The organism is Microbispora siamensis (assembly GCF_016863095.1).
Lineage (GTDB): Bacteria > Actinomycetota > Actinomycetes > Streptosporangiales > Streptosporangiaceae > Microbispora > Microbispora siamensis.
This window is the reverse complement of record NZ_BOOF01000049.1, coordinates 1-56074: the sequence shown is the minus strand read 5'-3', so window position 1 is coordinate 56074 and position 56074 is coordinate 1. Positions and strand designations below refer to the sequence as shown.

The window sequence follows — 56074 nt, the reverse complement described above, 5'->3', positions numbered from 1 at the left end:
CGGGCCCGGCCAGGTGCCCACGTCGTACGCCGAGTTCGGCCCGCTGGCGCAGCACCTGCGCTACGTCGAGCGGACGAGCCGCAAGCTCGCCAGGTCGACGTTCTACGGCATGTCCCGCTGGCAGGCACGACTGGAGCACAAGCAGGGCTTCCTGTCGCGCATCGTGGACATCGGCGCCGAGCTGTTCGCCATCACCGCGGTCTGCGTGCGCGCCCAGGAGGACTCGGCCGAGTTCGGGCGCAAGCCGTACGAGCTGGCGGACACCTTCTGCCACCAGGCCCGGCAGCGGGCCGAGGCGCTGTTCGACCGGCTGTGGGACAACACCGACGCCAGGGACGTACGGCTGGCCCGGCGGGTGCTCGACGGGCGCTACACGTTCCTGGAGGAGGGCATCGTCGATCCGTCGCTGGAGGGCCCGTGGATCGCCCCCCAGCGCACCGGGCCGTCGATGTTCGAGGACGTCCACCGGCGCATCGGCTGAACGCCACGGCCCCGCCCTCGTTCCCGGGCGGGGCCCTGCCGTGAGGCCGTCAGGCTCACACGTCGTAGCACCACATCCAGCCGTGGCCCGAGATGTAGCAGCGGTACCAGCCGTCACCGGGCTGCATCGCGTGCGCCGGCCCGGACAGGACGCCGAAGGTGGTGACGGCGACAGCCGTGGTGGCGAGGACGGCGGCGGCGCGCTTGATGGACTTCACGGGAATCTCCTGTGCAACGAACGTCTCTCTTGCGGGTTCGAGTAGACATCCCGCCGCTTGTGAATATCTGGGGGCCGACTTGCACCTCAGTTGCACGATTCGGGCGCTTCAGCATGCTTCGGCACGCTTCGGCAGGAGAAAAACCCTTTGTCCGGGGACGCGGCGCCTTGTTAGGGTGACCGGCATGTGGATTCTGTACGGCGACCGCTGATCAGCCCTCTGAGCCGCTGATCCGCTCAGCTTTCCGGCCCTGTCCATCCGACGCGGCAGCTGAGTGACGGCACCTCGGTGCCGCGTTCCCGACGTACAAGGAGATCCCGTATGCGTACTCGCGCGTCCAGCAAGGGCGGCAAGCAGCAGAACCCGCGCACGCCGCAGCCCCAGCGTTCCTTCCCACCGCCGCGTCAGATCCCGGCCCCGCCCATGCGGCCGGTACGGCAGCCGCGGCGGCTGCCGAGAGCCAAGTAAGCCGCTTCGCAACGAAAAGGGCATCCCGGGTGAGCCGGGGTGCCCTTTCGGCGTCCACGCCTGCCATCCTGTCAGTTCCAGGCGGTGACGAGACCGCAGCTCAGACCGAGAGGAGCACCGCCGGATCGATGGCGAGTTCGACCGGGGCACGCACCTCCATCAGGTCCCCGGCGAAGACACGCTCGACCCGCCGGTAGACACCATGACCCGGCACCAGCGTCCAGACCGTGATGTTCGGCTTGGGCTCCAGGTCCACCACCCAATACTGGGGGATCCTCGCTTTGGCGTATTCGCTGGGCTTCTCGTACCTATCGGTACGCTCACTGGCGCTCTCCCGGGAGACGACCTCGACCACGAGAAGCAGGTCCACCCCCTGATATGCCCGCTCGTCTCGCTCGACCGCGCGCCGGGCGGCCTTGCCGTCCACGACCGCGACATCGGGCACGCGTATCCCGGTTGACGTGAACACGTCGACGGGGCCGTTCACGTAGAGATCGGCATCGGCATGCGCGACCGCCGCTTCCAGCCGGGACCGCAGATTCCGGACCGCGTGGTCGTGACGAATGCCGGGCCAGGGGGACTTGACGATCCATCCGTCGACGAGCTCGTACCGAGCGTCCCTGGGCATGCGATCGAGGTCGGCGATCGCGTACGGACCGTGGTGATAGGAGTGCTCCCGGTCGTCATAAGAGACGCTCATCCCGCCTCCTTCGCCCCGGATTCCCACGCGACACGACTCAGCGTAACCCGGCGGGCCCACGAGGACCGGGCCTCGGCACCGTACGACGCCGGCCACGCAGAAAGGGCACCCCGGGAGTGGTCCGGGGTGCCCTTTCGGGTGGAACGGTCAGAGACGCTCGATGATCGTGACGTTGGCCTGGCCGCCACCCTCACACATCGTCTGCAGGCCGTACCGCCCGCCGGTGCGCTCGAGCTCGTGCAGGAGCTTGGTCATGAGGATCGCGCCGGTGCCGCCCAGCGGGTGCCCCAGCGCGATCGCGCCGCCGTTGGGGTTGGTCCGCGCCGGGTCGGCCCCGATCTCCTTGAGCCAGGCCAGCGGCACCGGGGCGAACGCCTCGTTGATCTCGATGACGTCGATGTCCCCGATCGAGAGCCCCGCCTTGGCCAGCGCCTTCCGGGTGGCCGGGATCGGCGCCGTGAGCATGTAGACCGGGTCGTCGCCGGTCAGCGCGAGCGTGACGATGCGGGCGCGCGGGACCAGGCCGTGGTCGCGCACCGCCTGCTCCGAGGCGATGAGCAGCGCGCCGGAGCCGTCGGAGATCTGCGAGGAGGTGGCCGCGGTGATCCGGCCGCCCTCGCGCAGGGTCTTCAGCTCGGCCATCTTCTCCAGTGTGGTGTCCGGCCGGGGACCCTCGTCGTCGGTCACGCCGTTGACCGGGGCGATCTGGTCCTTGAAGTGGCCGTTCGCGATCGCCTTCGCGGCCCGCTGGTGGCTCTCGTAGGCGTAACGCTCCAGCTCGTCACGCTCCAGGCCCCACTTCTCGCACATCAGCTCCGCGCCGCGGAACTGGGAGATCTCCTGCTTGCCGTACCGCTCGACCCACTTGTCGCCGAACGGGAACGGCATGCCCTTCTCCAGCGCCGCCGAGATGCTCGACCCCATCGGGACGATCGACATCGACTCGACGCCGGCCGCCACGACCAGGTCCTGCGTGCCCGACAGCACGCCCTGCGCGGCGAAGTGGATGGCCTGCTGCGACGAGCCGCACTGCCGGTCGATCGTGACTCCGGCCACGGTCTCCGGGAGGCCCGCGCTGAGCCACGCGTTGCGCGCGATGTCCATGGACTGCGGGCCGAACTGCATGACGCAGCCCATGATCACGTCGTCCACGGCGGCGGGGTCGACGCCGGTGCGCTCGACGAGCGCGGAGAGAGTGTGGGCGGCCAGGTCGACCGGGTGGACCGTGGAGAGCCCGCCCTTCTTCTTGCCGACCGGCGTGCGGACCGCCCCGACGATGTACGCCTCTGCCACAGTGCCTCCATAGGAAACCGAGCAATGTTCGGTTAGTGAGAGGTTACATCAGAACTTTCGTCGGGGGAGGCGACGGTATGGGCATGGGTGACGGGCAGGGCTCAGGCATAACCTCCGGGAAGCGCGTCGGCAGGCTCGACCAGCTGGAAACCCCGGCTGTCTGCAGCGATTCCCCGCAGCCCGTTCGCGAGCGTCACCGCGATGGCCGCTCGCCCCACCAGTTCCACCCGCTTGTCGTCCTCACGCACCATGTCCCCATCCACGATGCCGGCGGCGATGAGGGGGTCCTCGGGGGCGCCCTCCGTGTGCGAGCCGGTGTCCGGCGCGCTCGCGGTCGCGTCCGTGCTCGTCACGTCTTCCGCCGGGCCGTCGGCCGCATCTCCGGGGGCCGTGCCGGGAAGCCCCGCGTCCTCCCGCGCCTCCTCCGAACGCGCGATCGGGGAGACCCGGGCGATCGCGATCTCCGTGAGGTACGGCCAGCGGGTCTGGGCGGCGGGCGGCATGCGATGCCCCTCTTCGACCGTGACCAGCAGGTCGGCGCCCGCGTAGACGTCGGCCACCCGGCCACGGCGTACGGGGACGTGGACGACGCCGTCGACGAGTTCCCCTTCGGGCCACTGTTCGGTGTCCACGGCCTCGACCGGGCCCAGTAGCCCGCGCAGGATCGGCAGGATCTCCTCGGGCTCCGGCACGGCCGGCAGGTAGACCAGCGGGTCTCCGCCGTCCTCCGCCGGATCGAGCGGCTCGCCCTGGCAGAGTGACCAGCCGCCCAGGCGGTACGCGATGCCCTCGGCCAGGCTCTTGTCGAAGAAGTCCACCGGCAGCGGGCCCTCGGCGGCGATCCGGCACGCCCAGAGCCTGTCCTCGTCGGGCACCCCCAGCTTGGCGAGGACGTCTCCGGTCAGTTCGACGGGCGACTGGATGCGCGACCCGCCCGCGAGGATGTCGTCGCCGTCGGTCCTCGCCTCGGGATCGGCGAGTTGCGCGACCGCCAGCAGTGTCTTCGGATCCGGCCGGGCGGGCAGCAGCGCCGTGGGGCCCGTGCGCAGCCGACCGGGCAACAGGAGTTTCGAGAACCAGCCCACAGGCCCTCCTCATGATCGGTCGAAGAGACCATAACCCCCACGGCCGCCAGCCACGAGCCCTTCCGGCGAGACGCCCCGGACTCAGGACCTGGTTTTCGCCAGACGCGTTCCGGTCATCGTGGCGTAGACGATGACATTGTCGAAGTAGTGACCGGTCGAATAGTTGTATTTGCCGCCGCAGGTGATCAGCCTGAGCTCGGCGTTGTCGGCGTGCCCGTACACCCGGTTGGTGGGGAACGTCTGCTTGTTCGCCTGCTCGATACCGCCCACGGTGAAGATGGCCACGGTCCCGTCGAGGCGGTACACCTCGATCTTGTCTCCGTACGCCAGTTCGTGCAGGCGGGTGAAGACGGCGCTGCGGTTGGTCGTGTCCTTGTGGCCGAGCATGACCGCCGGGCCCGCCTCACCCGCCGTCGGGCCCCCGCGATACCAGCCGACCAGGTTCGGATTGCTGATCGGGGGCGTCTGGATCGCGCCGGAGCGGTCGAGACCGACCGACCTGATCGGGGCGTTCACGCCGATCTTGGGAATGACCAGGCGCTTGGGCGTGGACGGCTGCATCGCCGGAGCCGCCGGAATGTTCGGAACCGGCGGAGGCGCGTCGGCGACCGCCTGCGTCAGCGGCTGCCCGGCGCCGCCCGGTCCCACGGAGGGGGCGAGCCCGTTCTGCGGCGCCGCGAGCTTGAGCGTCTGACGGGTCGGCGTGGCGTACTCGTCGGGGTTGTTCACCATGATCACTACGCCCACGACCACGATGACCAGGCCCAGGATGGCCGCCGTGATCAGCACCCGCCGGATGGCCGCCGCGCTGTCACCGGGAGGTTTCTCCTCCGGCGGCTGCGGCGGGGGCACCGGCTGCACGGGCTGCATCTGGGGCAGCATGACCGGCTGGAAGACCGGCTGGCCGTAAACCGGCTGCGGGTAGCCCTGCCCGCCCGGCCCGAGAGGCATGCCGTACGGCTGGCCCGGCGGGTACTGTCCAGGTGGCGGGGTGGTCATGGCTTCGTCCTACTGCCTCACCGGGCGGCGCCGGGCCCGGAGCACGAGTCCGCCGGCCCCCGCCGCCAGCATGAGCGCCGTACCGGTGAGGACGAAGAGGCGGGCGTCTGGGCCCGCGTCGCCTCCACCACCGGTGGCCGCGCCGCCCCCGGGCGTGTTCTCGACCTGTGCGGCCTTGGTCTTCTTCGTCTTCTTCGGCGTGGGCGACGCGAAGACCGTCTCGTACACCGTCCGGGTGTTATGCGGCGTGGGCGAGGCGCTCGCGGAAGCGCTGGCGCTGGGGCTCGCACTCGCGCTCGCGCTCGGGGACGCCGAGGCGTTCGTCACCGGAATCGTCGCCACCGCGGGCGCCGTGTTGGCACCCGTCGCCGCGACCACGCAGTTGTAGAGCAGGGTGGGCGTCGTGGTCGTGCCCGTGCCGGCGGGCGCGACCATGCTGATCTTGAAGTCCTTCGCCGTCAGCACGACGGAGGTGGCCCCGGCCGACGGCGTGACGGTCAGCGTCGCCACGGGGAGCGGCGGCATCGACGCCTGGGCCGCGACCGCCGAGGTCAACGCCGCGCCGGTCGGCGACGGCGTGGACACGCCCGCGGTCATACCGGCCGGCAGCGCCGACGCCGACACGCTGGGCTGCAACTCGATCGCCGCGCCACTCGCGATCTGCACCGGCGCGGGGAACTCCGAGGTCGTCAGCGGCTGGATGCTCAGGGACGCGGTGTACTGGGTGCCGGTCACCGTCGAGGTGCTCGCGGTGAGCGTCACCGTGAAATCGTGCGTGACGGCGGTGCCTCCCGCGCCCGGAGTGCAGGTGTATGTCACGGTTTTCGTGTCGGCATGCGCACCGAGCGCGCCCAGGCCCAGGAGAAGGCCCGCGCTGACCACTCCGGCCGCGGCGGCCCTTCCTGCGACACGGCCCCGCGCCTTTGACTTCAGCACTGACTTCTCTCCACTTCGATGCTCGCAGTCAACAGGCGTACCAGCATTCCAGCATACGGTCACAGTCAGGTAGAGATCTTACGGACAAAAACCCCAAGACCGCCTCCGGTTGCTCAAACTTTCTCGCGTTCTCGGCATGTCCGCGTCAGCCGGACGCTAGCGCCTGCCGTACGAACCGGCGTTCGGGCCGAAGCGGCGCAGCAGCAGCCCTCCGGCCGCTGCCGCGGCCATCAGCGCCAGGCCGGTGAACACGACGAGCCGGGCGTCCGGGCCCGCGTCGCCCCCGGCCCCGGTCTGCGCACCGCCGACCGGCGTCGTCTTGATCTGCTTGGTCGCCGTACGGGGGACCGCCGCGGTGGCGGTCGCCGTGACCGTCCTGGTCCTGGTCGGGGTCGGGCTCGTCGACGCCGTAGCGCTGGGAGTGGGCGAGCTGCTCGCGTCGTCGTCGTCGCTGCCGGTCGGGCTCGGCGAGGGAGAGGGCGACGCGGACGCTGAGGGGGACGGCGAGGCGGACGAGGAGGCGGCGACGGTGAGCGCGAGCGACGCCCGGGTCGCGGAGTCCGGCAGCGTGCACGTGTAGAGCGCCTGCCCCGTGCCGGTCGTGTCCCCGGCCGGCCGCAGCTTCAGCGTGAAGTTCCCGGCCGCGACTCCGACCGTGCCCTCCGCCGTCGGGGTCAGCGTGACGAGCAGTTCGGGGATCGGCGTCAGCGTGGCCGACGGCGAGAGGGAGACCGGAACCGCCGTGGACGCGGACGGGCTCAGCGTGACGGCCGAAGGAGTCTCCTCCTGCGTGCCGGTCGTCGTGTCGTCCGTGGCCGAGCCCGACTCGTCGCTGGACGGCGTCGCGCTGGGAGAGGGCGTCGCACTCGGGGACGGCGTCGCGGAGGTGTCCGTCGCCACCTGAGACTCCGTGTCGCCGGCGTCACCCGCGTCTTCCGGAGACGGGGAGGCCGACGGGGACGGGGTGGCGGACGCGGAAGGCGACGCCGACGGTGAGGGCGTGGGGGTCGGCGATGCGCTGGGAGTGGCGGACTCGCTCACGACGGGAGCGCCGGTCACCTCCATCAGGCCCTCGGCGATCACGACGTCGTTCGCCGCGATGCCCGTCGCCGGTGCGACCATCGCACTCTGGCCGTCCGACGTCGCGGCGGGGGCGATCCGCCAGGTCACGGTCGCCGCGCTGCTCACCACCGGGTTGTCGGGCGCGACCAGGGTCACGTTCACGGGGTAGGTCGCGGCGGCGCCGCCCGCGGGAGTGCAGGAGTACGACACGGTCCTGGTTTCGGTCGCCGCGAGCACCGGCCACGTCATCAGGGCCAGTGCGGCCGTCGCTCCCGCCGCCGATCGGGCCGCGATGCGACGCCGGGCACTCCTCCGCCGGGCACTGGGGTCGGGCACGACGTCTCTCCTGCCACCACAGTCACGTACACGTAGCGAACAGTCTCCCAGGAGTTGACCATCCACATAACCGGCGGGTGCCTTATGTCAGGAAATTCTCAGGGAACCTTCATCGCCCTCCCACGGTAGGGAGGGTGGAGGTGTTGACATGAGACGACTGCTCGTGGCGCTCGCGGCGATGGCGGCGATTCTCGCACCGGCCCTGCCCGCTCACGCGCGGGCCGGATTCTGGGCCGTGACCGAACTCGACCCGCTCCCTGCCGAGGTGCGACCCGATGTCTCCTACACGGTGGGCTTCTGGGTGCTCCAGCACGGCACCCATCCGTACGAGGGCCCCGGCGGGCTCGAACCGGTCGGCCTGCGCCTGACCGGGGAGGACGGCACGGCCCTGACGTTCGACGGGACGCCGTTGCCGGAGCCCGCCCACTACGCGACGTCGATCAAGGTGCCGGCCGGACGGTGGCGGGTGCAGGGCTTGCAGGGCATGTTCGCGCCGTACGAGATCGGCACGCTCACGGTGCCGGGCGGGCTGAAGGCGGCTCCGCCGCAGTTCCCGGTGCCCGCCGGCACCGAGGTGATGGATTACTGGGGTCCGGTGAAGCCGCCGGGGTTCCCCTGGAAGGCTGCGGCCGTCATCCCCAACCGCCTTCCTGCCGCGACGCCCGCCGCGTCCGCGCAGCCGGCCCGGACCACCAAGCCGGACCGCGCCACCCAGCCGGCCGAGGTCTCTGCGGCCGGCGGTGACTCCTCGCCGTGGCGTCAGCCGTACGCGCTGGTGGCCGTCGCGGTCGCGGCGGTGGCGGGCACGCTCCTGGTCCAGCGCGCGGCCCGGACGGCCGTACGGCGCAGGCCGCACGATCCGCCCGAGCGCGAGGCGCGGGAGGGCGAAGAGGTGATCAGCAGGGGCTGATCACCTCGCGATCACTTGCCCTTGGTCTCCGTCAGCGTCGCGTAGACGATGATGTTGTCGGTGTAGTGGTGCTGCTTGGCGTTGTAGACCCCACCACAGGTGATCAGCCGCAGCGAGGACGTGATCGTGTTGCTGTAGACCCGCTTCGTCGGGAACGTCGACTTGCTGACCTGCTCGATCCCGTCCACCGTGAAGATCGCCATCTTGCCGTCCGCGCGGAGAACGGCGATCTTGTTGCCGCGCTTCAGCTCGCGCAGGCGGCTGAAGACGGCGGCGCCCTTGCGGGTGTTCACGTGCCCGAGGATGATCGCCGGCCCCTGGTCGCCGGGGGCCGGTCCGAAGCGATACCAGCCGGTGAGGTTCGGCTTGCTCAGCGGGGGCGTCTGGATGGCGCCGGTCTTGTCCACGCCCACCGAGCCCACCGTGGCCTTCACCCCGATCGCCGGAATGCTGATCTTGAGCGGCCTGCCGGTGACCTTCTTGGTCGTCGTCTTCTTGGCGGTCGATGACGAGGACGAGGACGACGACGAAAGCGGCGTCTGGGATGACGATGCCGCGCTCGTGAGGGTCAGCGGGGCGATCGGCTTGATCGCGGGAAGCGGCGGCGGCGCGGTCGGGTCCGCCGCCGTGAGCGGCACACCCGGCCCGCCCGGCCCCACAGTGGGCGGCAGGAAGGCCACGTTGCCCGCGTCCTGGACGTTCACCGCGCCCGGAACCGGCCCGCTCTCCTCCGGGTCCGAGGGGCTCAGCACGGCGAGCATCCCGGCCATCACGGCCGCGATGCCGCCGAAGGACCCCGCCACGAGCAGGGTCGCGAGGACCGGCTGGGGCAGCGGCTTACGCGTCTTCTTGGCGTCGGTGCCTGCGCCGCCCTGCTCGGGAGCGCCACCGTCAGGAGTGTCGTGCATCGTCATCCTTCTCAGCTCCGCTCGCCCGAGTGCGCCGCCCTGCGCCGGAGCATTGCCACACCGCTGAGCATTCCGATCATCAACAGCGCGCCACCCGAGCCGATCAGCAGCATGCCCGAGGACGACACACGCTCCGGAGCCTCACCGGTCTGCGCGCCGCCCTGTGGCGTGATCGCCACCTGCGCCACGGTCGGCGTCGCGGTCAGCGTCACCGTCTTCGTCGCCGTCGGCGAAGGACTGCCCTGCGTGACCACCGCCACCACGTAGTTCTGCGTCGGCGCCAGGTTCGGGCTCCTGCTCGCCGAAGGCGACGGCGACGGCGACGGCGACTGACCGCCGCTCGGCGACTGGGAAGGCGTGGGGGTGGGAGTGGGGGACGCACTCGGCGAGACGCTTCCCGAAGGGCTGGCCGAGCTGTCGGGCGACGCGGACGTGTCCGGCGAGCTGTCCGGCGACGGGCTGGCCGGGTTGTCGCCACCGCCGATCGTCACCTCAATACCGACCGGTGCGCTGATGAGCGTGCACTCGGCGCGGTACTCCTGCGGCGGGTTGACCAGCTCCCGAGTGACCACGCGGAACGCGTCGAGCTGGCCCCACTTGGCGTCCTCGACGTTCTTGATCGTGATCGTGTGCTCGCCGTACTTAAGACCGCGGAACTTCCACAGGGTCTGCCCGCCCTTGTTGGCGTCGTTCACCGGGGTGCCGTCGTCGTTCGTCGAGGGATCGATCCGCGGCGGAGTACCGGGCTGACCGTCGACTTCGATGTCGATCGGCCCCGCGCGCCGGTCCCGCTGCGCAACGTAGTCCACTCCCGTGCCGGTGAACACGAAGGACGCCGAGGCGCCGCCCACCGTGGTCCGGTGCAGGTCCAAGTGGTAGTCGTTGTCCCCGCTCGGCTGCCCTTCGAGGTTCTCCCAGCCGCCGCTGTAGGTGATCGCCGGGTCGTCGTCGTTGACCATGACCTCGGAGGCGGGGGGACGGAAGTCGACGAACAGCCTGCCGGGCTTGACCGTGAGGGTTCCCTCTCGATCGGTGTACGCGAAGTCGGCGATGCCATCGGGAAGATTGAGCGGCGTGCCCTTGATCATCGCGCCCGGCTGGTCCACGGACCCCTTGGGCTGAAGCTGCCCGATCCAGCTGCCGGTGAGGTTGACCCGCCCGGTCACCTCGATCCTGCCACCGTTGGGCAGCCGCGCGGGCGCTCCGAAGCGCGTCGCGTCCTTGTAGTTCAGCTTCCACGCCACGTTGAGCGGATCGCCGACGTTCAGCGTGGTGGGAACGGTGAGCTTCGTCCGAAGATAGACGGTGCCCGAACCCGAGGTGGCGATGCCCTGTTGGCAGGCGTAATCGACGACGAGGTCGGCGGTATTGGCCTGTGCCGTCATCGACGGCACGACGACGATTGCCGTACCGGCCAGGCCGAGGGCCAAGGCGGCCATGGTCCTAGGAAGACCAGCTTTCCACCGAATCACCGCATACTCCGATCACAGGTCCGCCCTGGCGGGCCTATAGCAAACCGAAGGTAGATCTTAGGGGTAACCGAAGCGGTCAAAGGGGCCGTTATCGCGATGGTTTCGGAGTTGTGACCCTCCGTACGACTTGAAGCCGATCGACCGGGGGACAACCAGAATCGTATTCTGGTGCGGCCAACAGACCCTGAGCCGGAAGGCGTACCCGATGCGGCGAGACCTCTTCGACGAGGAGCACGACCTCTTCCGCGAGACCGTCCGTGAGTTCATGGCCCGTGAGGTCGTCCCCCACCACGCGCAGTGGGAGAAGGACGGCATCGTCCCCCGCGACGTGTGGAAGAAGGCGGGCGAGCTGGGCATGTTCGGCTTCTCCGTGCCGGAGGAGTACGGCGGCTCGGGGATCAGCGACTTCCGTTACAACATGGTGATCGTCGAGGAGATTATCCGCGTCGGCGCCACCGGCCTGGGATTCGGCCTGCACAACGACATCATGGCGCCGTACATGGTCGATCTGACCAACGACGAGCAGAAGCAGCGCTGGCTGCCCGGCTTCGCGTCCGGTGAGCTGATCACGGCCATCGGGATGACCGAGCCGGGGGCCGGCAGCGACCTGCAGGGCATCCGCACCACCGCCGTCCGCGAGGGCGACCACTACGTGGTGAACGGCCAGAAGACCTTCATCACCAACGGCATCAACTCCGACCTCGTCGTGGTCGTGACCAAGACCGACCCCTCGGCGGGCGCGCGCGGCACCTCGCTGCTGGTGGTGGAGCGCGGCATGGAGGGCTTCACCCGCGGCCGGAACCTGGAGAAGGTCGGCATGCACGCGCAGGACACCGCCGAGCTGTTCTTCGAGAACGTCCGGGTGCCGGTGGCCAACCTGCTGGGCGGCGAGGAGGGCCAGGGCTTCTTCCAGCTCATGAACAACCTGCCGCAGGAGCGGCTGTCGATCGCGGTGGCGGCCGTGGCCGCGGCGGAGACGGTGCTGGAGGAGACGATCGAGTACTGCCGCAACCGTACGGCCTTCGGCCGCAGCATCGGCAAGTTCCAGAACACCCGGTTCCTGCTGGCCGAACTGGCCACGGAGGTGGAGATCGCCCGCCACTACGTGGACAAGTGCGTGCGAGCGCTCAACGCCAAGGAGCTCACGGCGGTGGACGCGGCCAAGGCCAAGTGGTGGACGACCGAGCTGCAGAACAAGGTCATCGACCGGTGCGTCCAGCTTCACGGCGGTTACGGGTACATGCTGGAGTATCCGGTGGCCAAGGCCTGGCTGGACAGCCGCGTACAGACGATCTACGGCGGCACGACCGAGATCATGAAGGAGATCATCGGCCGGTCCTTCGGCTTCTAGAGCAACAGATCAGCTGTGCTGCTGTCCCCAGATCAGCAGCATGGCCACCACGAACACGACCATCACGCCTCCGTAGGCCATCGGGCTCAGCCGGAAGAACCGGCGCACCTTGTTCAGCAGCCACGCGAACAGGAACGCCAGGAAGACCAGAAGGATGAGTCCGGTGTCCACAGGGATCAGTATGCGTGGGTTTCCCCGCCCCCGCGCGCCCGTCGGCACAAGCGGCACGGAGAGACTCAGCGCGGGTCTTCGCCGCCTTCGCGGGCGCTGCCTTCGAGAATCACCCGCGCGACCAGTTCCGGGTCGTCGCTCATCGGCACGTGGCCGCAGCCCCGCAGCAGCAGCGCCCGCTGCCCAGCCCACCGCGCCGCCCGTACGGCCTGCCGGCGCGGCAGCAGCCGGTCGCGGTCGCCCCAGGCGATGGTGACCGGCACCTGGGGCGGCGCGGGCGGCGCGACCCACGCCAGCGAGTCCAGCGTCTCCTCGAACCCCACGCACTCGCGCATCGCCACGGCCGCCGCGAGCACGGCCTCGCGGGACAGTCGCTCCGGACGGGCCACGAACAGCCCCAAGGCCAGCGCCTTCCCCTCGTCCGTTCCGGCCGCGAGCGTGGGCAGCCCGTCCGCCCGCACCGCCAGCCGCAGCAGGCGCAGCGCGGCCCGCGCGTACGCGTACTCGGGCCGGGACCAGAATCCGGCGGGAGACAGCGCGACGGCCGTACGGACGTCGGCGGAGGACGCCAGGTCGAGCGCGATGTAGCCGCCCAGCGAGTTGCCCGCGACGTGCGGCCGGCTCAGGCCGAGCCCGGTCCAGAACTCCCGCACCGCCCGCCCCAGCGTCTCCACGTTGTACGGCGTGCCGTACGGCAGCGGCGGGGACTCGCCGAAGCCGGGCAGGTCCACCGCGATGACGTCGTGCCGCTCGGCGAGCAGGTCGAGGACCGGCAGCCAGCCGTGCCGGTGGTGACCGATGCCGTGGAGGAGGACCAGCGGCGGGCCGCTGCCGCGGCGGTCGTGGGCGAGCTCCATGCGTCCGAGTCAAGCACCCGGGACGGCCGGAAAGAAGCGCGCAGCGCGTGGTGTCCGCTCCCCGACCGTCGAGGCGGATCCGGTGCGTGCTCGTCCGCGCGGGCTGCAATCATGTTCCGTCGCAACGACCGAAGACGAAATGAACCGATAAATGACCATCACCAAGCCGGAGGAGCACACCGGCCTCGCCGACCCGCCGGAGCCGGACGTGAAAGCCGGCGTCGTCGACCTGCTGGAACGCAGCGGATCAGTCGTGGTGCCCATCGGCATAGCCCTGTACGCGCTGCTCTATCTCGGCATCCAGCAGGTGTACGGCATCTTCAACATCAGTCCGGAGCAGGCGGGCATCGACCAGGCCACCATGTTCGGCCGCCTGGTGGGAACGCTGATCCTGCTCATCATCGGGGGCGCGCTGGTCGCGGGCATCGTCGTGGCGGCCGTCTGGCTGCTCGACAAGGCCACCCTCGGCCATCTGTTCCGCCTGGCCCAGGCCGTACGTGTGCGCCCGTGGGCCGCCGCGACCGCCGGCGCGCTGTGGTGCGGGGCGAGCTACTGGGGCTTCCTCGGCTACCTCGGGCTGGGCGAGGGCGCGTCGCTGGCCGGCATCGTGATCACCGCGGTGGTGATCGGCGCCCTGGCCTTCCTCGTGCCGTTCCGGCTGCTGCGGCGGCGGCCGGCCGGCCGCGCCGGCATGAAGATCGTGGTGGCCGCGTTCACCGGCATCGGGCTGGGCTTCGCGCTGATGGGGCAGATGGAGAGCGACGCGCTCGCCGTCGCCGAGAAGGGCAGGCCCGCCAGCATGCTCCTGTCGATGGTGGGCTTCCAGGACCAGTGGGTGGTGCTCAACGACCGCGAAAGCGGCAAGGTGCTGCGCGGCGGCGTGCAGGTGCTGCTGCTCGGCGAACGCGAGGGCGCGTACGCGTTGTACGACTGCGCGCACCAGGAGACCTTCCGCATCTCCATGGAAGCGACCGTGCTGCGGCAGGTGACGCTCGAACCCGACCGGCCGAGCGGCTACAGCTGTTTGAAGCAGAAGAACTGACCGTGACACGCCCCCGCGCCGGGGGGCGCGTCACGACCTAACGACCGCCGATGGGGATCTCGAACCAGACCGCCTTGCCCTCGCGGGTCGGGCGGGAGCCCCAGCGTCGCGCGAGCTGGTCGACGAGGTAGAGGCCACGGCCGCCCTCGTCGTTCTCCCCCGCGCTGCGGATGCGGGGCAGGCGGAGGTCCTGGTCGAAGACCTCGACCCAGACGGACTCCGCGCCCCTGCGCAGCCGCAGGGTGAACTCCTTGTCGCCCGCGATCTCCTCTTCGAAGCCCGGCACGTCCCACGACTCGTCGAACGGCAGCGGCGGACCGTCGAGCACGAGCTCGCGGCGCGGCACGCTGGCGCTGGCGGCGTGCAGGACCACGTTGGTCACGACCTCGGAGACGAGCAGGCAGGCCAGCTCCGCGCGTTCCTCGGGCACCTGCCATCCGGCGAACGCCTCGGACGCCATCCGCCGCGCCTCGCTCACCATGATCGGCTGGGCCGGGAACGTACGCTCCTGGGACTGCAGCTCCGTGCCCGCCGAGCGGACGACGAGGATGGCCATGTCGTCGTCGATCTCGCCGGGGACGGCCACAGTGGCCAGGTCGGCGATGCGCTCGACGGACTCCCCCGACGCCTTGGCCAGCTTCTCACGCAGGACGTCGAGCGCCTCGTCGTCATCGGGGACGCCTGTGGCGGAGTCGCGCGGCGGCCTGCGGTCGACCAGGCCGTCGGTGTAGAGGAGCAGGGTCGCGCCGGGCGGCAGCTCCCTCGTCTCCTCCTTGTAGACCAGGTCGGCGTGCATGCCCTTGGCCCGCACCCCGAGCGGCTGGCCGACCTCGGTGATGTCCAGGTCCCTGACCTCGCCGTCCACGATCAGCAGCGGCGGGGCGTGCCCGGCGTTGGCGAACGACAGCTGCCTCGACCACGCGTCGTACACCATGTACTGGCAGGTGACGATCGGCGGGTTGGTGATGTCGGCGCCGAAGTCGTCGTGTTCCGGCGCGGCGACGATCCTGGTCCACTCGTCGAGGCGGGCGAGGATGTCGGCGGGCGGTTTGTCGTCCTGGGCGAAGGCCCGCAACGCGGCCCTGAGCTGGCCCATGACCGCCGCCGCCTTGGCCCCCCGGCCCTCGACGTCGCCGATCACGATGCCGACGCGGCCGGCCGACAGCGGGATCACGTCGTACCAGTCGCCGCCCACCTGGGTCTGGATGCCCTGGCCGTGCGACGCGAGCGGGGCGGCCGGGTAGTAGCGGACCGCGATCTCCAGGCCGTCGAGCGAGGGCAGCGGCTGACGCGGGAGCAGGTGCTTCTGGAACGACTCGGCGGTGTGCCGCTCCTCCTCGAACAGCAGCGCGTTGTCGACGGCGAGCGCGACGCGGGTGGCGATGGCGCCCACGAAGTCGCGGTCGAAGGTGTCGTAGTGAGGCGAACGGCGGTTCGAGAGGTTGGACAGGCCCAGGTACATCAGGCCCAGCGTCTCGCCGCGCACGCACAGCGGGGCGGCGATGGCCGAGGTCACTCCGATCTCGCCGCACAGCCGGGCCGCGCCCTCGCTCGTCGCCGGGTAGCTGACCTGGGAGAAGTCCTCGACGAGGATCGTCTCCTGGCGGCGCAGGGCGGTCTCGGCGTAGTGCCCGAGGGGGTATCTGATCTCCGCGCCGACCGGCCGCCAGGTGTCCGGCGGCGGCGTCCAGCCGTTCACGTGCGTGGAGACCTTGCGCACCAGGCGGTCGCCCTCGACCAGTTCGATGAAGCAGTGGTCGGCGAACTGCGGGACGAGCATCTCCGCGACCCGGTTGAGCGTCTCCTCGACGTACAGGGAGCCGGCGAGCCGCTCGCCGATCCGCTCGAGCAGGCCGAAGCGGTCCTTCTCACGCTCGTTGCTGCGCATCGCCTCGCGCGCGGTGATCACGATGCCGCTCACGGAGCCGGAGGGGTGCCGCAGCGGCACGGCCTGCGCGCGCACGTAGATCGTCGTGCCGTCGCCTCGGGCCACGTCGAACGTGCCCTCCCACACACCGCCGCGCAGCACGTGCTTGGCAAGTTCGGCCGTGAGCGGATGGTCCTTCTCCGAAATCCCCAGGGTGTGCAGCGACTCCTTGCCCGGAGACGCGCCCACGCGGCCGAACAACTGCTCGGCGAAGGGGTTCCAGTACAGGACATTGCTGAAGCGGTCGGTCACGACCACGGCCATCTCCGCGTGGTCGAGAACCGAACCGGCGGAAAGGTGGTCGTCGGCGTCCTGTGACAGATCTCCCCATCGCCTCATGCCACGACCGTCCCTTGACGAGGTGGGTTCGCTATGCCGGGCACGGGCGCTCCTGCGAAGGCTGGGTCGCGAGAAATGAAAGGACTCCCTAGGGGATTCAACCAGGCACAACTCATTCCGTCATCGTCTGGTGACAAAAACGTGTGAGGCGACGTCCCTCGGAAGGTCCGTGGTCGTGGTTCCCACCTCACCATCACCAGTCACCGTTACACCGTTGTCACTCGCCGCGAGCGTCACCTCGCGTCCCGGTTGTATCCCAACTTGCTTGAGTTTAAGCATCACGGCGGGATCGCTTTGCACTTGTTCGCTGATTCGGCGCACTACAACGGGCACGGGGGCATGTCCCGCGAGGGTCACCATGGGAGACACCATCTCATCTCCGGCCGAACCGGACTGAGGCACCCCCAGCTCGTCCAGACCCGGGATCGGGTTGCCGTGCGGGCACACCCGGGGGTTCTTGAGAAGGTTCACGAGCCGGGTCTCCACAGACTCTGACATCACGTGCTCCCAGCGGCACGCCTCGATGTGGACCTCTTCCCACGGCATGCCGATCACCTGCGTCAACAGGCATTCCGCGAGGCGGTGCTTGCGCATGACTCGGATGGCCAGCGTGCGGCCCAGCGCGGTCATGCTGAGGTGCCTGTCCCCCTCGACCTTGACCAGGCCGTCGCGCTCCATGCGCGCCACCGTCTGGCTGACGGTCGGACCGCTCTGCTGCAGTCGCTCGGCGATCCGGGCGCGGAGCGGGACGATGCCCTCCTCTTCGAGTTCGAAGATCGTCCGGAGGTACATCTCCGTCGTGTCGATCAGGCCGTGTGCGGTCAAGGCTCCTCCAGTCCTTGTAATTCGATGCTACGACCTCCCCCGTGTTCGCAGCCGACCTTATTGGGGAAGCGACCCAGGATGGGAAACATCGGAGCCCAGCGATTCCTTCCGGCGGAGATCAGCCTGCCCGCGCTCAGGGAGGCCGCACGGCACTGCGAGGGCTGCGACCTCTACCACGCCGCCACGCAGACGGTCTTCGGCGAGGGCGTTCCCGACGCACGGTTCATGCTGGTCGGCGAGCAGCCGGGCGACCAGGAGGACCGCGAGGGCGCGCCGTTCGTCGGGCCCGCCGGGCGCATGCTCGACAAGGCGCTCGAAGAGGCGGGCATCGAGCGCGAGGCGGTGTACGTGACCAACGCGGTCAAGCACTTCAAGTACGAGCCCCGCGGCAAGCGCAGGATCCACCAGAAGCCCACCGTAGGGGAGATCAACGCCTGCCGGCCCTGGCTCGAGGCCGAGATGCACCTGGTGGACCCGGAGGTGACCGTGGTGCTGGGGGCCACGGCCGCCCGGGCCCTGCTGGGCCCGGACTTCCGCGTCACCAGGCATCGGGGGGAGCCGGTCCCCCGGCGCGAGGGGGCGTACTACGTCGCGACGATCCACCCCTCGGCGATCCTGCGCGCGCCCGACCGGGACGAGGCGTACGCCGGCTTCCTCGCCGACCTCAAGGTCGCGGCCGGGCTGCCCTGAGCGGCCGGGCCGCCCTGATCGGCGTCGGGGGCGGGACCTCAGGGGGCGAGGCGCTCCAGCGCCCAGGAGCCGCCGCTGCGCCGGTAGCGGAGCCGGTCGTGCATGCGGTCGGTCTGGCCCTGCCAGAACTCGACCTCCGCGGGCACCACCCGGAAGCCGCCCCAGAAGTCCGGCAGCGGCGGGTCCTCCGGCCAGCGCGCGGCCAGCTCCCGGAACCTGGCGTCGAGCTGCTCCCTCGACTCCACGACGGCCGACTGACGGGAGGCCCACGCGCCGATGCGGGAGCCGTACGGACGAGAGTGGAAGTAGGCGGCGCTGTCCTCGCGCGGGAGCCGTACGACCGAGCCCTCCACACGGACCTGCCGCCTGATGGGATGCCAGGGGAACAGCAGGCAGGCCCGCGGGTTCTCACCGAGGTCGCGGCCCTTGCGAGACTCGTAGTTGGTGAAGAAGACGAACCCGCGCTCGTCGAAGCCCTTGAGGAGGACGGTGCGGGCGGAGGGACGGCCTCCGGCGGAGCTGGTGGCGACGACCATGGCGTTCGGTTCGGGCAGGCCCGCGGCGACGGCGTCCGCGAACCACAGCGCGAACTGTGTCACCGGGTCGGCGGCCATGCCGGATTCGAGGAGGGGCTCACCTTCGTAACTGTGCCGGAGCCCGGGGAGGTGCGAAGCGCTGTCCACGGAAAGGTATTCTCGCGTGCTCGGCGTACGTCTCGCTCGGTGGCCCCTACCTGGGAGAACCCCATTGGGTAGGGCCGGGGGCGCGACAGTCGGGCGCTGCGGGTTAAATTGACCCGCCGGTATCTCGACATCAAGGCTCTGGACTTCACAAGAGAGGGAGGCGGCCGAGAATGTCCGACTTCAAACCCGGGCTCGAAGGCGTGGTGGCGTTCGAGACCGAGATCGCGGAACCGGACAAAGAAGGGGGCGCCCTGCGATACCGGGGCGTCGACATCGAAGAGCTCGTGGGCAACGTCTCCTATGGACACGTCTGGGGCCTGCTCGTCGACAACACGTTCCAGCCGGGCCTGCCCCCGGCGGAGCCGTACCCACTTCCCGTCCATTCCGGCGACATCCGAGTAGACGTACAGAGCGCGCTGGCCATGCTGGCGCCGTCGTACGGCTTCCGCCCGCTGCTCGACATCGACGACGACCAGGCCCGCGACGATCTCGCACGCGCCTCGGTGACCGCTCTGTCGTTCGTCGCGCAGTCGGCCCGCGGCCTGGGCCTGCCCATGGTCCCGCAGAAGCGCGTCGACGAGGCCGAGAGCATCGTCGAGCGCTTCATGGTCCGCTGGCGCGGTGAGCCCGATCCCAAGCACGTGAAGGCCATCGACGCCTACTGGACGTCGGCCGCGGAGCACGGCATGAACGCCTCGACGTTCACCGCCCGCGTGATCGCCTCCACCGGCGCCGACGTGGCGGCCGCCCTGTCGGGCGCGGTCGGTGCGATGTCCGGCCCGCTGCACGGCGGCGCGCCGGCGCGGGTGCTGCACATGATCGAGGGCGTCGAGAAGATGGGTGACGCCCGCAAGTACGTCCAGAGCGAGCTGGACAAGGGCCAGCGGCTCATGGGCTTCGGCCACCGGGTCTACCGGGCCGAGGACCCGCGCGCCCGCGTGCTGCGCCGTACGGCCAAGGAGCTGGGCGCGCCGCGCTACGAGGTCGCCGCCGCGCTGGAGACCGCCGCGCTCGAGGAGCTGCACGCCCGCAAGCCGGACCGGGTCCTCGCGACCAACGTGGAGTACTGGGCCGCGGTGGTCCTCGACTTCGCCGAGGTGCCGTCGAACATGTTCACCTCGATGTTCACCTGCGCCCGGACCGCCGGCTGGGCCGCCCACATCCTGGAGCAGAAGCGCACGGGCAGGCTGGTCCGCCCCAGCGCCAACTACGTGGGCCCGAAGCAGCGCTCCATCAACGAGGTGCCCGGCGCCGCCGAGGTCATCGGCAAGGTCTGAGCCTCGGCGCGGTCGCGGCCCTGCGGCGTGCCACAAGCTCCGAGAGGCCGCCGGGCCCGCCCGCGCACCGTCAGCACCCTTCACGGCCCGCCCCTTTCCGGGGGCGGGCCGTTTCCGCGTCACTTGGCGCCCTGTTCCGACGGCCGGGTCACCGGGCGGGGTCGGCGGCGTCCTTGCGCGGGCTCCCGGACCGGCTCGCGGACGGGCTCGCGGACGGGCTCGCCGACGGGTCCGCGGACGAGGCCGCCGCCGGGGCGTTTCGGGCCGCGCGCTCCCCGGCGTCCCCGTCGAGGTCCCGGCAGATCTCCTTGGTGTCCTCGGGCTCGGTGGTCGCCAGGCGCCCGCAGCGCTCCGCGACCTCGGACCTGCCGGAGTCGTTCACCTTCAGGATCGCGATGGCCTTGTCCTCGGGCTCGTGGGCGGCGGCGCCGAAGGAGATCACCCCGCTCGACCCGTTCCACCTGTCGCGGGGGGAGACGAGGGAGATCTGGTAGAGCAGGTCTCCCCTGCTGGGCAGCCCGCCCCGATAGGCCGCGTTGACGCGCTCGTAGAAGAGCTTGGCGGCGTCGTAGCTGAGGATGAGGTTGTCGTCGGACTCCTTCGGGTGCCGGCCGCTCAGCAGGCTCTGCACGAAGCCCGTCGGCGCCGCGGCGCTGCCGCGCCACAGCTCGCGGCTCGCCAGCGCCGCGTAGTAGACCTGGACGCGCCGATAGTCGCCGATCACGGCGCCGCTGTTGGCCACCGCCTTGATGACGTCGTCGCCCGCGAGGACCTTGATCGGCTCCTTGCCGCAGTCCTTGCCCTCGACGTAGCGCAGGAAGTCGAGGAAGTCGGCCGCGCGGCCCGCGTAGAGGAGCAGGTCGGGCCCGTGCCCGCAGGCCCGGCTCACCGCCAGGTCCATGCCCGTTCCCCGGTCCTTGTACGCGACGCGGTCGCTGACCGCGATCCCCACCGCGCCCGCCTCGTCCGCGTAGTCGTCGGCGAGGTTGTTCGTGTAGTTGTCGTCGTCCGTCTGGTCCTGGACGACCACCGCGGACGGCTTGTGCACACCGCCGAGGAGCCGCTCGCGGGCGAACCTGACGGCCAGCCGCGCCTGCCGCTGGTTCGAGGGCCCGAGGCGGAACACGTACGGGGAGGGGTAGCCGGACCCGGACCGGGCGGGATCGTCCGGCAGGTACCCGAGCCGGTCGGCGGTCGCGGTGGTCACCAGCATCGGGATCTTCGCCGTGTGCAGCGTCTGGATGGCCTCCTCCACGCCGCGGACGCTGCGCTGGAAGCCGATCACTCCGAGCACGCGGGGGTCCTCGGTCGCCATCTCGCTGACCAGCTCCGCCGTACGCCGCCCCTGGCGGAAGTTCGTGCCGGCGTTCGCCACCAGGACCTGGAGGCGGGGCGCGCCGGAGACGCCGCGCTGGTACTCCTCCACCGCCGTCAGCTCCGCCCGTGCCCCGACGAACGCGCTGTCGTTCTGGTCCTGCGCGACGGAGTACTCGCCGAACAGCACCACGCTCACGTACGTCCCGACCTCCCTGGCCAGGGCGTTGTTGCGGTCGATCCGGGCGACGAGCCGCGTTATCTCGCCCGACGGGAAGAGCCCTTCCGGGGTGGTCCCGTCGGCGTTCACGACACCGACGCACTCCTTGCCGTCGCGCTCGACCCAGGACAGGCCGCCGCAGTGCGCGTTGCGGTCCTGCTGGATGCGCCCGAGCAGGACGACGGGCCCGATGAGCAGCAGCGCCATCACGCACCAGTAGCCGATCGCCCGCATCCGGCTGCCCAGCAGACGCGGCCGGTAGTCGTCGTCCAGCGGGATCCCCGGCGCGCTGACCATCAGCCGCAGCGGCGGCACCCGCCGCCGCGCCGCCGTCCGCCACGACGTCACCAGCGCGGACAGGTCCGACATCCGGCCCGCGGTGACCGGACGGCTGCCCGGCGCGAACGACTCGGGCACGGCGGCCAGCACCAGGAGCGGCGGCAGCAGCCCGGTCTCCTCGACCGTCTCCTCCAGCGTGCGCAGGAGCCGCTCGTTGACGTCGCCGGGCCACCGCGCGTCGAGGACCAGCATCGCGTAGAGGCCGCGCCCCCAGCTCGGCCACGGGATCAGCCACTTCTGGTACGCCTGGCGCAGGTCCCGGCACAGTGCATGGACGAGCAGCCGCTCGACCTCCGCCTCGCTCGCGTTGGCGATGCGCAGCGCGTACTTCGCGAGGCGCTCGAAGGGCTTCCTGGTCAGATAGGGCTGCTTCCTGAACCAGCCGTTGAATAAGGATCCCCTGATCGAGAGCATCGCCTGGATCAACGTGCCGACGACGGCGACGAGCACGCCGAGCGCCCAGGGGATCAGGCCGACCAGGTCGGAGGCGCCGCCGAGCCCCCAGGCGGCGAGCGTGCCGACCGGCACCCAGGTGGTGGCCGCGCGGCCAAGGAAGTCCGCCGCGGTCCTGCGCCCCCTGTCCCCGCCGTACCTGCCCCTGCGCCAGTCCTTGAGGCGCTCCTTGAACTCCTCCTGACCCGTACGCGACTGGGGGTCGGGCGGCCAGGTCCGGCCCGGCACGTCGACCGGCTCCCCGGGAGGCGGCTCCTCGCGCTGCCGCCGCGCCCACAGCACGAACTGCACGAGCGGGAACCGCGGCGGGGGCAGGAACGAACCGCCGACCGGCATGCCGAGCTGGCCGCGCTCCCCCGCCAGCGCCGCGATCAGCTCACGCAGCGTGTCGTACTCTCCCGCCCTGACCGTGGCCTGCGGAAGGGAGTCCTCGAAGGGTTCGGCGAGCCGCCGGGCCGCGTCGAAGGCGGCGCCGTCGCGGCCGACGACGAGGACGAGGGGCAGGGGGCGGTCGGAGCGCCAGAAGAACGGCCTGCGAACCAGCGCCTCGATGACGGCGTGCGGGTCGGCCACGCGGATGTCTCCCCGGGGGTGGAGTCCATTCTTGAGGTGGTGCGTGATCTTAAAACGGGACCATGATGTCTCACGATCCGGACCATGGTCTAGAGCATCCGCAGGTCTCACTACGCTTGAACCGTGGCTGACATCGTGATTCCCGCTGACATCAAGCCCGCCGACGGCCGCTTCGGCTGCGGGCCCTCGAAGGTACGCCCCGAGCAGCTCGCCGCTCTCGCCGACGCCGGGGCGAAGGTGATGGGCACCTCCCACCGGCAGAAGCCGGTGAAGAACCTCGTCGCCCGCGTCCGTGCCGGGCTCACCGACCTGTTCTCCCTCCCCGAGGGGTACGAGGTCGTGCTGGGCAACGGCGGCACCACGGCGTTCTGGGACATCGCGTCCTTCGGGCTGATCCGGGAGAAGTCGCAGCACCTGCACTTCGGGGAGTTCTCCTCGAAGTTCGCGACGGTCGCGAAGAAGGCCCCCTGGCTCGCCGACCCCTCGGTGATCAAGTCCGAGCCGGGCAGCCACCCGCTGCCGGTCGCCGAGGAGGGCGTGGACGTCTACGCGCTCACCCACAACGAGACCTCGACGGGCGTCGCCATGCCCATCAAGCGCGTCGTGGACGACGAGTCGCTCGTCCTCGTGGACGCCACCAGCGGCGCCGGTGGCCTGCCGGTCTCCGCCGAGGAGTTCGACGTCTACTACTTCGCCCCGCAGAAGAGCTTCGCCTCCGACGGCGGCCTGTGGATCGCGCTGTTCTCGCCGAAGGCGCTGGCCCGGGTGACGGAGATCGCCGAGAGCGGCCGGTTCGTCCCCGAGTTCTTCAGCCTGCCGACCGCGATCGACAACTCGGTCAAGGACCAGACGTACAACACCCCGGCGGTCGCCACGCTGTTCCTGCTGGCCGACCAGATCGAGTGGATGAACGCCCAGGGCGGCCTCGCGTGGACCACCGCCCGGTCGGCCGACTCCGCCTCGCGGCTGTACACCTGGGCCGAGAAGACGTCGTACACCACGCCGTTCGTGGCCGACCCGGCGCAGCGTTCCAACGTCGTCGGGACCATCGACTTCGCCGACGCCGTGGACGCCGCGGCGGTCGCGAAGGTGCTGAGGGCCAACGGCATCGTGGACACCGAGCCCTACCGCAAGCTCGGCCGCAACCAGCTGCGGATCGCGATGTTCCCGGCGATCGACCCCGCCGACGTCGAGGCGCTGACCTCCTGCGTCGACTACGTGGTCGAGCGTCTCTAGTGGTTCTCCCGGCGGCCGCCCCTCCGGCGGCCGCCGATCTCGCCGACGGTCTCCGGGCCGTCGGCTTTTTCGTTTTTCCGGTCCTGTAACGGTGTGCGGCGCTTCGTCCAAGCAGGGATGTGTTCTGTCACACGACCGAGGGGAGCGCCGGTGCGCCGTGAGCAGACGGGTCCGGCGGGCTTCGCCCGTGATCCCGATGAATTCGAAGCCTTCTACCGGCGGCATGTCGACGCCGTGACGAGGTTCCTGGCCAGGCGGGTGGACGATCCGCACACCGTCGCCGACCTCACGGCCGAGGTGTTCCTCGCCGTGCTGGATTCCGCGCACACCTACCGCCCGGACAGAGGCAGCGAGATCGCCTGGCTCTACGGCGTGGCGCGCAACACGGTGCTGGCACAGCGCCGCCGTACGGCGAGGGAGTTACGCGCCACCAGCAGGATCGCCGGCCGCCGCCTGCTCGACGCCGACGACATCGCCCGCCTGGAGGAACGCATCGACGCCGAGTCGCCGGCCCGCCTGGCGCTGGAGGCGATGGCCGATCTGCCGGACGGCGAACGTGCGCTGCTGGAACTCGTGGCCGTGGACGGGCTCAGCCCCGCCGAGGCCGCCGCCGCGCTCGGCATCAGGCAGGGCACCGCCCGGGTCAGGCTGCACCGCGCCCGGCGGCAGGTCCAGCGCTTTCCCGGAGTCGTGGAAATGATCGGAGGAACGAAGTGAACGACACCTTCGAAGACAGACTGCTCGCGGAACTCAAGGCGGAGATGGCCGCGCGGGAAGCCCGGCCGCACGCGTCGGGGCGCCGGAGCCTCCGGACCCGTATGCTGACCGGCACCGGAGTCGTCGCAGCCGCCGCGGCCGCTGCCGTCGCCCTCCCGCTGGTGATCGGCGGGCAGGCCCCGGCGTACGCGCTGACCCAGCACGCGGACGGTTCGATCAGCCTGCAGATCAACGAGTTCAGGGACCCGGACCAGGTCGAGAGGGACCTGGCGAGGCTGGGCGTGCAGGCCGACATCAGCTATCTGCCGCTGGGGAAGAGGTGCGCCGACGGACGCGCCCCCTTCGTGGCGGGCGACCGCACCTCCCTCACGAAGGAGGAACTGGAGAGCCAGGACCCGGCGGTACAGGCGCGCGTGCGGCGGGTGACGGAGAACCTGGCGTCGAGCAAGGCGATCCAGCCGAAGAACGGCATCACGATCCGCCCCAAGTTCATCAGGCCCGGGCAGATCGTCATGATCGAGGTCGTGGAGAACGCGCGGAAGCCGACCACGGAGCACCCCGGGGTGGCCTTCCAGTTCTCCGGACGGCTGACGGACGGTCCGGTCAAGCCCTGCCGGGTCATCGATGACCCCTCGGCGTTCGACATCGGGACCGCCACCCCGCCTCCCGGCTCCTGAGCCGTACGCCGGTCAGGTCCTGCGGCGGCGGAGCAGCCAGGCGGCGATCACGCCGCCGATGAGGCCGAACAGGTGGCCCTGCCAGGAGACGCCCGGCTGGGTGGGCAGGGCTCCCCACAGGATCGAGTAGTACAGAACGGCGACCACGACGCCGAGGACGATGTCGAGGGTCCGGCGGTCGAACAACCCCCGGGCCACGACATAACCGAAATATCCGAAGACGAGGCCGCTCGCGCCGATCGTCAGTGTGTCCGGCGGGCTGGTGAACCACACGCCCAGCCCGCTGACCAGGATGATGACCAGGCTCGCCGCGAGGAACCTGCCGATCCCCCGGATGGCGGCCACGAACCCCAGGATCAGCAGCGGCAGCGAGTTCGCCATCAGATGGCCGAACCCCGCGTGCAGGAACGGCGCGAACAGGATCCCGGGCAGGCCGTCCGGCTCGTGGGCGACGATGCCGTACCTGTCGAGCCGCCCGTTCTCCATGTAGTCGACGATCTCGATCGCCCACATCACCGCGACGAGCACGATCATCAGGATCGCGCTGCCGAGGGCGCCGGTGAGCAGCGCGGACGTCCGCTCCCGCATCGACCGGCCCGGCCGGGGCAGCCCGGGCGCGGAATCATTCATGGTTTTACCGTACGCAGTCCCGCTCACGAACGAGCGGACTGCCCGGATCCGCCGGGATCATGCCGTCGGGTTTACAGGAGGGGCCGGACGGCTGTATTAATAAATGAACAGTCATTTATGAAAGGGAGGGCCCGGTGGCGGGACGTCCTCGCGGGGTGGACGATTCGGTGATCCTGCGTGCGGCGGCCGAGGTGATCGGCCGGGTGGGTCCGGCCGGGCTGACCCTCGCCGCGGTCGCCGACGAGGTGGGGCTCGTGCCGGGCACCCTCGTGCAGCGCTTCGGGTCCAAGCGCGGCCTGCTGGTGGCGCTGGCGAGACAGTCCGCGCACGAGGCGGAGGCACACCACGAGCGGCTGCGGCAGGGGCGTCCTTCCCCGCTGGAGGCGCTCCTGGCGCTGGCCGAGGAGTCGATGGCCCTCATGGACACCCCGGAGCGTTTCGCCAATCACCTGGCGTTCCTGTGCATGGACCTCACCGATCCGCAACTGCACGAGTACGCCCTGGTCATGCACGAGGCACAGCGAGGGGCGATCCTGGCCCTGCTGGACGAGGCGGTGGCCGAGGGTGAGCTGCGGACCGGCACCGACACCGCCGCGCTGGCCGAGTCCGTCCAGGCGCTGATCGCCGGCACCGGCCTGACGTGGGCCCTCGACCGGCAGGGCACGCTGCCGGAGCGGCTCCGGCGGGCGATCACCGGCCTTCTGGCGCCCCACACCCGCTGCGAGGAGAAACGATGAACGACAGACAGCCGCTCGCCGGGAAGGTCGCCCTGGTGGCGGGCGGCACGCGGGGCGGCGGACGCGGCATCGCCGTCGAACTCGGGGCCGCAGGCGCCACGGTCTACGTCACCGGCCGCAGCAGCACGGCCGGCCGCTCCGATCTGGGCCGCCCCGAGACCATCGAGGAGACCGCCGCGCGGGTCACCGCGGCCGGCGGCACCGGCATCGCCGTGCGCACCGACCACAGCGACCCCGAGGAGGTGCGCGCCCTGGTCGACCGGATCGCCGCCGAGCAGGACGGGCGGCTCGACGTCCTGGTCAACTCCGTGTGGGGCGGCGACGCGCTGACCGACTGGGAGCATCCCCTGTGGGAGCAGGACCTCGACACCGGCCTGCGGCTGCTGCGCCGGGCGGTGGAGACCCACATCGTCACGAGCCGGTTCGCGCTGCCCCTGATGGTCGCCCGCCGGAGCGGACTGGTCGTGGAGGTCACCGACGGCAACACCGCCCGCTATCGCGGCTCGTTCTTCTACGACATCGCCAAGTCCACCGTGATCCGCCTCGCCGTGGCCCAGGCGGCGGAGCTCAAGCCGTACGGCGTCGCCGCCGTCGCCGTCACCCCGGGCTTCCTGCGCTCGGAGGCCATGCTCGATCACTTCGGCGTGACCGAGGCCGACTGGCGGGACGGGGTGGCGAAGGATCCGAACTTCGCCCACTCCGAGACCCCGGCGTACCTGGGACGGGCCGTCGCCGCCCTGGCCGCCGACCCCGATGTCATGGCCAAGACCGGACGCGCCCTGGCCACCTGGGGGCTGTACAAGGACTACGGCTTCACCGACGTGGACGGCACCCAGCCGGACTTCGCGGCCCACTGGGCCAATGCCCTGGAGGAGGAGTACGGCCCCCTCGGCGACCCGCTCTGACCGCCTCGCTCGTGCCTGCGGGAGGCGAGAGCCCCACGGCGCGAATCGGCGCACATCCGTCCTCCGGGTCCGTCAGTGTGACGGCGTGGCGGTCGGCGTGGTGGACGGCGTGGTGGACGGTGAGGCGATGACCTCGGGCACGCGGGTCACCATCAATGTGCCGTCGTAACCGACGTACTCGACGTTCGCCGATCGGCAGCTGAGGATCATGGGGCCGGGTGCGCTCAGCTTCGCGGTGGCGAAAAACTCGATTTTGGGCCAGCGGTCCTCGTCCTGCTCGCTGCGGACTGAAACGACCCCGGTGGGCGTGTTGAGATCGCACATGGCGTAGTAGCCGGACGTCCCCGGTCCCTTACTCGACCAGGGATTGACGTCGACACGGGTTTGGATGATGTAGTCCCCCGCGGGCAGTTCGGAGACGCGCACTACCTCCGCCCATGCAGCGTCCCGACGATCAACGGCCTGATGGACGTAGTGGGTCTGCCCGTACGTCGCGCCGGGCTCGCCCTTCTCGCCCTTCTCGCCCTTCTCGCCCTGCGGGCCCTGGGGTCCGGCCGGGCCCTGGGGCCCTTGCGGACCGGTCTCTCCCTTGGGCCCCTGAGGTCCGGTCGGCCCGGTCAGGCCCTGAGCTCCGGTCGGTCCGGTCGGTCCGATTGGGCCCTGGGGTCCGGCAGCGTTCCAGGACACGGTCCGGTACTCGACAGGACACGTGCCGGCGGGGACCGGCGCGGCGACCTGCGCGCCCTCGGTACGGCCCTGGACCGACTCCTCCAGCGCCTGGGGCATCCGCATGACGCCGTCGGGGCCCACGCAGGCCACGATCGGCGTGGTCGTGGTCGCGGTCGTGGCCACGGCGATTCCCCCGCCGCCCACGAGCAGCCCTGCCACCGCCCCGGCCGCCAGCCAGGCGCCTCGTCCAGCTCGCACGTCCGATCACCCTTCCTCGTTCTCATCTTGATCGATATGAGGAAGTGTGGTGAGCGGGCCGGGAAAGCGCGTCATCACGACGGCGGACGAGTCATCACCCGTGCGGCGTAGCCCGGACCGTCAGTTCGCCTAGCCCGGGGCGCCCCTGTGTGGAGCGCCCCGAGCGGTCTTACGAGGTGTGCGGGTTACTCGCCCTTCCAGACGGGGGCGCGCTTCTCGGCGAAGGCCGCCGCGCCTTCCATGGCGTCCTTGGAGCCGAAGACGGGCGCCATGATCTCGCCCTGCTTGCGGAACATCTCGTCGAGCGACCAGTCGGCCGACTCGACGATGATCCGCTTGGTCGCGGCGAGCGCGAGCGGCGCGTTCGCCGCGATCGTGCGGGCCAGTTCGAGCGCGCCGTTGAGCGCCTCGCCCGGGTACGTGATCCGGTTGACCAGCCCCAGCTCGTACAGCCGGACGGCCGGGTAGTGGTCGCCGGTCAGCGCGATCTCCATGGCGACGTGGTAGGGGATCCGGCGCGGCAGCCGCATGATGCCGCCCGCGCCGGCGACCAGGCCGCGCTTGGGCTCCGGCAGGCCGAACTTCGCCTCCTCGGACGCGACGACGAGGTCGCAGGACAAGGCCAGCTCGAACCCTCCGGCCAGCGCGTACCCCTCGACCGCGGCGATGATGGGCTTCTTCGGCGGCGCCTCGGTGATGCCGCCGAAGCCCCGGCCCTCGACCACCGGCATGTCACCGGTGAGGAAGCCCTTCAGGTCCATGCCCGCCGAGAACGTGCCGCCGGCCCCGGTGAGGACGATCGCGGACACCTCGGGGCTTTCGTCCAGCTCGTCCAGGGCGGCCGCGATCCCGCGCGCCACCGCGCCGTTCACGGCGTTCCTGGCCTTGGGCCGGTTGATGGTGACGACGGCCACGCCGCCGTCGACGATCTCTACGAGTACCTCGTCCGGCTCAGCGGCCGGCCCGGAGTTCACCTCGGACACCTGACCTCACTCGGCTTACTTGGGCTGGAAGCGGATGCCGCCGTCGAACCGGATGACCTCGCCGTTCATGTAGTCGTTCTCGATCAGCGTGCGCACCAGGTGGCCAAACTCCGAGGCCTTGCCGAGCCGCTTCGGGAACGCCACCGGCCCGATGAGCTTGGCCTTGAACTCCTCGGCGTTCTTGTCGCCGATCTTCCCGTAGATCGGGGTGTCGATGATGCCCGGGGCGATGGTGAGCACGCGGACGCCGATGGCCGCGAGGTCGCGGGCGGCGGGCAGGGTCATGCCGATGATGCCGCCCTTGGACGCGGAGTACGCCACCTGGCCCGTCTGGCCCTCGATGCCGGCGACCGACGCGGTGTTGATGACGACGCCGCGGGCGCCGTCCTCGTCCACCGGCTCGGTCTTGGCCATGGCCGCCGCGCCGATGCGCATGAGGTTGAAGGTGCCGATCAGGTTGACGTCGATCACCTTGCGGTAGGACGCCAGGTCGTGCGGCGAGCCGTCCCGTCCGACGGTGCGCTGGGCCCAGCCGATGCCGGCGCTGCTGATCACGGCGCGCAACGGCTTGCCGGTGGCGACCGCCGCATCCACCGCGGCCTGCACCGACGCCTCGTCGGACACGTCGGTGTGGGCGAACACGCCGCCGATCTCGTCGGCCAGCGCCTTGCCGCGCTCCGCGTTGAGGTCGGCCACGACCACGGTCGCGCCGACACGGGCCAGCTCGCGGGCCGTCGCCTCGCCGAGGCCGCTGGCACCGCCCGAGATGATTGCTGCTGCTCCGTTCAGATCCATAGCCGGACCTTAACGCGCGAACCGAATGAAGTTCTACTCGGGGTGCCGCAAAATCGCGGTATCGACGTCGGGGTAAACCTTGATCCGCCGGTCCAGGCCGGTCGTACGCAGGATGCGGGCCACCGGAGGCTGCGGTGAGGCGAGGCACACCCCGCCGCCCTCGCTCGTGGCCAGCCGCCACGCCTCGATGAGCACGCTGAGCCCGCTGGAGTCCATGAACGACAGCTCGCCGAGGTCCAGCACGAGCGTGGGGCCGTCGTGGCGTATGGCGTCCCGGATCTCGTCACGCAGGAACGGAGCTGTGAACAGGTCGAGCTCCCCCTCCACGGCCACCACGACGGCATTGGAGAGCGATTGGCGCGCGAGCCGCAGCTTCATCGTCGGGACCTCCTCAGCTCCGGCCCACTTTACTTATTCATCACCCCGGCTGAGCAGGGACGGCGAAGCCATAGGGAAGTTCGAGCCGGTGCGCGGCGAGCAACCGCTCGTCGGCGAGCAGCGCGTGCGTCGGCCCGTCGGCGGCGATCACCCCCTCGGACATGATGAGCGAACGCTCGCACAGCTCCAGCGCGTACGGAAGGTCGTGGGTGACCATCAGCACGGTCACGTCCAGGCTCTTGAGGATCTCGGCCAGCTCGCGGCGGGACGCCGGGTCGAGGTTGGACGACGGCTCGTCGAGGACGAGGATCTCCGGCTCCATCGCCAGCACCGTGGCCACCGCCACCCTGCGGCGCTGGCCGAAGGACAGGTGGTGCGGCGGCCGGTCGATCGCGTCCAGCATGCCGACCCGCTCCAGCGCGTCGTGCACGCGGCGGTCGAGCTCCGCACCGCGCAGCCCGAGGTTGGCCGGGCCGAACGCGACGTCCTCCCGCACGGTCGGCATGAAGAGCTGGTCGTCCGGGTCCTGGAACACCAGCCCGACCCGGCGGCGGATCTCCCGCAGGGTGTCCGCGCGCACCGCGAGCCCGGCCACCTCAACCGTCCCGTGCCCGGCCGTGAGGATGCCGTTGAGGTGCATGACGAGCGTGGTCTTGCCCGCGCCGTTCGGGCCGAGCAGGGCGACCCGCTCCCCCCGCTCGATCGTCAGGTCCACGCCGTACAACGCCTGCGTCCCGTCGGGATAGGCGTACGCGAGCCTGCTCACCGTGAGCGAGGGGCTGCCGGAGGTCATGTCGTGCTCCACGCCAGTAGGGCCGTCACCGCGGCGAGGCAAGGCAGCATGCCCGCCACCGCCCAGTCTCGCCCAGTCGCTGATATATCCCTAATCGTCGGCATCTCGCCCGTGTAGCCGCGGCTCAGCATCGCGAGGTGGACCCGCTCCCCCCGCTCGTACGAGCGGATGAACAGGGCGCCCGCCGACTTCGCCAGCACGGGGGCCTGCCGCAGGTCCCTGGCGACGAATCCCCGCGACTCCCTGGCGATCCGCATGCGCCGCATCTGGTCGAGGATCACGTCCAGGTAGCGCAGCATGAACGTCGCGATCTGCACGAGCAGCCGGGGCAGCCGCAGCCGCTCGGCGCCGAGCAGCATCATCCGGGGCTCTGTCGTGGCCGCCAGCAGGATCGAGGCGACCACGCCCAGCGTGGCCTTGGCCAGGATGTTCCAGGCCGCCCACAGTCCGGGCGCGCTCAACGACAGACCGAGCACCTGGATCCGCTCGCCGGTGCCGATAAGCGGAATCGCCACCGCGAACAGCACGAAAGGCACCTCGATCACCATGCGCCGTACGATCGCGCCCGCCGGCACCCGGGCGGCGACCGCGACGGCGGCCAGCAGCAGCGCGTCGAGGGCGAACGCCCAGACGCGCTCGCGCGGCGTGGCGACCACGAACACCGCGAACGCGACGACCGCCGCGAGCTTGCACTGGGGTGGCAGCCGGTGGACGGGCGTGTCGGCGGGCCGGTAGATCGGGTGATGGTGCCCGGCGCTCACTTCGCACTCACCATGTCATCATCGCGGACCCGCCCCGCCCGGATGCGGGCAGGGCGCTCACGGCCTCGTCGGCGCCGTGCTCGCCGGACTCATCGGACTCATTGGGCGCTCGCGGTCGTCATTCCGTCGGTCCCGCGCCGGCGCCGGCGGATGACGTAGAACACGCCGCCTCCGGCCACGACCGTCAGCGCGACGCCCGCCACCCCGGCCAGGCCGCCGGACAGCCGCTGGTTCTCCACGCCCTTGACGCTGTATCCGGCCAGCGGGCCGTCCTCCACCGCGTGCGGCTTCTCCTGCGCGCTCAGGCCCTTGTCCGCCGCCACCTTCTCCAGCCCGTCGGGAGCGCTGGAGGCGTAGAACGAGACGACGCCGGCCAGCAGCACGGCCACGAGAGCGCCGCCCACCAGGACCGGGCGCAGGCCGATCCCGGCCGAGGGCGCCTCCGGAGCCGCCGGTCCGCCCTGCTGACCCACCTGCACGTCCCCGTCGGCGGTGCGCAGCGTCAGGGCCCTGGTCATCCCGCGCGCGCCGTACACGAGATCGGGACGCACGGCCAGCACGCTGCTCACGGTGAGCGCGGTGATGAAGCCCTCGCCGAGCCCGATGAGCAGGTGCACCCCGACCATGGCGGCGGCCACCGAGCCCGGCTCGATCGGCGCGGTGCCGCCGAGCCAGAACAGGCCCGTGAACACGAGTGCCGCCGACGGGACGGAGACCAGCGCCGCCACGAACGACGCGGCCACCAGCGTCGCCCGCCCGCGTGGCCTGCCCCGGGTGATCAGCCGGAACACCGCCCAGCCGACGACCGCGGTCACGATCGCCATCAGCGTGATGTTGACGCCCAGCGCGGTCAGCCCGCCGTCGGCGAAGAAGAATCCCTGGACGAGCAGCACGACCGCGACGCACAACACGGCGGTGTAGGGTCCGACGAGTATCGCCGCCAGGGCCCCGCCGAGCAGGTGACCGCTGGTGCCGGCCGCCACGGGGAAGTTGAGCATCTGCGCCGCGAAGATGAACGCGGCCACCAGGCCCGCCATGGGGGCGGTCCGGTCGTCGAGCTCCCGCTTGGCGCCCCGCAGGCACACGGCCACCCCGGCGGCCGCGAAGACCCCGGCGCCGACGGACACGGGGACGTTGAAGAACCCATCGGGCACGTGCACGGCTATAACCCCTTCGAAACGGGCGAATCCCCTCCCACTTTAGAGCACCGAGTTGTTGTTGCAAATGATTCGCAATTGCGTCGGCGCAGGATCCGGATCATCCGCCTGGCCACGGTCAACGGGGTCGCCACCCGCACCGACACGCTGAGCCGCCGGTTGACCGCCGTGGCGTACGGCCGGACGGTCCACTGCACCACTCCCCATCGCAGCGTCCCGCGCCACCACCGCAGGGGCCGGCCCAGCGCGTCCGCGTCGGCGACCTTGACCGGGAAGCGCACCGGCGGGCCGCCGAGGCCGAGTTCGAGATAGGCGTCCCAGGTGCCGGGCCGCAGGCCGGTCGTCTCGGCCGCGAACTCCCGTGGCCCGACCGCCAGGGCCCGCTCGCGGTGTTCCCGCCCCGACGCCCGCTCGCGCCAGATCAGGTGCCGTACGGCCGTGGCGGCGGCCTCCTCGCCCACCAGCGCCTGGCCCTCGACCCGCAGCCGCCTGCCCCGCCACCACGCCCGCGTCAGCCGTACGGCGGCGGGGATCCGGACGACGTGCCCTCCGACGTCGAGGCCGAGGTGGCCGTGGGACCGGGTGAGGAAGGGCACCGCGACGACCCCGCCCACCAGGCGGACGGGCGGAACGCCGGCCCCGGGTTCGCGGCGGGAGCCAAGTCGTGCGAGCCTGCGCGCGCCCTCGCACTCGACGGCCACGTGGACGTCCCACACTCCGGCCGGCAGCGCGGCCACGTCGAGCACGGCGGTGAAGGATCCGGCACCGGTCCCGCCGCGGGTCAGGGAGGGCACGCGCTCCTCACGCGACAGGCGCTCGCGCAGCACCAGGCCCACGGTGCTGTCCAGCGCAGCACCGTCCACTCCGGCGAGGGCGGCCCATCCTTCGATCACCAGGCGGTCGCCCCGCCACTCGACCCCGGTCAGCCGGTGCCGCAGCGGCGCGGCCTCGACGCGCGCGAGCCGTACGAGCCGGTCGGGGTCGTCGAGCGCGGCGACGCGGGCGGCGTCCACGCCGTCGAGACCGGCGCGCACGCCCGGCGTCAGCCACTGGCCGCAGATGTCGGCCACCTCGACGGCGATCTTCTCGCGCTCGGCCTCGCAGGCGGCCAGGAACGGCACCCCGAGCTGGGCCAGCACGTCGCGGCGCAGGTGCCGCAGGAGCAGACGGTCGCGCAGTGCGCCGGGCGGCACGTGCCGCGCCATGACCTCGATGGGCGTGCGGACCACGCGCAGCCAGCCGAGCGGATCCCGCGCGGACGCCTCACCTCCGCCCTCGGCGTGGTAGCAGTCACCGTCCGCGACCACCGAGATTACCCGCGCGTGGCAGTACGCGTGGACGGTGAAGGTCATGTCCTCGCCGCGCCGCTGCGTCTCGTCGAAGCGGATGGCGTGCCGTTCCAGGAAGTCCCGGCGGAAGAGCTTGAAGCAGGACAGATCGTCGTAAACGTCGGTTAAGGCGGCCCTGTCGGCGCTCTCCCGCACCCCTTGGCGCACACCGGCGACCTTCCCCACGACGACGTCGGCGCCGTTCCGGTCGGCCGCGGCGATCAGGCGGGCCAGCGCGTCGGGGGCGAGGTGGTCCCCCGCGTCGCAGAAGAAGACGTATCTGCCGGCCGCCCGCTCCAGTCCGCGGTTGCGGGCGCCGCCGGGCGTGCCGGGCTGCGCGTCCTGGATCACGGTGATCAGCCGGGGGTGGTGGGCGGCATAGAGGCCGAGCAGCGCCCGGGTTCCGTCCCGCGAGCCGCCGTCGACCACGATGATCTCCTTGGCGACCCGCTGCACGAGCAGCGAAGTGAGGCATCGGTCGAGTGACGCCCGGCGGTTGTACGCCGGGACGACAACGCTGACGTCGATCCCCCGATCGGCGCGCTGGTCACTCCCCGTATCCATCGCCCTTCATTATGTGCCGACCACCCGCCCCAACCCCGCCTTCGCCGCGCCGGGCTCGTCTCACCGTCGCGGCCGGGACCGGCGGCGGGCCGTCCGAGTGGCGGGTGCGGCACGCGACGCGGCAGACTGAGCGCTCATCGAGTCACCGGGGGTTTCGCGTAGATGCGCACCGCGTTGTTCCCAGAGGGTTTCGTCTGGGGAGTGTCCACGTCCGCGTTCCAGATCGAGGGCGCCACCGACCGCGACGGCCGGGGCCCCTCCATCTGGGACGCCTTCGCGGGCGGGGCCTATGGCGACCCGGCCTGCGACCACTACGCGCGCCACCGCGAGGACGTCCGGCTGATGCAGGACCTGGGCATCGCCGCCTACCGGTTCTCGGTCAGCTGGCCACGCGTGCTGCCTGAGGGGCACGGCCGCGTCAACGGCCCGGGGCTCGACTTCTACGACAGGCTCGTGGACGAGCTGCTGGAGGCGGGCATCGCGCCGTACGCGACGCTGTACCACTGGGACCTGCCGCAGGCGCTGCAGGACCGCGGAGGGTGGACCTCGCGCGAGGTGGCCCGCCACTTCGCCGACTACGCCCGCGTGGTGTACGACAGGATCGGCGACCGCGTGGACACCTGGTTCACGTTCAACGAGCCGTGGGTCGCCGCCTTCCTCGGCCACGCCTCGGGAGCGCACGCCCCGGGTGTGCGGTCGGCGGCCGACGCCTTCGTCAGCGCCCACCACATGCTGCTCGCGCACGGGCTGAGCCTGGAGGCGCTGCGCGCCCAGGGCGCCGCCAGGGCCGGCATCGTGCTGAACCTCTCTCCCGTCCTCACCCCCGCGCAGCTCGGGGACGTGTCCACCGGCATCCCCGAAGAGGACGCCGAGGCGGTGGCGAGGATCGACGCCCTGCACAACCGGCAGTTCCTGGAGCCGGTGCTGCGCGGCCGCTACCCCGCCGACCTGCTGCCCCTGATCGAGAAGACCGCCGGGCTCGGCCACGTCCACGACGGGGACCTCGACCTCATCGGGCGGCCCATCGACCTGCTGGGGATCAACTACTACACGCCCATCGCGGTGCAGGCCCAGCCCAGCGCCCCGGCCGACCCGGCCTTCCCGGGCAGCGAGGGCGTCCTGTTCTGCAGCGTGCCCACGGCCGTCACCGCGATGGGCTGGCCCATCATGCCGAGCGGCCTGTCCCTGCTCCTGCGGCGCCTGTCCGAGGAGTATCCCGAGACCGAGCTGATGATCACGGAGAACGGCGCCGACTTCGAGGACGTCGTGACCGGCGACGGCATCCACGACGTCGACCGGATCAGCTTCGTCGAGGAGCACCTGCGGGCCCTGCGGGCCTCGATCGACCAGGGCGCCCGGGTCCGCGGCTACCTGCTGTGGTCGCTGCTCGACTGCGTCGAATGGGCGGACGGCTACCGGCGCAAGTTCGGCATCGTCCACGTCGACTTCACCACCCAGCGGCGGCTGCTCAAGGACAGCGCGCTGTGGTATCGCGACGTCATCAAGCGCAACGGGCTCGGCGCGGAGCGGCCGAAGCGGCCCACGCTCGAGACCGTCGCCGCCCGCGCGGGCGTCTCCCGGGCGACGGTCTCGCGGGTCGTGAACGGGGATGCGCGGGTCAGCCCCGACGTGCGCGCCGCCGTGCTGCGCGCCGTCCAGGAGCTGGGATATGTGCCCAACGCCGCCGCCAGGAGCCTGGTCACCCGGCGTACCGACTCGGTCGCGCTCGTCCTGTCGGTTCCCCGGCACGGCGGCGAGGCGCTGACCTCCGCCGTCGTCCAGTACGTCACCAGCGTCCTGGAAGGAGCGGGCAAGCAGATCACGCTCATGCTCGCCGACACGGCCGAGAGCCATCGGCGCATCATCCGGCACGTGGAGGCGCGGCAGGTGGACGGGGTCGTGCTGGTCCCTCCGGACGGCCCGGACACGCTCACCGAGCGGCTCGCCCGCACCGGAGTGCCCGTCGTGCTGCTCGGCAAGCCCGCGATCGCCTCCCTCGTGCCGCACGTGGACGTGGACAACGCGGGCGGCGCGAGGGCGGCCACCAGGCATCTGCTCGACCGGGGCCGCCGCCGCATCGGGGTGATCTGCGGTCCCATGGACCTCGTCGCCGTACAGGACCGCCTCGCCGGGCACCTGGCCACGCTCCACGAGGACGGGCTGCGGCCGATGATCGCGCTCGCCGGTCTGGACAGCGGGTCGGGCGCCGCCGCGGCCCGTGAACTCCTGTCCGGCGACCAGGACCTGGACGCCGTGTTCGCCACCTCGGACGAGCTGGCGATCGGCGCGATGGAGGCGGCGCGCGAGAAGGGACTGCGGGTGCCGGAGGACCTGGCGATCGTCGGCTTCGGCGACATCCACGCCGCCTCCTGCACGACCCCGGCGCTCACGACCGTCCGGGTGCCCGTCGCGGACCAGGCCCTGGCCCTGGCGCGCCTGCTCTTGTCCCGCCTCGACGGCCGCCACACCAGCCCCGTCGTCCTCCCCACGCGCCTGGTGGTCCGCGCCACCACGTGACCCTCTACCAGGAGATCGGGCCCTCCTCCGAGCTGAACGTGCCGGGCGGAAGGGTCGCCATCCGCACGGCCACCGGCGGCGTTGTCGACCAGCACGTCGAGCCGCGTCCAGGGCGCACGGTCTCGGAGCGATCACTTGGAGCCGCCTGAGAGCTCACTTGGACCAGTCAAGGGAACGCTCCGGGGGAACGAGTAGCGCAGGAGGAGGGGCTGTCATGAGCGAGACGATCGCCGGAGTCGCCGTTCCCGGCTCGACGCTCGCCACCGAGGCGACCGAGCTGGTGCGGGAGGCGGCGCCCCCGCTCCTCTACCACCACTCGCGCCGGGTGTTCCTGTTCGGGTCGTTGCGGGGCCGGCGGCTCGGGCTGCGGGCCGATCCCGAACTGCTCTACGTCGGGGCGATGTTCCACGACCTCGGGCTGACCGAGCGATATCGGCGTACGGACCAGCGGTTCGAGATCGACGGCGCCGACGAGGCCCGCCGGTTCCTCGCCTCCCACGGGGTGCCCGAGGACGACGTACGCAAGGTGTGGGAGGGCATCGCCCTGCACACCACACCGGAGATCCCCTACCGGCTGGAGCCCGAGGTGGCCCTGGTGACCGCGGGGGTGGAGGCCGACGTGCTCGGCATCGGGTACGCCGATCTGGCCCCCGAGGACGTCGCCGCGGTCGTCGCCGCCCATCCGCGTCCCGGCTTCAAGCGGCAGATCCTGGCGGCGTTCACCGAGGGGTTCAAGGATCGTCCCGACACCACGTTCGGCACCGTCAACGCCGACGTGCTGGAGCACTTCGTGCCGGGGTTCCGGCGCATCGACTTCGTCGAGGTGATCGAGGGCTCCGCCTGGCCCGAGTAACGGCCTGCCATCGATCTTTCGCGCCGTACGACATAGGTTGTCTGGTGTCGTCCCCCGGTGCGAAGGCAGGTTTCTGTGACTCACGATCTCAGCCACGAGCGGTTCGAGACCCTCAAGCGCGAATTCGAGGCGATCGACGGCGACGGCGACGGCTTCATCACCGAGGCGGAGCTGCGGTCACACTTTCCCGACCTGCCGCCGGAGGCGATCGGCGCGCTCGACCGGGACGCCGACGTGGACGCCGACGGCCGGTTCTCCCTGGAGGAGTTCATCCGCCTCACCGGCGCGCGCGACTGAAGCGCCGCACGGGACCCGCAAAAATCTGCGCCACGCGCAAATTTACGTCTCACGCATCTTTGCGTCACACGCAAGTAGTTGTATGGTGATCCTTGTGAGCAGGGAAGGCGAGCGCCCGGGGCTGCGCGAGCGCAAGAAGCAGGAGACGCGCATCGCGCTGAGCTGGGCGGCGATCCGGCTCGCCGTGGAGCGCGGGCTGGAGAACGTACGCGTGGAGGACATCGCCGCGGAGGCGCGCGTGGCTCCGCGGACCTTCAACAACTACTTCTCCAGCAAGGGCGAGGCGATCGCCGCCAGGCACCTCGACCGCGCCCGCCTGATCGCAGAGGAGTTGCGCCGCCGCCCGGCGTCGGAACCCCTGTGGGAGGCCATCAAGATCGCCGTGGTCACCCAGCTCGCGATGGGTGAGGAATACGACGCCGGGCAGCCGGACCAGCAGTGGCAGACGGGCGTCCGGCTCATGATCAGCGAGCCCTCGCTGCAGGGCGAGATGCTCAAGGCCAACGCCATCGCCGAGGACGAGCTGGCCGCGGCCATCGCCGAGCGGACCGGCACCGACGTCGCCCGCGACCTCTACCCGCGCCTGGTGGCGGGCGCGGCGGGGGCGGCGATCAGGGTGGCGATGGACCAGTGGTTGCGGGCCGACCCGCCGGTACCCGTCAGACCGCTCATCGAGGACGCGCTCGACCGGCTCGCCGCCGGACTGCCCGAGCCCTGACAGAAAGACGCCCCGGCTGCCGCTGGGGCGTTCCCGAACTCGCGATGTGACGTGCCACGCCGGCACGCCGCTCGCCCTTTCATGCCCTGACGCGGGCGCCGTAAGCACCGGCGCCGTCCCTTCCATTCGCCCTGCCTTCCATTCGCCACGCCGCGAGTTCGCCACGCCGCGAGTTCGCCATGCCTTCATTCGCCATGCCCGCAGAATCCCCGAGGAGGACCGCCATGACCGCCGACGTCGTGATCGCCGGAGCCGGACCGAACGGGCTCATGCTCGCCTGTGAGCTGAGCCTGGCCGGAGTACGGCCGATCGTGCTGGAACGCCTGCCCGGGCGTACGGAGGAGAACCGGGCCAACGGACTGGTCGGCCAGGTCGTACGCGCCCTCGACCGGCGCGGCCTGTACGAACGACTGAGCGGCAGCCCCGAGCCGCCCCGGCCGAGCCCTGTCTTCGTGTTCGGCGCGATGCCGCTCGACCTGGGCAGGCTCGACGACAATCCGATGTACGGCCTGCCGGTGCCGCAGCGCCGCATCGAGCAGGTGCTGGAAGAACGCGCGCTCGAACTCGGCGTGGAGATCCGCAGGGGACACGAGCTGACCGGGCTCTCCCAGGACGAGGACGGCGTCACCGTGGAGATCGCCGGACCCGAGGGGCCCTACCGGCTCCGAACCCGCTACCTCGTCGGCGCGGACGGCGGGCACAGCGTCACCCGCAAGCTCTGCGGCATCGGCTTTCCGGGGGTGACCAGGGACGACTCGGTCTCCCGGGGCGCGCACGTCAGCGTGCCCGCCGAGCTGATCGACCCGGTCACCGGCGGGCTGAACGTGCCCGGCTACGGGCCGATCCCCCCGTTCATGCACCACCGCACCGACCACGGCCTGTTCGTGTACGGGCCGTTCCCCACCGGGACGCTCATCAACACCACCGAGTGGCACCAGGACGGCGGCGACCAGCCGATGAGCCTGGACGAGCTGAGGGAGAGCGTGCGCCGCGTGCTCGGCGTCGACCTGCCGTTCGGCCCGCCCAAGGGCCCGGGCCCGCACCAGTTGCGCCGCCTGACCGGCGGCAACACCCGCCTGGCCGAGCGGTTCCGGGACGGCCGGGTGCTGCTGCTGGGCGACGCCGCGCACGTGCACAGCGCGATCGGCGGCCCCGGCCTCAACCTGGGCCTGCAGGACGCGGTCAACCTGGGCTGGAAGCTGGCCGCCGAGATCCACGGCTGGGCCCCGCCCGGCCTGCTCGACACGTACGAGACCGAGCGGCGCCCGGCCGCGGAACGCGTGGTCATGCACACGCAGGCGCAGGCGGCGCTCATCGCCCCGGGGCCTGAGGTCACCGCGCTACGCGCGCTGTTCACCGAGTTGCTGCGCGACGAGCGGACCACCAAGCACATCGCGGACATGATGTCCGGCGCGGACATCAGGTATGACCTCGAAGGAACTCATCCCCTCACCGGGCGGCCGGCCCCCGACCTCGTCCTGGAGACGGAGACCGGCTCCGTACGGCTGGCCGAGCTGACCAAGACCGCACGGCCGCTGCTCCTCGACCTGACGCCGGACGGGGCGCTGGCCGGGGCCCTCGACGGCCGGCGCGACCGCGTGGACCTCGTCACCGCGAAGACGAGCCGGGACGGCCTCCCGACCGCGCTGCTGCTGCGCCCCGACTGCTATGTGGCCTGGGCATCGGACTCCCTCCGGCCCGACGCGAAGGAGCGCGACACTCTCCGTACGGCCCTGGCCTCGGCCTTCGGCGTCGCCGGCTGAGAGGTCAGGCGAAGGCGGCCAGCATCGCCTCGGTCGTGTCGACCTGCGCGATCCGCGGCAGGATCACCCCGAGAGAGTTCTCGTGGGCCGAGGCGACCAGGTCGGTGACCGCGTCGGAGGCCACCGCGATCTCGTAGCCCCGCTCGCGGGCGCCGCGCGCGGTGGACTCCACGCCGATGCTGGTGGAGATCCCCGCCAGCACGATTCCCGTGATCTTCCTGCGGCGCAGTTGCAGGTCGAGTTCGGTGCCGTGGAAGGCGTCCCAGCCCCGCTTGGTGATCCGGATGTCGGTCGGCCCGTCCGGCACCCGCTCGTCGTACTCGGCGAAGTCCAGCGCGGGTGCGATCGCGGGTCCGGGCGCGTCCGTCCGGGCCCGCAGCACGTCGCCGCCGTCCGGGGAGAACGCCACCCGCACGCGTACGACCGGGAGGCCCCGCTCGCGGGCGGCCCCCGCCAGCCGGGCGGCGTTGGCGACGACTTCGGCGGCCGGATGGGCGGTGGGCAGGGCGGTGATCCCCTTCTGCAGGTCGATCAGGACGACGGCCGTGCGGTCGTCGAGCAGTGACACAGGCATGTGCGCTCCTCAGAAATAGACAGCCGAACTGTACAGCGATGCTGTACAAATTGCCAGCAAGGCTGTCTATCTCGGTTACGCTGAGCTCATGAGGGACGCGTCCGAGGTCGCCGCCGAGCTGCGGCTCGTGGTCGGGCAGCTGGTCAGGCGGGTACGCGAGGACGACCCGATGCCTCCGGGAGTAATCGCGGTGATCGGCCTGCTCGGCCGGCAGGGCCCGATGACCACCAGCGAACTGGCCGCCGCCCGGCGGGTGCGCCCACAGTCGATGGCCCGCACCGTCGGCCAGCTGATCGACCAGGGTCTTGCCGAACGCGGCACACACCCCGTCGACGGCCGCAAGGCCCCCGTCTCGCTGACCGCCGCCGGGCTCGACGCCCTGGAACAGGTGCGCGCCCGGCGGGCCGACTGGCTCGCCGAGGCGATCGAGGACACGCTGTCCCCCGCCGAGCGGGAGACGCTGGCGGGCGCGGTGGACCTGGTTCGCCGCCTGGTCGACTGGGAGCCGCCCGGGCCGCGCCACAGGACGTGAGCCCGTCCGCGTCGGTCGGTGCGGGGTCGTGAGGGTCCGTCATGGCCCCGGGCGTCAACGGGCCTCACGGCGAACGATCGCTCGCGAAGACGAACCCTGGGCGATTCTCAGAGGAGCGGCCAGGTGCGCAGGGCGGCGTCGGCCATCTCCTGGAGTTCATCCCGGCCGACACCGCTCGCGGCTTGCACAGCGATGCCGAACGCCAAGGTGGTGATGTAGCGCGCCAGTAGCCCCGGATCGGTATCCGGAGGCAGGTCGCCGTCGTCGACGGCTCGCTGGAATCGCTCTCGGAGCCGGGAGCAGCCGTTGTTGCGCCAGGCTGCGAGAAGGTCACGGACTCCACGTCCGGAGTCGCTGGCGGCCAGGGCGCCCTGGACGCCCAGACACCCGTGGGGGTGGGCCGGGCGGGTCGTGGTTCGGACGGCGCCGGCCAGGATCGCGGTGGCGACACCGAGGGCGGTCGGTTCCTCCAGGGCCCGGGCCAGGTATGCGCTCGGGCCTTCGGTGTAGCGCTCCAGGGCCTTGTGGAACAGCTCTTCCTTGTTGCCGAAGGCCGCGTACATGCTTTTGGCGGAGATGCCCATCGCTTCGGTCAGCCTGGCCAGGCTGGCCCCCTCGTAGCCGTGCTCCCAGAAGACCAGCATGGCGCGCTCGAGAGCGTCGTCGGCGTCGAACCCTCGCGGCCGGCCGATGGGGCCGCTCTGTTTGGTCTTCACGCCCGCAGCCTACCCCTTCTGCAGCGATCGCTGCAGAAGTGCTACCGTCCGATTTCTGCAGCGATCGCTGCAGAAGTCGAAAGAGGTTGTTCACATGGGACTGCTTGAAGGGAAGACCGCTCTCGTCACCGGGGGCGGCACCGGAATCGGCCTGGCCAGTGCCGTACGGCTGGCGGCCGAGGGCGCGCACGTGTTCATCACCGGCCGGCGCAAGACCGAACTCGACGCGGCCGTGGAAGTGATCGGATCAGCGGCGACCGCGGTGATCGGCGACATCTCGAACCTGGCCGACCTGGACCGGATCTACGAGACGATCCGCAGCCGGGGGCGGGGCCTGGACGTGCTGTTCGCGAATGCCTCCGTCGCCGAGTTCAGGACGCTTGAGCAGGTCTCCGAGGAGCACTTCGACACCCTCTTCGGCATCAACGTCCGGGGCATGCTGTTCACCGTCCAAAAGGCGCTGCCCCTGCTCAACGACGGCGCTTCGGTGATCTTGAACGGCTCCACCAGCGTGGACGCCGGCGCGGAGGCGTTCGGCGTGTACGCGGCGACCAAGGCCGCCGCCCGTTCGTTCGCGCGGACCTGGGCCAACGAACTCAAGGGACGCGGCATCCGGGTCAACACCATCACGCCGGGCCCGACTGACACCCCTGGTTTGTCGGGTCTCGTCGCCGACCCGGAGCAGGCCGAAGGCTTCAAGCGGCAACTGGCTGCGCAGGTGCCGCTGGGCCGGCTCGGACGCCCGGAGGAGATCGCCGCCGCGGTGGCCTTCCTCGCCTCCGAGCAGAGCAGCTTCATCACCGGTTCGAGCCTGTACGTCGACGGCGGCCTGAACCAGATCTGAGTCCCATGGCCGCACATCCGGCGAGGGTGGCGGCGCCCATCCGGCCGGGCTCGCTCAGGCGGGCGAGCCCGGCAGCCGCGGCGTCGTCAGCCGGTCGCGCCGGACAGCTCCGGGTTCTGCTGGCGGATGGGCGTGAAGAACGCGGCGACCGAGATCAGCAGGCAGGCCGCGCCGGCCAGCAGGCAGACCACGGCGACCCCGTGGCGCTGCGCGCCCCAGGTCAGCACGGCCGCCCCCGCCGGGCCCAGCGAGAAGTGGATCGTCCAGAAGGCCGAGGTGACCCTGCCCAGCAGGTGGTCGGGCGTGACCTGCTGGCGCAGCGACATCGAGCAGATCCCGGCCACGCTGACGCAGGCGAGATAGGCGGCGGCCGTCGCCGCGGCCACCGGGACGCCGGCGGACACGCCGAGCCCCATGACGGCGAGCCCGGCGACCGCGATCGCCCCGATCCAGGACGCGCCGAACCCCAGCCGGCGGCGTACGGGACCGACGAGGAGCGAGCCGGCGACCGTGCCCAGCGCGGCGACCGCGAGCACCACCCCCACGGCACCGTCGGACTGGCTGAGGTCGTGCTTGAGGTGGTAGATCAGCACGTCGGTCAGCCCAAGGGTCAGGAAGATGAAGAACGACAGCAGGACGGTCAGGGCACGCAGCACCGGCTGCCGCCACAGGAAGCGCGCCCCGGCCAGCAGCTCGTGCCACGGCCCCCGTGCTTCCTTCAATGGGGGCGCCGGCTGTCGCCTGAGCCGGATCAGCAGGATGCCCAGCGCCGAGACCCCGAAGCTGGCCGCGTTGATCGCGATCGCGGCCGTGGGGCCGAACCAGCCCGCCACCACCCCGGCCAGCAGCGGCCCGCCGACCCCCGCCGCGGCGGCGGTGGCGCCCAGCCGCCCGTTGGCCTCGGTGATCCGGTCCGCGTCGACCAGGCCCCGCACCGCCGTCACGTACGCGACCTGGAAGACCATGCCGATCGCCTCGCTGACCGGCAGGACCACGTAGAGCAGCCAGACCTTCGGCCCGAAGGCCCAGGCGACCGGGACGATGCCGTACAACACCATCCTCGCCACATCGCACCAGATCAGCAGCCGTCTGCGGTCGAGCCGGTCGACGAGGACCCCGGCGAAGACCCCCGCCCCCACCGACGCGGCGCTCGCCAGGCCGGTCAGCAGGCCCATCTGCGCGACCGATCCGGTCACGTGCAGCACGAGCAGGGGCACGGCGATGAGGGCGAACGAGTCCCCCGCGACCGACAGCGTCTGGGACGCCCAGAACACGGAGAAATCCCGGTTACGCCACAGTTGCGATCCTTCTGCCACCGCACCATGCTGCCGTACGGAGATCAGGCGCGCGGGCGGCGGACGACGGGGACGGGCTGGCCGCGGCGGGCGGCCTCGGCCTTCAGGCGCTTCCTGAGCATCCTGCCCTGGCCGAGGAACGAGCGGTTCCGCTCGCGGCGGTTCCTGGGAAGGCTCCAGTCGTTCAGGGCCCGCTCGACCCGTACGGCCAGCCGGTCGCCCTCCCCCGTCGCGGTCCCGACGAGCACCACGTTCTCCTGCCACTCCATCCCCGGGCCGTGCCGGTGGAAGGTGAGGCAGACCGGCCCGGCGACGGCCTCGACCCCCGCGGGCAGCAGCAGGTCGAAGCCCGCCTCGGTGCGTACGGCCGAGCGGGTGCGCACGGCCAGCGGCATGCCGCCTGCGTCGACCATGGTGACGACGGGCTCGCCCAGGCGGGCCGCGCGGGCGGCGAAGGGCCGCCAGTCCGCCGGCGCGACGGACCGGCTCGGCAGCCGGGGGCCGTTCGGAGCGGGGTCGGAGACGGGCGCGGCCGCCTCACCGGGCCGGGTCCACACCTCCGGGGTTCCGGACAGGTCGCCCTCGGGCCACCAGACGATTCTCTCCGGGGTGACCTCCACGTAGATGCGCGCGAAGTACCACCCCAGCCGCTTCGTCAGGAACCACGGCATCCCCGCGAACCCGGAGCCCGTCTTGGCCAGGGAGTCCCGGACGTACCTGTCGGTGTTGGCCTGCAGATCGGCGTCGCGTACGGCGGCACGGCCCTGCACGAGGACGACGGGCGGCCGGTCGAGGCCGCTGCCCTCGGCGGAGGAGTACAGCAGCGCGACGCGCGGGTCGCGGCGGGCCCGCTCGGCCTTGTCGGGATAGGTGAGGCCGGTGGTCACGTCGAGCGTGCCGCCCGCGCCGACGTACGGCGTGACCGGCCAGGTGACGGGCCGTCCGTCGCGGGTGAGCGAGGCGTACTCGCAGACGACGGCGTGGTCGAACAGCTCGGCCGCCTCGCGCGGCCAGGTGGTCAGGGTGGTCATCACGGCTCCAGAGGTGCGGGCAGGGAGGTGGAGGCGCCGTACAGCCGGGCGAACCGCCGCTGGTAGGCGGGCCACCAGAACAGGCGGAACATCAGGCGGGCCACGATCGGCAGGTCCGCGAAGGAGGCCGCGAGGAGGGCGGGGTCGGCGCTGGAGGCGAGCCAGCCGAAGACGACGGGGATCCTGCGGCGGCCGAAGTCGGCCGTCGCCTTGCGCTTGTCCGCCTCGATGTCGTCGGGTGTGAGATGCCGGAGCATCAACGGCACGGCCGTGCGCTCCTCGTGGTCGAGGTGCTCGTTGAGCAGCTCGTGCAGCCGCCGCAGAGCGGGAGCGCGCTCCGGCAGGGGCGTCGCGCGGTCGGCGGCGGCCGCCACGAGCGGGTCGAGCACGGCGTGCTCGGACTCCAGCTCGGCCAGCGCGTCCGCCGCCTCGGGGGCGTGACTCACGAGCTTGGGCCACAGCGTGGTGTCCTCGTGGGTGTGGTGGGCGTGGAGCATCTCCAGCAGGAGCGCGAGCTGCTCCTCCAGGAGTTCCTCGTGCTCGCCGTCCCGGGGGCCGCGGCATGCCTCGGCGAGGCGGCCGAACTCCGCCCGGAAGCCCGCGTGCATCAGCAGGAAGCCGGCGAGGTGCTCTTGTGTGATCATCTGTTCCCTCACTTCGGTTGGGAACAGCGTGGGTTTCCTGCCCTTATGAGCACTTGTCGAGGGCTTGTCGGGCCCTTGACAGCCAGTAGCCCGCGCCCGCCTCCTCCAGGACGCGCACCGCCTCCCGCAGATGGGCCCGCGCTCCCGCGCGGTCCCCCAGCGCCAGCAGCGCCTCGCCGAGGTGGCCGTCGTACGCCCCGTCGACGGTGGTGCAGGTGCCGTTCACAAGCAGCAGCCCGGCGAAGGGACGGAACGCGTCGTAGACCTCCCGCACGACGTCCAGCTCGCCGAGCCGGATCGCCGCGTGCAGGCGGCACATGGTGGCCATCGCCCAGTGATAGTCGCGCGGCGGGACAGGGGTCTCACGCAGCAGCCGCAGAGCACGCTCACGCTCGCCCAGATCGGCCAGCGCGTTGGCCAGGACGTAGGCGAGCCCCGCCAGGCCCGTACGCCGGAACATCTCCTCGAGCCATTCGACCTCCGCGTCGAGGCGGTCCTCCTGCAGGAGCGTCTCGGCCCGTACGGCGAGCATGCCCACCTCGAAGTACGCGAGGTCGGAGAAGGACAACGTCGCCCTGACGGGCTCGAAGTGGCGAGTCGGGTCCGGCACACCCTGGAACAGGTCGAGCCCCACGTGCGCGATCGCCGCCTGCAGCGCCAGCGTCGGGTTGTGCAGGCCGCTCAGCAGCGCGTCGGTCTCCGTCAGCAGCTCGCGCGCCTCCGCCACCCGGCCGTACTCGACGAGATGGGCGACGAGGTGGAGCTGTGCGATCACTCGCAACTGGGACGACAGATCCGGCTCCGCCAGCAGCCGCCGCGAGGTCTCGGCCAGCTGGTCGATGAAGTCCTGCCCCTGCATGGCGAGCAGCCGCAGATGGAGCACGCGCCGCAGCAGGGCGGGGTCGCCCAGCCGCTCGGCCGCCGCCACGGCCTGCGACGAGACCCGGTCGACCTGGTCCTCACCGCCGATCTGGGCCAGCACGACGGCCCGCACGGCCTGCGCGGACGCCCAGGCGGGGGCGTCTCGCGGCAGCTCGCGCACCGCGCGGTCCATCGACTCCTGTAGGAACCGCACATCCAGGCCATAGCGGAAGGGGACCCAGACACCGTGCCCCATCGCGATGTCGGCGGCCCTCACGGCCCGCTCCAGGTCGTCTCCGGCGAGGGCCAGCGCCTGTTCGACCGCCTCGTAGCCCTCGTCGTACCGCCCGGCGGCGTAGCGGCTCTCGGCCAGCCCGACCGCGAGCTCGAACCGCTCGGCCGCCTCCGCCCCGGTGAGCTCGGCCGCGGCCAGCGCCTCCTGCCACGAGGTGGCCGCGTCGTCGAGCGCGTGCCTGCGCATGGCCGCACGCGCGGCACGGGCGGCGTAGTCCATCGCCATGCGGGCAGGCTCCGGGCCCAGCTCGGCCGCCGCCAGCCAGTGCCGCGCGATGGTCGCCGCCTGGTCGTCCCGGTCGCCGTACGCGCGCGTGAGCACGCCGGCCAGCCGCGCGTGCGCGCCCGCCCGCCAGAGGCGGGAGCGGCGCGACAGCAACGCGTCGGTCACCAGGGCGTGCGCGAACGCGTATCCGCCCAGCCTGGCGCCCGACTCGCGGATCAGACCGGCCGCGAGCGCCGCGTCCAGCGACGGCACCAGGTCGCCCAGGTCGCGCCCGGCGACCTCGGCCATGACCCGCGCCTCGAACTCGTCGCCCGCGACCGCGGCCAGCTCCAGCAGGGCGGCCGTCTCCTCCCCCAGCCCGGCCACCCGGTGCAGCACGACGTCGAGCACGCCCTGCGGCAGCTCCTCGCCCGCCCGGGCAAGCTCCGCGAGGAAGAACGGGTTCCCTCCGGTGCGGCCGCGCAGTTCCCCGGCCTTCCGGCTGCCCGGGTCGCGGCCGGACAGCTCCCGCACGAGCGCGCGCACTTCCTCGGTCGCGAGCCCGTCCAGCCCCAGCCTGCGCGCGCCGAGCCGGGACAGCGCCGACAGGGTGGCGGTCAGCGACGACGCCTCGTGCCGCCGGAAGCTGGCCACGACAACCAGGCCCGGCCGCGCGGTGGACGCGACATGGACCAGCAGGCGCAGCGTCGCGTCGTCGGCCGCGTGGACGTCCTCCAGGACGACGGCCACCGGGCCGAGATCGGCCAGGAACGTCCCGACCGCCTCGAAGAACCGCAGCCGCGCCCCCTGCGCGTCGTACGCCGGGATCGCCTCCACCCCGCCCGACAGGAACGTGCGGACCTCCTCGGGCAGGACGGCGCCGGGCGCCGCGTCCGCGAGGTCACGCAGCACCTGCTCCCACGGCCACAGGGCGGGCGCCGTCTCGTGGTCGGGGCTCGACCCCCACCCCACCGGGACGCCGGCCGTCGCGCGAAACCTCCTGAGCAGGCTCGTCTTGCCGACACCCGGCTCGCCGTCCACGAGCACGACCTGCGGGGCCGTGGACGCCGCCTTCACCGCGCCGGCCAGGAACTCCAGCGCGCTCTCACGTCCCACGAACGGCCCGTCGTCCGCGCGTCGCCCAGGGTCTCGTCGTCCGGGGTCGGATCGTCTGGGGTCGGATCGTCTGGGGTCGGATCGTCTGGGGGGCGGCGCGGCGGGCCTCGCCGCCGCGGTCAGCGCGGCGTCCTGGCGCAGCACGGCGGTCTCCAGCTCGCGCAGCCGGGGGCCGGGATCGATGCCCAGCTCGCCCGCCAGCACCTCGCGCACCCTGCGCAGGCACTCCAGCGCCGCCGCCTGACGGCCCGACCGATAGTGCGCCAGCGTGAGCAGTTCCCAGGCCCGCTCCCGCAGCGGGTGGTCGTGCACGAACGGTTCGAGCCGCGCGACCACGTCCGTGTGGCGGCCCAGCTCCAGCAGCGCCTCCGCCAGCCCTTCGACCGCGTCGAGCCGGAGCTGCTCCAGGCGGGCGATCTCCGGCCGCGCCCACTCCTCGGACCGCACGTCGGCGTACGCGTCGCCCCGCCACAGGGCGAGCGCCTCGGTGAGCACGGCCGCCGCCCGCTCGTGCCGTCCCTCGCCCAGGTGCCCCGACCCCGTGGACACGAGCACGTCGAAGTCCCGCGTGTCGAGGTCGATCCCGCCGGTCATCAGGCCGTACCCGTCGGCCGCGCTGACCAGGACCGTGGCCGGAGCCCCGGCCTTCCGGCCGGGCTCCAGGCGGCGGCGCAGGTTGGAGACGTACACCTGAAGGCTGCCCTGCGCGCTCGCGGGCGGGCTGCCGCCCCAGAGCCGGTCGGCCAGCACGTCCGCCGGGAGCACCCGATCGGCGTTCATCACGAGGAGGGCCAGGAGCGCTCGCTGCTTGGGCGGCCCGGCCGGCACGGCCTGCCCGGCCACGACGAGTTCCATGGGACCGAGGACGTTCAGCCGCACGGGCCAATGGTAGGGAGACGGCGTGAACCGGTCCAGCCGTTGCATCCCCGGCCAACCGGACGACACCGGCGGGGATACGATCGCCCGGCGGCGCGGACCGCGACGGCCGGGACACTTGCCGAGGAGAGGGGCGCATGGCGGACCAGGACACCACGATCCGGCTCATCCGGGTGGACGACGCCGAGGTGATCGCGGCGCACCGCGCCCGCGACAGGCGGGCGTACGCCGCCTGGGAACCGGCCCAGCCGGACGAGTTCTACACGGCGGCCGGGCAGCGCCGGCGCATCGAGACGCTGCTCGACGAGCACGGCCGGGGCGAGCGATGGCCCGCGGTCATCCTCGCGGACGGCGAGGTCGTCGGTCAGGTGACCGTGAGCACGATCCTGCGCGGCCCCTTCCGCAAGGGCTTCCTCGGCTACTGGGTCGCCTCGGCCTGCAACGGCCGGGGGCACGCGACCCGGGCGGTGGGTCGGATACTCACCGTGATGGCCGAGGAGCTCGGACTGCACCGCGCGGAGGCGCACACCCGGATGGAGAACCTGGCCTCGCAGCGGGTGCTGCGCGCCAACGGTTTCCGCCCCTGGGGGGTCGCCCACGCCCACATCTTCCTCGACGGCGCATGGCATGACGAGGTGTTCTGGGAGCGGACGCTGGACGAGCCGCCCTCGTCTTGACCATTTCCTGGGACACCAGTTGCACACCCCCGGCGCGTCGCGCGCCGTCGTATGACCACGACCCCGAAACTCACTCTCCGTAATCGACTCACGGAGGAGGAGTTCGTGGTCTCAATCGACCGTCGGGGATTCGCCAAGCTGGCCGGGCTGGGCGCGGTGGGATCGGTCATGAGTCCGTCCCTGGGCACGGCCCCCGCCTCGGCGGCGCGCGCGCCGTACGCGGGGGAGCGCTGGCAGACCTGCCTTCGGGTGGCGCGCGACCACCTGCTCGTCGACGGGAACGGCAACGACCTCAAGCACCGATACCTGCGGGTGCTCATCGACGACGGCCTGCCCAGGACCCGTACGCCCAAGAAGGTCCTGGTCGTCGGGGCCGGCATCTCCGGCCTGGTGGCCGCGACACTGCTGAAGCGGGCCGGGCACCATGTCACCGTCATCGAGGCCAACGGCAACAGGATCGGCGGCCGGATCAAGACCTTCCGGACGGGTTTCCGGGACCGGCGGCAGTACGCCGAGGCGGGGGCCATGCGGATCCCGGACTTCCACCCGCTGACGCTGGCGCTCATCGACAAGCTGGGGATCACGCGCCGGCCCTTCTACAACGTCGACGTGCCGCCCGGCGCCGTGCCCCGCGGTCCGGTGCCGCCGGTCGTCTACACCTCGTACTCGGGACAGGTGTGGCGTTCCGGCCCGCCCAAGGGCGCCTTCACTGCGCCCCCTCGCATGAACCACACGTTCATCCACGTCAACGGCATCATCCAGCGGCGAGACGAGTACGCCAAGGACCCCCGGAAGATCAACGCGTCGTTCGGCCTCAGGGACGACAGGACCGCGGCCGAGATCCTCGACGCCGCCCTGGACCCGGCGAGGGACTACTTCTCCGTACGCAGGGGCGACAAGCGGGTCGACAAGCCGCTGCCCGAGCAGATCGAGGGCTGGGCCCGGCTGCTGTACGACTTCGACGGCTACTCGATGTACGCCTACCTCAAGGAGCACGCGAAGCTCGGCGACGAGGCGATCGACGCCATCGGCACGCTGGAGAACCTCACCTCCCGGCTGCCGCTGTCGTTCATGCACACGTTCCTCACCCGCAGCCTCGTCAACCCGGCCGTGACCTACTGGGAGATGGCCGGCGGCAGCAGGGAACTGCCGTACGCGCTGGAGCCGGGCCTGCGCGACGAGATCCGCATGGACCGCAGGGCCGTACGGATCGAGACGACCGACCGGGGCGTGCGCATCTCGACGGTCAGCGAGGCGGGCAGCACGGAGTCGGAGTTCACCCGGCAGACGCCGCGGGAGACGTTCGAGGGCGACGTGGCGATCATCACGGTCCCGTTCTCCGCGCTGCGCCACGTCGAGATCGCACCGGCCCTGTCCTACCGCAAGCGCCGCTCGATCATGGAACTGCACTACGACTCCGCGACCAAGGTGCTGCTGGAGTTCAGCAAGCGCTGGTGGGAGTTCACCGAGGAGGACTGGAAGCGCGAGCTCGGGGGCCGCTACCGCCCCGGGCCGGTGACGCACGTGACGGGCGGCGGGTCGGTCTGCGACAACGCCAACCGGTTCATCTACTTCCCCTCGCACCCGGTGCCGGGCAGCGACGGCGGCGTCGTGCTGGCCAGCTACTCATGGGCCGACGACGCGACCCGCTGGGACTCGATGGACGACGGGGAACGGTACGGCTACGCGCTGCGCGGGCTCCAGGAGGTGCACGGAGACCGCATCACGGAGTTCTACACGGGCCGCGGCCAGACCCAGAGCTGGATGCGCAACCGCTACGCCTTCGGGGAGGCCGCGGTCTTCACGCCCGGCCAGATGACCGAGATCCACCCCGCCATCGCCGCCGCCGAGGGTCCGCTGCACTTCGCCGGCGAGCACACCTCGCTGAAGCACTCCTGGATCGAGGGTGCGCTGGAGTCGGCCGTACGCGTGGCCCTGGAGGTCAACGGCTGACCCCCGTACTCCCGCGGGGCCTTTCGTGCCCGGGGCCCCGCGGGTTCACTCGGGCGGGCGACCTGGTGGTCACGGCTCGATCTCGGCTCTCATCGGCTGCCAGGGCGAGGCGTCGAACACCAGCATGATCGAGACGATCTTGCCGCCGTCCAGGCGGAAGTGCTCGGCGGTGCGCTGCGTCCCGGCAGGCGTCGCGGTGTGCACGTCGTACACGAGCGTCGCCTCGGCCTCGCCGTACAGCTCGCTGATGAGGTCCACCCCGGTCACGATCGACACGAACCCCGGCAACGTCGCCAGGTGCCCGGCCCGGTCGTCGGAGCTGAAGAACGGGCTCTGGAACCGGAAGGGCTCCCCCAGATGCGCCGCGGCGGCGGTCGCGTCCCCGCGGAAACGGGCCTCGTGGTACCCGCGTACGGCGCGGCGCGTCTGTTCCCGAGTGGTCGCGTTCACGGCTGCGATCCGTTCTGACGAAGGTGGGCGGCGAGGCGCTGCTGGTTGACGGCCAGGCGCAGGCACAGGTCGCGCAGGACGACCAGTTCTTCGGGTGCGAACCCCTGGAACAGCGCCTTCATGGCGAGCCTCGACGGCTTGCGGAAATCCTCGATCCACGCCCTGCCGGCGGGGGTGATCTCGGCGAGGACCGAACGCCGGTCATTCGGGTCGGGGACCCGGCGGACCAGCCCGTCGCGTTCGAGGGTGTCCACCAGGCCGGTGACGTTGCGGGAGCTGACCCCGGCGGCCCGGGCGAGCTCGCCGATGCTGATCCCCTGCTCGCTCGCGGCGAGCCGGATCAGCAGATCGAGAGCGCCCGCGCTGACGCCCCTGCCCTCTGAGCCGTGGGAGCGGAGGCGCTCGACCGCGTGAGACGCGGTGCGGACCGCTGCGCTCGCCTCGAACGCGGGGAGGTCGCCATCGTCACCGGCGATCCACGCCATCGCCGCCCTGGCTCGCGGGTCGTAAAGGAAGCCGTCAGGATCGTGCGCATAGGAATCTACGTGGTTCATAGTAAGAACGTAGATTAGTACGTACTTCCAGATTTTGCGATCTCCTACCGGAGGCAGGCCGGCAGCCCTGCGCCCGCCCTCAGCAGGGTGGGGCTTCGTCGCAGACGTCCACCTCCACACAGGCGGCCTCCATGCCGCCGGTGGCCACCTGCTGGAGCAGGCTGTAGAGGGTCTCCCGCTGGTCGTGGTCGAGCGCGCCGAGCACCTCGTCCTCGACCGCCGCCAGCGCGAACTCGGCCTTCGCGAGCCGCTTCGCGCCCGCCTCGGTGAGCTCGACGACGTGCCTGCGGCGATCCTCCGGCGACCGCCGCCGCTCGATCAGCTTCTCGGCTTCCAGGTCGTTGAGCAGCCCGACGACATTCGTCCCGTCCATCTCCAGCGTGCTCGCGAGCGCCTGCTGGGTGCTGCCGCCGCGGTCCCGCAGCACCGTGAGGGCGACGAGGTGACGGGGGCGCAGGCCGAGCGGCGCGAGCACCGACTCGGAACGAAGACGCAGCCGGCGCGCGAGATGTTCGAGCAGCGCGCCACACCGGTGCACCGGCTGGTTGACGACGGGCAGGGACGTCATGGTCCAACTCTAACCGACTTGACCTGCGACAGACAGAGGACTAATCATTTGCGTAGCATCAATCATCTGTGGAGGGTTAAGAGATGCCTCATCTGCTGCACATCGACGCGAGCATCCAGGGCGAGCGTTCCGTCAGCCGCAAGCTCACCGCGCGGGCCGTCGCCGCCTGGCGCGCCGCGCATCCCGGGGGCACCGTCGCCTACCGCGACCTGGGCAGCGCCCCGCTCCCGCATCTCGACCAGGAGAACGGCCTGGCCCGGATGCTCCCGCCGGAGCAGCACACGCCGGCCCAGGCGGCCTCGTGGGCGTTGACGGAACAGCTGGTGGGTGAGGTGAGGGAGGCCGACACGATCGTGCTCGGGCTCCCGCTCTACAACTTCGGGGCGCCCAGCGCCGTCAAGTCCTGGGTCGACCACCTCATCGCCCCAGGGCTGTCGTACGACCCCGCGACGGGCGAGGGCCTGCTGGGCGGGCGTGACTTCCTGGTCCTCGCGAGTCGCGGCGGCGGGTACGGGACGGGGACGCCCCGCGAGGGATGGGACCACGCGGAGCCGTGGCTTCCCCACGGCCTGTCCATGACGGGCCTGCAGCCGCGCTTCATCACGGCAGAGCTCACCCTCGCCTACGTCACACCCTCCATGACCGAGCTGATTCCGCTGGCCGACAAGAGCCTCGCCGCGGCGGAGCAGGCGATCGACGGTCTCTGGGCTCCCGCCGCCGTCGCGTAAGGACCCCGGCGAAGCGGTCATCCGGCCGGCGAAAGGCACCTTCCCGGGCGCCCTCCCTTCTAGCGGTCGTCGCAACACCCCGGCTTGGGGAGTGCGATGGAGTTCGAGATTCGCAAGATCCGGACGCCGCAGGGACCGAAGAAGCTGACCTGTGAGCGGGAGGAATACTTCCGGCTTATGGATCAAGGCTTCAGCAGCATGGAGGCGTGCCGGATCGTCGGGATCAACTACCGCACGGGGAAGCGGTGGCGCAACGGCAGGGCGCCGACAGGCAAGCAAAGGGGGGCGCCGCCGGTCAGACGACCGGCGGCGCCCCCTTCTGACACGTCCCGCTACCTACGGGAAGACGAGCGCATCCACATCGCCGACCGGCTACGGCAGCGGGTCTCGATCCGCGAGATCGCACGCGAGCTTGGCCGTGCACCGTCCACCATCAGCCGGGAGATCCGCCGCAACCAGCATCCGACCAACGGTCAATACCGGCCACACGCC

56 protein-coding genes (1 of these 56 cut by a window edge) are annotated in these 56074 nt (G+C 71.4%); 23 read left to right on the top strand and 33 right to left on the bottom strand.

Features of this window, described 5'->3' with window-relative positions; genetic code table 11:
- A protein-coding gene (locus tag Msi02_RS34440) for an acyl-CoA dehydrogenase family protein (protein WP_079319138.1) crosses the window boundary here: on the top strand, window positions 1-481 show its 3' end. The gene continues 1397 nt to the left of window position 1, outside the view; only the last 481 of its 1878 coding nucleotides appear in the window; the start codon falls outside the window, past its left edge; its stop codon occupies window positions 479-481.
- A 55-nt stretch (window positions 482-536) separates the two neighbouring features.
- Here Msi02_RS34440 and Msi02_RS34435 read toward each other — a convergent pair whose 3' ends face one another.
- Entirely contained in the window at window positions 537-698 is a 162-nt protein-coding gene (locus Msi02_RS34435) for a hypothetical protein (protein ID WP_204052027.1), read from the bottom strand.
- Between the two features lie 321 nt (window positions 699-1019).
- On the opposite strand from Msi02_RS34435, the gene Msi02_RS34430 reads away from it, so the two are divergent.
- Complete coding sequence (locus Msi02_RS34430) at window positions 1020-1166, top strand: hypothetical protein (protein WP_193207628.1); 147 nt, start codon at window positions 1020-1022, stop codon at window positions 1164-1166.
- A 100-nt stretch (window positions 1167-1266) separates the two neighbouring features.
- Here the strand turns inward: Msi02_RS34430 and Msi02_RS34425 are convergent, their stop codons facing one another.
- The 6 genes from Msi02_RS34425 to Msi02_RS34400 form a co-directional block, all read right to left on the bottom strand.
- Window positions 1267-1866 (bottom strand): Uma2 family endonuclease, encoded by a 600-nt coding sequence (locus tag Msi02_RS34425; protein WP_204052026.1) that lies wholly within the window; start codon window positions 1864-1866, stop codon window positions 1267-1269.
- A 147-nt stretch (window positions 1867-2013) separates the two neighbouring features.
- Entirely contained in the window at window positions 2014-3159 is a 1146-nt protein-coding gene (locus tag Msi02_RS34420; protein WP_079319137.1) for an acetyl-CoA C-acetyltransferase, read from the bottom strand.
- Window positions 3160-3260: 101 nt separating this feature from the next.
- A complete protein-coding gene (locus tag Msi02_RS34415; protein ID WP_204052025.1) occupies window positions 3261-4244 on the bottom strand; it encodes a hypothetical protein in 984 nt (327 codons plus the stop codon).
- An 81-nt stretch (window positions 4245-4325) separates the two neighbouring features.
- A complete protein-coding gene (locus Msi02_RS34410; RefSeq protein ID WP_204052024.1) occupies window positions 4326-5243 on the bottom strand; it encodes a class F sortase in 918 nt (305 codons plus the stop codon).
- 9 nt (window positions 5244-5252) lie between these two features.
- Window positions 5253-6005 (bottom strand): hypothetical protein, encoded by a 753-nt coding sequence (locus Msi02_RS34405; RefSeq protein ID WP_204052023.1) that lies wholly within the window; start codon window positions 6003-6005, stop codon window positions 5253-5255.
- A gap of 330 nt (window positions 6006-6335) precedes the next feature.
- Window positions 6336-7577: a hypothetical protein gene (locus tag Msi02_RS34400; RefSeq protein ID WP_204052022.1), complete on the bottom strand. Its 1242-nt coding sequence runs from the start codon at window positions 7575-7577 to the stop codon at window positions 6336-6338.
- Between the two features lie 148 nt (window positions 7578-7725).
- Between Msi02_RS34400 and Msi02_RS34395 the strand changes: the two genes are divergently transcribed.
- On the top strand, window positions 7726-8487 hold the full coding sequence (locus Msi02_RS34395) for a hypothetical protein (protein WP_204052021.1): 762 nt from the start codon (window positions 7726-7728) through the stop codon (window positions 8485-8487).
- Window positions 8488-8498: 11 nt separating this feature from the next.
- Here Msi02_RS34395 and Msi02_RS34390 read toward each other — a convergent pair whose 3' ends face one another.
- Window positions 8499-9395, bottom strand: coding sequence for a class F sortase (locus Msi02_RS34390; protein ID WP_204052020.1), 897 nt, complete (start codon window positions 9393-9395; stop codon window positions 8499-8501).
- Window positions 9396-9406: 11 nt separating this feature from the next.
- Window positions 9407-10834: a hypothetical protein gene (locus tag Msi02_RS34385; RefSeq protein WP_204052019.1), complete on the bottom strand. Its 1428-nt coding sequence runs from the start codon at window positions 10832-10834 to the stop codon at window positions 9407-9409.
- 238 nt (window positions 10835-11072) lie between these two features.
- Between Msi02_RS34385 and Msi02_RS34380 the strand changes: the two genes are divergently transcribed.
- Window positions 11073-12218 carry an acyl-CoA dehydrogenase family protein gene (locus tag Msi02_RS34380; RefSeq protein ID WP_204052018.1) on the top strand — a complete coding sequence of 382 codons (1146 nt, stop codon included), beginning with the start codon at window positions 11073-11075 and terminating at the stop codon, window positions 12216-12218.
- A gap of 9 nt (window positions 12219-12227) precedes the next feature.
- Here Msi02_RS34380 and Msi02_RS34375 read toward each other — a convergent pair whose 3' ends face one another.
- Together Msi02_RS34375 and Msi02_RS34370 are read right to left on the bottom strand one after the other, a co-directional pair.
- Window positions 12228-12389 carry a hypothetical protein gene (locus Msi02_RS34375; RefSeq protein ID WP_204052017.1) on the bottom strand — a complete coding sequence of 54 codons (162 nt, stop codon included), beginning with the start codon at window positions 12387-12389 and terminating at the stop codon, window positions 12228-12230.
- A gap of 65 nt (window positions 12390-12454) precedes the next feature.
- On the bottom strand, window positions 12455-13246 hold the full coding sequence (locus Msi02_RS34370) for an alpha/beta fold hydrolase (protein ID WP_204052016.1): 792 nt from the start codon (window positions 13244-13246) through the stop codon (window positions 12455-12457).
- A gap of 151 nt (window positions 13247-13397) precedes the next feature.
- Between Msi02_RS34370 and Msi02_RS34365 the strand changes: the two genes are divergently transcribed.
- Window positions 13398-14288, top strand: a complete 891-nt coding sequence (locus Msi02_RS34365; protein ID WP_204052015.1) for a hypothetical protein — start codon at window positions 13398-13400, stop codon at window positions 14286-14288.
- A gap of 37 nt (window positions 14289-14325) precedes the next feature.
- Here the strand turns inward: Msi02_RS34365 and Msi02_RS34360 are convergent, their stop codons facing one another.
- Together Msi02_RS34360 and Msi02_RS34355 are read right to left on the bottom strand one after the other, a co-directional pair.
- Window positions 14326-16554, bottom strand: coding sequence for an ATP-binding SpoIIE family protein phosphatase (locus Msi02_RS34360; RefSeq protein ID WP_079319124.1), 2229 nt, complete (start codon window positions 16552-16554; stop codon window positions 14326-14328).
- 120 nt (window positions 16555-16674) lie between these two features.
- The gene (locus tag Msi02_RS34355; protein ID WP_204052014.1) at window positions 16675-17379 is read right to left on the bottom strand and encodes an iron-dependent transcriptional repressor DtxR; all 705 of its coding nucleotides are present in this window, start codon (window positions 17377-17379) and stop codon (window positions 16675-16677) included.
- A 78-nt stretch (window positions 17380-17457) separates the two neighbouring features.
- Here Msi02_RS34355 and Msi02_RS34350 point away from each other — a divergent pair, with 78 nt between their 5' ends.
- The gene (locus tag Msi02_RS34350) at window positions 17458-18069 is read left to right on the top strand and encodes a UdgX family uracil-DNA binding protein (protein WP_204052013.1); all 612 of its coding nucleotides are present in this window, start codon (window positions 17458-17460) and stop codon (window positions 18067-18069) included.
- A 38-nt stretch (window positions 18070-18107) separates the two neighbouring features.
- Here Msi02_RS34350 and pdxH read toward each other — a convergent pair whose 3' ends face one another.
- Window positions 18108-18752 (bottom strand): pyridoxamine 5'-phosphate oxidase, encoded by a 645-nt coding sequence (pdxH, locus tag Msi02_RS34345; protein ID WP_204052012.1) that lies wholly within the window; start codon window positions 18750-18752, stop codon window positions 18108-18110.
- A gap of 170 nt (window positions 18753-18922) precedes the next feature.
- Here pdxH and Msi02_RS34340 point away from each other — a divergent pair, with 170 nt between their 5' ends.
- Window positions 18923-20029 (top strand): citrate synthase 2, encoded by a 1107-nt coding sequence (locus tag Msi02_RS34340; protein WP_079319121.1) that lies wholly within the window; start codon window positions 18923-18925, stop codon window positions 20027-20029.
- A 148-nt stretch (window positions 20030-20177) separates the two neighbouring features.
- Here Msi02_RS34340 and Msi02_RS34335 read toward each other — a convergent pair whose 3' ends face one another.
- A complete protein-coding gene (locus Msi02_RS34335) occupies window positions 20178-22928 on the bottom strand; it encodes an ABC transporter substrate-binding protein (RefSeq protein WP_204052011.1) in 2751 nt (916 codons plus the stop codon).
- A gap of 123 nt (window positions 22929-23051) precedes the next feature.
- Between Msi02_RS34335 and serC the strand changes: the two genes are divergently transcribed.
- The 3 genes from serC (at window position 23052) to Msi02_RS34320 (ending at window position 25558) form a co-directional block, all read left to right on the top strand.
- Window positions 23052-24164, top strand: a complete 1113-nt coding sequence (serC, locus tag Msi02_RS34330) for a phosphoserine transaminase (protein WP_204052010.1) — start codon at window positions 23052-23054, stop codon at window positions 24162-24164.
- A 150-nt stretch (window positions 24165-24314) separates the two neighbouring features.
- Window positions 24315-24881: an RNA polymerase sigma factor gene (locus Msi02_RS34325; RefSeq protein WP_239108991.1), complete on the top strand. Its 567-nt coding sequence runs from the start codon at window positions 24315-24317 to the stop codon at window positions 24879-24881.
- The gene (locus Msi02_RS34320; protein WP_204052008.1) at window positions 24878-25558 is read left to right on the top strand and encodes a hypothetical protein; all 681 of its coding nucleotides are present in this window, start codon (window positions 24878-24880) and stop codon (window positions 25556-25558) included. Before Msi02_RS34325 ends, Msi02_RS34320 begins: the two co-directional genes overlap by 4 nt.
- A 12-nt stretch (window positions 25559-25570) precedes the next feature.
- Here Msi02_RS34320 and Msi02_RS34315 read toward each other — a convergent pair whose 3' ends face one another.
- Complete coding sequence (locus Msi02_RS34315; RefSeq protein WP_239108990.1) at window positions 25571-26188, bottom strand: rhomboid family intramembrane serine protease; 618 nt, start codon at window positions 26186-26188, stop codon at window positions 25571-25573.
- Between the two features lie 134 nt (window positions 26189-26322).
- Between Msi02_RS34315 and Msi02_RS34310 the strand changes: the two genes are divergently transcribed.
- Complete coding sequence (locus Msi02_RS34310) at window positions 26323-26925, top strand: TetR/AcrR family transcriptional regulator (RefSeq protein WP_204052007.1); 603 nt, start codon at window positions 26323-26325, stop codon at window positions 26923-26925.
- Complete coding sequence (locus tag Msi02_RS34305; RefSeq protein WP_204052006.1) at window positions 26922-27830, top strand: SDR family oxidoreductase; 909 nt, start codon at window positions 26922-26924, stop codon at window positions 27828-27830. The genes Msi02_RS34310 and Msi02_RS34305 overlap by 4 nt, the downstream gene beginning before the upstream one ends.
- Window positions 27831-27902: 72 nt before the next feature.
- On the opposite strand, the gene Msi02_RS44120 is transcribed toward Msi02_RS34305, so the two are convergent.
- The 8 genes from Msi02_RS44120 to Msi02_RS34265 form a co-directional block, all read right to left on the bottom strand.
- Window positions 27903-28757 (bottom strand): hypothetical protein, encoded by an 855-nt coding sequence (locus Msi02_RS44120; protein ID WP_275414200.1) that lies wholly within the window; start codon window positions 28755-28757, stop codon window positions 27903-27905.
- Window positions 28758-28942: 185 nt separating this feature from the next.
- Entirely contained in the window at window positions 28943-29740 is a 798-nt protein-coding gene (locus Msi02_RS34295) for a crotonase/enoyl-CoA hydratase family protein (RefSeq protein ID WP_239108988.1), read from the bottom strand.
- A gap of 15 nt (window positions 29741-29755) precedes the next feature.
- Window positions 29756-30535 carry an SDR family NAD(P)-dependent oxidoreductase gene (locus Msi02_RS34290; RefSeq protein ID WP_079316144.1) on the bottom strand — a complete coding sequence of 260 codons (780 nt, stop codon included), beginning with the start codon at window positions 30533-30535 and terminating at the stop codon, window positions 29756-29758.
- A 33-nt stretch (window positions 30536-30568) separates the two neighbouring features.
- Window positions 30569-30913, bottom strand: a complete 345-nt coding sequence (locus Msi02_RS34285; RefSeq protein ID WP_079316145.1) for an STAS domain-containing protein — start codon at window positions 30911-30913, stop codon at window positions 30569-30571.
- A gap of 40 nt (window positions 30914-30953) precedes the next feature.
- Window positions 30954-31706 carry an energy-coupling factor ABC transporter ATP-binding protein gene (locus tag Msi02_RS34280; RefSeq protein WP_079316146.1) on the bottom strand — a complete coding sequence of 251 codons (753 nt, stop codon included), beginning with the start codon at window positions 31704-31706 and terminating at the stop codon, window positions 30954-30956.
- Window positions 31703-32467 (bottom strand): cobalt ECF transporter T component CbiQ, encoded by a 765-nt coding sequence (gene cbiQ, locus Msi02_RS34275; RefSeq protein ID WP_204052005.1) that lies wholly within the window; start codon window positions 32465-32467, stop codon window positions 31703-31705. The genes Msi02_RS34280 and cbiQ overlap by 4 nt, the downstream gene beginning before the upstream one ends.
- 98 nt (window positions 32468-32565) lie before the next feature.
- Window positions 32566-33627: an energy-coupling factor ABC transporter permease gene (locus Msi02_RS34270; RefSeq protein ID WP_079316148.1), complete on the bottom strand. Its 1062-nt coding sequence runs from the start codon at window positions 33625-33627 to the stop codon at window positions 32566-32568.
- Window positions 33628-33629: 2 nt separating this feature from the next.
- Window positions 33630-35516: a glycosyltransferase family 2 protein gene (locus Msi02_RS34265; RefSeq protein ID WP_204052004.1), complete on the bottom strand. Its 1887-nt coding sequence runs from the start codon at window positions 35514-35516 to the stop codon at window positions 33630-33632.
- Between the two features lie 162 nt (window positions 35517-35678).
- Between Msi02_RS34265 and Msi02_RS44335 the strand changes: the two genes are divergently transcribed.
- The 5 genes from Msi02_RS44335 (at window position 35679) to Msi02_RS34240 (ending at window position 41664) form a co-directional block, all read left to right on the top strand.
- Window positions 35679-38033, top strand: a complete 2355-nt coding sequence (locus Msi02_RS44335) for a GH1 family beta-glucosidase (RefSeq protein WP_308441848.1) — start codon at window positions 35679-35681, stop codon at window positions 38031-38033.
- 214 nt (window positions 38034-38247) lie between these two features.
- Window positions 38248-38886, top strand: a complete 639-nt coding sequence (locus Msi02_RS34255; protein ID WP_204052003.1) for an HD domain-containing protein — start codon at window positions 38248-38250, stop codon at window positions 38884-38886.
- Between the two features lie 75 nt (window positions 38887-38961).
- On the top strand, window positions 38962-39183 hold the full coding sequence (locus tag Msi02_RS34250) for an EF-hand domain-containing protein (RefSeq protein WP_204052002.1): 222 nt from the start codon (window positions 38962-38964) through the stop codon (window positions 39181-39183).
- Between the two features lie 94 nt (window positions 39184-39277).
- Window positions 39278-39901: an acyl-CoA-like ligand-binding transcription factor gene (locus Msi02_RS34245; protein WP_239108987.1), complete on the top strand. Its 624-nt coding sequence runs from the start codon at window positions 39278-39280 to the stop codon at window positions 39899-39901.
- Window positions 39902-40125: 224 nt separating this feature from the next.
- Entirely contained in the window at window positions 40126-41664 is a 1539-nt protein-coding gene (locus tag Msi02_RS34240) for an FAD-dependent monooxygenase (RefSeq protein WP_204052000.1), read from the top strand.
- A gap of 4 nt (window positions 41665-41668) precedes the next feature.
- Here the strand turns inward: Msi02_RS34240 and Msi02_RS34235 are convergent, their stop codons facing one another.
- Window positions 41669-42238, bottom strand: a complete 570-nt coding sequence (locus Msi02_RS34235; protein ID WP_204051999.1) for an isochorismatase family protein — start codon at window positions 42236-42238, stop codon at window positions 41669-41671.
- 88 nt (window positions 42239-42326) lie between these two features.
- On the opposite strand from Msi02_RS34235, the gene Msi02_RS34230 reads away from it, so the two are divergent.
- On the top strand, window positions 42327-42770 hold the full coding sequence (locus tag Msi02_RS34230; RefSeq protein WP_204051998.1) for a MarR family winged helix-turn-helix transcriptional regulator: 444 nt from the start codon (window positions 42327-42329) through the stop codon (window positions 42768-42770).
- 107 nt (window positions 42771-42877) lie between these two features.
- Here Msi02_RS34230 and Msi02_RS34225 read toward each other — a convergent pair whose 3' ends face one another.
- Complete coding sequence (locus Msi02_RS34225) at window positions 42878-43486, bottom strand: TetR/AcrR family transcriptional regulator (protein ID WP_204051997.1); 609 nt, start codon at window positions 43484-43486, stop codon at window positions 42878-42880.
- Window positions 43487-43580: 94 nt separating this feature from the next.
- Here Msi02_RS34225 and Msi02_RS34220 point away from each other — a divergent pair, with 94 nt between their 5' ends.
- Complete coding sequence (locus Msi02_RS34220) at window positions 43581-44330, top strand: SDR family oxidoreductase (protein ID WP_204051996.1); 750 nt, start codon at window positions 43581-43583, stop codon at window positions 44328-44330.
- 86 nt (window positions 44331-44416) lie between these two features.
- Here Msi02_RS34220 and Msi02_RS34215 read toward each other — a convergent pair whose 3' ends face one another.
- The 4 genes from Msi02_RS34215 to Msi02_RS34200 are packed head-to-tail and all read right to left on the bottom strand — an operon-like array spanning window position 44417 to window position 50655.
- Entirely contained in the window at window positions 44417-45646 is a 1230-nt protein-coding gene (locus Msi02_RS34215; RefSeq protein ID WP_204051995.1) for an MFS transporter, read from the bottom strand.
- Window positions 45647-45669: 23 nt separating this feature from the next.
- Complete coding sequence (locus Msi02_RS34210) at window positions 45670-46656, bottom strand: pyridoxamine 5'-phosphate oxidase family protein (protein ID WP_204051994.1); 987 nt, start codon at window positions 46654-46656, stop codon at window positions 45670-45672.
- The gene (locus tag Msi02_RS34205) at window positions 46656-47300 is read right to left on the bottom strand and encodes a hemerythrin domain-containing protein (protein WP_079316159.1); all 645 of its coding nucleotides are present in this window, start codon (window positions 47298-47300) and stop codon (window positions 46656-46658) included. The genes Msi02_RS34210 and Msi02_RS34205 overlap by 1 nt, the downstream gene beginning before the upstream one ends.
- Before the next feature lie 43 nt (window positions 47301-47343).
- Entirely contained in the window at window positions 47344-50655 is a 3312-nt protein-coding gene (locus Msi02_RS34200) for an ATP-binding protein (protein WP_204051993.1), read from the bottom strand.
- Window positions 50656-50789: 134 nt separating this feature from the next.
- Between Msi02_RS34200 and Msi02_RS34195 the strand changes: the two genes are divergently transcribed.
- The gene (locus tag Msi02_RS34195; RefSeq protein ID WP_079316160.1) at window positions 50790-51329 is read left to right on the top strand and encodes a GNAT family N-acetyltransferase; all 540 of its coding nucleotides are present in this window, start codon (window positions 50790-50792) and stop codon (window positions 51327-51329) included.
- A 105-nt stretch (window positions 51330-51434) separates the two neighbouring features.
- Window positions 51435-53282 (top strand): flavin monoamine oxidase family protein, encoded by a 1848-nt coding sequence (locus Msi02_RS34190; protein WP_275414199.1) that lies wholly within the window; start codon window positions 51435-51437, stop codon window positions 53280-53282.
- A 69-nt stretch (window positions 53283-53351) separates the two neighbouring features.
- On the opposite strand, the gene Msi02_RS34185 is transcribed toward Msi02_RS34190, so the two are convergent.
- The 3 genes from Msi02_RS34185 to Msi02_RS34175 form a co-directional block, all read right to left on the bottom strand.
- Window positions 53352-53732, bottom strand: a complete 381-nt coding sequence (locus Msi02_RS34185; RefSeq protein WP_079316161.1) for a hypothetical protein — start codon at window positions 53730-53732, stop codon at window positions 53352-53354.
- Complete coding sequence (locus tag Msi02_RS34180; protein WP_239108986.1) at window positions 53729-54286, bottom strand: MarR family winged helix-turn-helix transcriptional regulator; 558 nt, start codon at window positions 54284-54286, stop codon at window positions 53729-53731. The genes Msi02_RS34185 and Msi02_RS34180 overlap by 4 nt, the downstream gene beginning before the upstream one ends.
- A gap of 79 nt (window positions 54287-54365) precedes the next feature.
- Window positions 54366-54854 (bottom strand): MarR family winged helix-turn-helix transcriptional regulator, encoded by a 489-nt coding sequence (locus Msi02_RS34175; protein ID WP_204051992.1) that lies wholly within the window; start codon window positions 54852-54854, stop codon window positions 54366-54368.
- Between the two features lie 83 nt (window positions 54855-54937).
- On the opposite strand from Msi02_RS34175, the gene Msi02_RS34170 reads away from it, so the two are divergent.
- Window positions 54938-55582 (top strand): FMN-dependent NADH-azoreductase, encoded by a 645-nt coding sequence (locus Msi02_RS34170; RefSeq protein ID WP_204051991.1) that lies wholly within the window; start codon window positions 54938-54940, stop codon window positions 55580-55582.
- A gap of 96 nt (window positions 55583-55678) precedes the next feature.
- Window positions 55679-56074, top strand: a 396-nt coding sequence (locus Msi02_RS34165) for a helix-turn-helix domain-containing protein (protein WP_204051990.1), incomplete at its 3' end; no start/stop codon positions are given.

What these genes read in the sequence shown, in the direction of transcription:
- Msi02_RS34340 (WP_079319121.1), top strand. Translation starts at nt 18,923, where the DNA reads ATGTCCGACTTCAAACCCGGGCTCGAAGGCGTGGTGGCGTTCGAGACC.
- Msi02_RS34370 (WP_204052016.1), bottom strand. Translation starts at nt 13,246, where the DNA reads ATGGAGCTCGCCCACGACCGCCGCGGCAGCGGCCCGCCGCTGGTCCTC.
- Msi02_RS34360 (WP_079319124.1), bottom strand. Translation starts at nt 16,554, where the DNA reads ATGAGGCGATGGGGAGATCTGTCACAGGACGCCGACGACCACCTTTCC.
- Msi02_RS34255 (WP_204052003.1), top strand. Translation starts at nt 38,248, where the DNA reads ATGAGCGAGACGATCGCCGGAGTCGCCGTTCCCGGCTCGACGCTCGCC.
- Msi02_RS34285 (WP_079316145.1), bottom strand. Translation starts at nt 30,913, where the DNA reads ATGAAGCTGCGGCTCGCGCGCCAATCGCTCTCCAATGCCGTCGTGGTG.
- Msi02_RS34425 (WP_204052026.1), bottom strand. Translation starts at nt 1,866, where the DNA reads ATGAGCGTCTCTTATGACGACCGGGAGCACTCCTATCACCACGGTCCG.
- Msi02_RS34175 (WP_204051992.1), bottom strand. Translation starts at nt 54,854, where the DNA reads ATGACGTCCCTGCCCGTCGTCAACCAGCCGGTGCACCGGTGTGGCGCG.
- Msi02_RS34180 (WP_239108986.1), bottom strand. Translation starts at nt 54,286, where the DNA reads ATGAACCACGTAGATTCCTATGCGCACGATCCTGACGGCTTCCTTTAC.
- Msi02_RS34390 (WP_204052020.1), bottom strand. Translation starts at nt 9,395, where the DNA reads ATGCACGACACTCCTGACGGTGGCGCTCCCGAGCAGGGCGGCGCAGGC.
- Msi02_RS34205 (WP_079316159.1), bottom strand. Translation starts at nt 47,300, where the DNA reads ATGATCACACAAGAGCACCTCGCCGGCTTCCTGCTGATGCACGCGGGC.
- Msi02_RS34170 (WP_204051991.1), top strand. Translation starts at nt 54,938, where the DNA reads ATGCCTCATCTGCTGCACATCGACGCGAGCATCCAGGGCGAGCGTTCC.
- Msi02_RS34395 (WP_204052021.1), top strand. Translation starts at nt 7,726, where the DNA reads ATGAGACGACTGCTCGTGGCGCTCGCGGCGATGGCGGCGATTCTCGCA.
- Msi02_RS34265 (WP_204052004.1), bottom strand. Translation starts at nt 35,516, where the DNA reads ATGGATACGGGGAGTGACCAGCGCGCCGATCGGGGGATCGACGTCAGC.
- Msi02_RS34210 (WP_204051994.1), bottom strand. Translation starts at nt 46,656, where the DNA reads ATGACCACCCTGACCACCTGGCCGCGCGAGGCGGCCGAGCTGTTCGAC.
- Msi02_RS34220 (WP_204051996.1), top strand. Translation starts at nt 43,581, where the DNA reads ATGGGACTGCTTGAAGGGAAGACCGCTCTCGTCACCGGGGGCGGCACC.
- Msi02_RS34410 (WP_204052024.1), bottom strand. Translation starts at nt 5,243, where the DNA reads ATGACCACCCCGCCACCTGGACAGTACCCGCCGGGCCAGCCGTACGGC.
- Msi02_RS34385 (WP_204052019.1), bottom strand. Translation starts at nt 10,834, where the DNA reads ATGGCCGCCTTGGCCCTCGGCCTGGCCGGTACGGCAATCGTCGTCGTG.
- Msi02_RS34350 (WP_204052013.1), top strand. Translation starts at nt 17,458, where the DNA reads ATGGGAAACATCGGAGCCCAGCGATTCCTTCCGGCGGAGATCAGCCTG.
- Msi02_RS34380 (WP_204052018.1), top strand. Translation starts at nt 11,073, where the DNA reads ATGCGGCGAGACCTCTTCGACGAGGAGCACGACCTCTTCCGCGAGACC.
- Msi02_RS34280 (WP_079316146.1), bottom strand. Translation starts at nt 31,706, where the DNA reads ATGACCTCCGGCAGCCCCTCGCTCACGGTGAGCAGGCTCGCGTACGCC.
- Msi02_RS34230 (WP_204051998.1), top strand. Translation starts at nt 42,327, where the DNA reads ATGAGGGACGCGTCCGAGGTCGCCGCCGAGCTGCGGCTCGTGGTCGGG.
- Msi02_RS34430 (WP_193207628.1), top strand. Translation starts at nt 1,020, where the DNA reads ATGCGTACTCGCGCGTCCAGCAAGGGCGGCAAGCAGCAGAACCCGCGC.
- Msi02_RS34315 (WP_239108990.1), bottom strand. Translation starts at nt 26,188, where the DNA reads ATGAATGATTCCGCGCCCGGGCTGCCCCGGCCGGGCCGGTCGATGCGG.
- Msi02_RS34290 (WP_079316144.1), bottom strand. Translation starts at nt 30,535, where the DNA reads ATGGATCTGAACGGAGCAGCAGCAATCATCTCGGGCGGTGCCAGCGGC.
- Msi02_RS34305 (WP_204052006.1), top strand. Translation starts at nt 26,922, where the DNA reads ATGAACGACAGACAGCCGCTCGCCGGGAAGGTCGCCCTGGTGGCGGGC.
- Msi02_RS44335 (WP_308441848.1), top strand. Translation starts at nt 35,679, where the DNA reads ATGCGCACCGCGTTGTTCCCAGAGGGTTTCGTCTGGGGAGTGTCCACG.
- Msi02_RS34235 (WP_204051999.1), bottom strand. Translation starts at nt 42,238, where the DNA reads ATGCCTGTGTCACTGCTCGACGACCGCACGGCCGTCGTCCTGATCGAC.
- Msi02_RS34365 (WP_204052015.1), top strand. Translation starts at nt 13,398, where the DNA reads ATGACCATCACCAAGCCGGAGGAGCACACCGGCCTCGCCGACCCGCCG.
- Msi02_RS34240 (WP_204052000.1), top strand. Translation starts at nt 40,126, where the DNA reads ATGACCGCCGACGTCGTGATCGCCGGAGCCGGACCGAACGGGCTCATG.
- Msi02_RS34195 (WP_079316160.1), top strand. Translation starts at nt 50,790, where the DNA reads ATGGCGGACCAGGACACCACGATCCGGCTCATCCGGGTGGACGACGCC.